Source organism: Pseudooctadecabacter sp., assembly GCF_965657175.1.
GTDB lineage: Bacteria > Pseudomonadota > Alphaproteobacteria > Rhodobacterales > Rhodobacteraceae > Octadecabacter.
On sequence record NZ_CBFHNH010000004.1, the window covers coordinates 113,273 to 167,753 of the forward strand.

The window sequence follows — 54,481 nt, forward strand, 5'->3', positions numbered from 1 at the left end:
GGTTTCCGTCGCTCCGTTTGTTGCGGAAAAGTTGGAGGCTTTTTAAACGGCTATCGGTCGGGTCGTATGTGAAGGCGTCGATTTCGGCTTGTGAGGGCTGTTCGTCGTCGGGAAAGGCGAACTCCATCGGATTGCGTCCGATGATGTCCGATTTTTCGACCCTCATGATGTCGCAATAGGCGTCGTTGCACCAAATGATCCGCCCCTTGAGATCCTGCAGTAATATCCCGTCAGAGGTGTTTTCAACAGACAGCCGATAGTGTTCGAGGTCTTTGAGAATGGCGGTTGTGCGGTCTTGAACGGAAGCTAACCGTTGGCGCAATCGGTTGTTTTGCGTCGACAACCTCCAGGCCAACTGGCCAAAAACCAGCATGGCCACACATGCAACGCCAAAAATGATACTCGTACTTGTCAAAGCAGCTGGTCCAGTCGTGATAACGGACCATAGGCGCCAAGTTGCTGATCAAGTGTTAAAGCGCGCGATTATTTTGATAGGAATTGACATTATTTCAGCAGAAGCTGATTTGCGTTTGGAGCGATGTGATGAGGGGATGAAGATGCTGCGGTGTGAAGGGCCTTTCGCCCGACCGGGCCAGAAGATCGGGCTGTTGGGGGGGTCGTTTGATCCTGCCCATGACGGACATGTTCATATCACGCGCGCGGCGCTTACGCGGTTTGGTCTGGATCGTGTCTGGTGGCTTGTGAGCCCAGGCAACCCCCTGAAAAAGCGTGGGCCTGCGCCGATGCACGACAGGCTGATCGCGGCGCGCGCGGCGATGCAACATCCCCGCGTGGAGGTCACAGATATAGAGGCCAGACTTGGCATGCGCTACACCGCGCAAACCATCGCGGCTTTGCAAGACCGCTACGTCGGCGTAAGGTTTGTGTGGCTTATGGGGGCGGACAATCTGGCACAGTTTCACCTTTGGCAGGATTGGCAGACCATTATGGCGCGGGTGCCGGTCGGGGTTTTGGCGCGGCCGGGTGACCGGATATCGGCACGGATGTCGAAAGCCGCCCGTATGTACCCAGAGGCGCGGCTGATGGGGCGTCAAGCGGCTCTTTTGGGCGACATGGAGGCCCCTGCGTGGTCCTTTGTTAACCTTCCGATGAACCAATCGTCATCGACCGCGATCAGAAATGCAGGGGGTTGGGGCGCTGGGGCTGTTGTTGACCGGCAGCCGCCGCGTTAGGGGTTAACTATGTCTCGCGTTTTATCCCGTCGTGCCGTTTTGAGTGGCCTTATGTCCGGTGTGGCCAGCCTTGCCGCTGCACAAGCACCGCTTTCGTCCTTGCGGCCCTTGGCCCGCACCCCGCAGGAGGCGGCAGCACCCGACGTCAGCCTGATCCCGCGGATCGCGCCGCGGGTGCGCGCCAGCATCGAAGAGGTGATTGCTGAGGCTGATCTTGGTGGCACGGTGGGATGTGTTCTGGCGGACGCGAAAACCGGCGAGATTTTGGAAAGCACAGAGGCCGACGTGCCTGTCCCGCCAGCCTCCGTCACGAAATCTGTCACAGCCCTTTATGCACTAGAGGCACTGGGTGGGGCGCATCGGTTTATCACGCGTTTATTTGCGGTTGGCCCCGTTGAGGGCGGAATTTTGCGTGGTGATTTGATTTTGGCAGGGGGCGGTGACCCGACCCTGTCGGCAGATCATCTGGCCGAATTGGCCGCTGATCTGGCCGAAGCCGGTGTGACGCGCGTGGAGGGGCGTTTTCTGTGTTACCGCGGTGCGCTGCCCTATGCCGAAGAGATCGAGCCGTCCCAGTTGGACTACCTAGGCTACAATCCGGCGGTGTCTGGTCTGAACCTGAATTACAACCGCGTCCATTTTGAATGGCGGCGGGTGAACGGGTCTTGGCAGACCACAATGGACGCACGGACAGAGGACCGCGTGCCGCCGGTGTCGATGGCGCGGGTATCGCTGGTGGATCGGCGCACGCCGGTCTTTGATACCACGGCGCCGGATCGCTGGACGGTTGCCCTGTCCGCGCTGGGCAATGGCGGATCGCGGTGGTTGCCGGTGCGCCAGCCGGCGCTTTATGCGGGCGATGTGTTCCAAAGCTTGGCGCGTGACATTGGGATCGATCTGCCCCGCCCCGAGGTTGTCGATGATCTGCCTGACGGGGCTGAGATTGCACGCCATGAAAGCCCGACATTGCGGACGATCCTGAACGAAATGCTCCTGTTTTCGACCAATCTGACGGCGGAGGTCTGCGGCTTGGCGGCGACGCAGGCCAAGTCTGGTCGACCTATGGATATCGTCGCCTCTGCGGCTGAGATGACCCGCTGGTTGGGGGAGACCTATGGCGTGGAATGTGACTTCAAAGATCATTCGGGCCTGAGCGACGAGAACCGGATTTCGGCGCAAGCGATGACAAAAATTCAGCTTGAAGTCGGTGCGGACGGGCCGTTGAAGCCCATTTTGCGGCGGATTGCCATGCGCGATGCGGACAATCGACGCTTGGAGGATTATCCGATAACGGTGCGCGCCAAGACGGGGACCTTGAACTTTGTCAGCGCCCTGTCGGGATATATTGAAACGCCGGACGGGACAGATTTGGTGTTCACGATCTTCACTGCCAACCTTGATCGTCGCGCGCGAGGGAAAGCCACAGGCGATGAAGTGCCGGAGGGATCGATTGCGTGGAACAGACGATCCAAGCGGTTGCAGCAACGTTTGCTGCAACGCTGGGGCCTGATTTATCGCAATACGCCCGCATTGCCGGAACTGGAAGAAGCGGGGTTGACTGATTAAAGCGTCATGTGACGCGCACGGGCACCGCGTTCGATCGCAGCGGCGTGCAGACGGTCGATTGTGAGTTCATAGCGGACTTCTTCCAGCATACGCAGTTCCGACTGGGCGATGTCGCCATCAGCGGCTGCCACGTCACACGCCAACGCATAGGCGGTTTCATGCAGACGTTCTGGCAGAGCGTCGCGGATCAGGCCGAACAGCGCATCAAGGCCGTCTTCTTGGCTGAACAGGTCAAACACCGTTTGCGAAATCGTCGGGACGTGGTCGGCGTCATAGTTCGCAAATACGGGCAGATTGTTGATGATATTGGTGATTTTCACCAATTCGGCTGTCCGGATTTCCTCATCACTGGCGGAAACGGCGATCATGACGGCGCAAAGCGCATCTTGGGCGGTCATGGATGGGGTGTCGGACATTCTCTTGCTCCTTGGCGGTTATGACCCATTTATTGACGCGGATGCTGCACTGCAATAGGTGCTGCGGCGGCTGTGCCAAAGGGGCGCAGTGAATATAGAATGGATGGTTCCGATGACTGCTTTGCGTGATGCTGCGATGACCTCGAAGGCTTGGCCCTTTGAAGAGGCGCGCAAGCTGTTGAAACGGGTGGAGCGGACCGGCAAGGACCATGTGCTGTTTGAGACGGGCTATGGCCCGTCCGGCCTGCCGCACATCGGGACATTCGGTGAGGTTTCGCGCACCACGATGGTGCGCCGCGCGTTTGAGGTGATTTCAGACATTCCCACGCGGTTGATCTGTTTTTCCGACGATTTGGACGGGATGCGCAAAGTGCCGGGCAATGTACCCAATCCCGAACGGCTGCAGCAGTACCTGCAGTTGCCGCTGACGGATGTGCCGGACCCGTTTGATAAATACGAAAGTTTTGGCCATCACAACAACGCCATGTTGCGGCGGTTCTTGGATACCTTTGGGTTCGAGTATGAGTTTATTTCGGCCAAGGAGTACTACGAAACCGGCCAGTTTGATGAGGTCCTGCTGCGGGCTGCCGAACGCTATGATGATGTGATGGCCGTGATGCTGAAGTCGCTTCGTGAGGAACGGCGGGAGACCTATTCGATCTTTCTGCCCAAGCATCCCGAGAGCGGACGGATTATGTATGTGCCAATGAAGCACGTGGATGCCAAAGAAGGCACCGTGACCTTCGATGATGAAACGGGCCGTGAATGGACAGTGCCGGTGACCGGCGGCAATGTGAAGCTGCAATGGAAGCCGGATTTTGGTGCCCGCTGGGCGTCGCTGGGCGTCGATTTTGAGATGTACGGCAAGGACCACAGCACCAACACGCCGATCTACGACCGCATTTGTGAGATTTTGGGCGGCAAGAAGCCCGAACATTTTACGTATGAGCTGTTTTTGGATGACCAAGGCCACAAGATATCTAAGACGTCGGGCAATGGTGTCAGCATTGATGAATGGCTGACTTATGCGTCCACGGAATCGCTGTCCTATTTCATGTACCTCAAGCCGAAGACAGCCAAGCGGATGCATTTTGATGTGATCCCCAAGGCGGTGGACGAATACCACCAACAGCTGCGCGCCTATCCGGCACAGGATGCGGCCCAGCAGGCCAACAATCCGGTGTTCCATATCCATGGGGCTGATGTTCCGATGTCCACGATGGTGGTGCCTTTTGCGATGCTGTTGAACCTCGCCTCCGTCAGTCAGGCGGAAGATAAGGACAAATTGTGGGGTTTTATCCAGCGCTATGCGCCTGATGCGTCGCCTGAGGCAAACCCCGATCTAGATGCGGCGGCAGGCCATGCGGTGCGATACTACAAGGACTTTGTGGAACCCACGAAGGAGTTCCGCGCGCCTGAGGCCCATGAAGTCACCGCCCTGAACGCACTGGCAGAGGCGTTGAAATCCGGTGAGGCCGCCTTGGCGGTCATCGCCGAAAAGAACGCCAAGGAAGGCAAAGACGTGGCCTTGCCGGAGGTCAACTGGGGCGATGATGAGTTCCTGCAGTCCATCGTGTTTGCGGTCGGTAAAGTGCACGGGTTTGACCCGCTGCGCGCATGGTTTAGCACGCTTTATGAAGTGCTGTTGGGCGCAAAACAGGGGCCGCGTTTTGGCGGGTTCATTGCGCTTTATGGTCGAGAGGAAAGCATCGCCTTGATCGAAGCCGGGGCGCGCGGTGAACTGGCCTAACGCGACGAATTGAAACCATATGAAGGTCTGACGCGTATCTGTGATGATGGATACGCGGAGGATCACGATATGAAGGCTTTTGTTTTTGCGCTCGGGCTGGTGCTGGCACCGTTTGCGGCCACGGCCCAAGAGGATGCCATTGAGGACGTGATTACGTCCCAGTTGCAGGCGTTCAATGACCGCGATGTGGCAGAGGCCTGGCAACATGCCAGCCCGATGATCAAGGGCATGTTCGGCACCGCCGACAACTTTGGCATGATGGTGCGCAATGGCTATCCGATGGTCTGGGACAATTCCGCTGTGCGGTTCTTGGACCGCGAAGACATGGGCCGTGTGATGCGCCAAGAGGTGCAAATCCAAGGGCCGGATGGTTTGTTCTATATCCTTGATTATCAAATGATTGAGACGCCAGATGGCTGGCAGATCAATGGTGTGCAGGTCATTCCCGCGCCAGAGATGATGTCCTAAACGTTGCGCAGGCCGCGGGGGCACCGTCACGGTGGCCTCAGACCTCGTTTACTTCGCCCGACTACCCCTTACCGCTGAAGGTCAGCACTACGTGCGGCCGGGGATTTGGGGGCCACATGGCGTGACCCCGGCAAAGAGGGGTTTTGCGATGAACAAGGTTATCACCGACGGTCTGGAACTGATGCCGCCACCGTTTGCCGACGGTCTGGATGTCTGGTCAAGCGGCGATGGAACGCCCGGATCTGACACCTACGCAGGCGCAGGGGGCGGGGCGTTTGTGCCCGCCGATCAAGACTTTGCCGGGGCTTTGGAGATCGTCAAATCCAGCAGCGTGACGAAGCTGCGGTACATGGGCGAGACGACGATTTTGCCCGGCTGCTATTTGCGCGTCACGGCACGTGTCAAATGTCTGTCTGGCGCGCTGCCGGATGTGCGGATCGCGGGTTGGCCAGGGCAGGCGGGGGGCGCCGCTTTGACGGGCGTGACGACGACCGGACCGTCGGTATCGTTGACCGCCTATGGCGAGGTGTTTGAAGTTTCCGCTATCATTGGCACGGGCCAGCGCAACGGGGTGGACATGGTCTGGGCCGATGCGAATTACGGCCATATCGGCCTTGATCTGACAGGCCCCAACGGCGCCGTTGTGCGGATCGACGATATAGAGGTTGAGGACATCACCGGTGCCTTCCTGCGTGACATGCTGGGGATCGTGGATGTGCGTGACTACGGCGCGGTGGGCGACGGGGTCACCGACGATGCTGCAGCCTTTGAGGCCGCCGACCGCGATGCGGGTGGGCGTGAGGTCGTCATCACAGCGGGCACCTATTTTCTGGGCGATCACGTGACCTTCCAAAGTCAGGTCCGGTTTGAAGGCACGGTCGTCATGGGCGAGGAGCATCGCCTGATTTTCCAGAAGAATTTTAACTTTGAGACCTATGCTGATGCCTTCGGCAACGAAGAGACGGCATTCAAAAAAGCGTTTCAGGCGTTGTTGAATTTTTCGGATCATGAATCTCTTGATCTGGGGGGGCGCCGGATCTCTGTCACTGCACCTATCGACATGCAGGCCGCTGTGAACAACCGGACGGAATTTGCCACACGCCGCGCCATTCGAAATGGTCAGCTGGAGGCCACGGGCGGGGCCGCGTGGGAGGATGATGTGGTCGTGGCCCAAGCGACTTATGCCAATGGTGACCCTCTGGTTTTGACAAACGTCGCGAATATTTCGGCGATCCAGCCCGGATCACTGGTGACAGGCAATGGCGTGGGCCGTGAAATCTACGTCACGAAGGTCGATGTCTCGGGCGGACGGATCACGCTCAGCAATCAGTTGTTCGATGCGCAGGGCACGCAGACCTTCACCTTTACGCGTTTCAAATACATTCTTGATTTCAGCGGCTTCGACAAAGTGTCGGACATGATTTTCGACCATCTTGAATTTCGCTGCAACGGGATTGCCAGCGCGATGCTGCTGCCTGAACGTGGCCTGATCCTGCAGTTCCGTGACTGTTGGTTCAACAAGCCCAAGGACCGTGCGGTGACGTCCCATGGGTCCGCCTGTCAGGGCATGATGATCGACCGGTGCAACTTTGAATCCGACGAAAGCAACATCCCGTCACAGAACCGCAAGTCGCTGTGTTTCAATACCAACAAGAATGACGTGAAAATCCGCAACAACCGTGCGGCCCATTTCCGCCACTTCGGTATTCTGAACGGGTCGGGCAACATCATTTCAGGCAACCACTGGTTCAATGGTGATGACGAGGCCGCGGGCGTGCGTTTGGGCGGGTTGGTTCTGACGAACCCAAGCCCCATCACGACGGTGACGGGCAACTACATCGACAACAACTTTGTCGAGTGGACCAACGAACATGACGCAACGCCGGATGTGTCGGGCTATTCCTTCAGCGGCCTGTCGATCACCAACAATATCTTCATGTGTATCGATGCAACGCCAGCCTTCCGTTGGATCGTGATCAAGCCCTATGGGCCGGGTCACTACATCAATGGCCTGAATGTTCAGGGCAACATTTTCCGGACGTTTGGTGTTGATATCGAACGGGTTGAACACGTGGATACGACCTTTGCGACGCTCAACAACGACCGCGCGCGCAATGTGACGTTCACGGGCAATTCTTTCCACGGGATCGAACAGCAGACCCGCAACCCCTACATCGACGTGCATGTTCAAAGCACGGAAGATGAAACTTGGGTTGTTGATACCGCAGGTTACTTGCCATTTGGCGGTGAGGCCCGTGTCATTGATCAGGTGGTGCCTGTCTATGCGGTTCGGAATGCAGCCAATTCGGTGGTTTTTGCCAATCCCTACACCTCACAGGAACAAGGTGCCGACGACACGCAGTTCTATGTGGTCTGGCCCGAGCCGGTGCGTGGGCAGGTGCGGTTTTCGGTTCGGATGGATAATCCAGCGGACTAAAATCCCTATTGGATCATATCAACACTGGGGGCGCTTTATGCGTCCCCTTCGTGTTTTAGGTCATCGGTGGTCAATTGATAGGCCTTGCCAAACCCACCGTTCAAATTTGCGATTTTCGGGACCAACCTCATCATCCGAAAATCAGTGAAGTCGATATAGAGCTTTGATTTTGGGTGTGACATCAGCCACGCGCCCCGCAACTGCGCTTTGTCCGCCATTTGTGCTGTGCACTGAAGCGTCAGACGCGGGTGGGTCAGGGGGTCGCCTTTGGCGTCCGGTCCCGCAATCAAGATCGAACAGTTTGGATCAGCAGTGAGGGCCGCCGTATGTGCCGATAGGTCGGACACCAAAAGGTGCAGCGCGTCGCCGATCCAGGCACAGGCCACGCGGGTCACCAAGGGGCCGCCCAAGGTCGGGTCGATGACGCCCAATGCGCCATGGCGTGCCTCACGTAGCAGCTGCATTGCAAGGGCGCGGGCGTCGTCATCTGTGGGGCGGATCGGGTTGGTCATCGCGCTACGACAAAGCGGGGGCGTCCGCAGGACAATTTCTGAAGGCTTGAACAGCGGCAGCGGCGTTCGAGGTATCAGCGGTGATGAATTGCGCGCCTGTCCCTGCGGCAAGGGCCGTGTTGAATTCGATCCCGTCCAGAACATTGTCAAAGCCGCGATCACGGACCGATAGGGTGGCGCTGTCGCCACTTAGCGCGTGGCGGGTTGTGCCGATGGTGACGGGGATGCCACCCTGAAACGTGATTTCAAACGACGGCGCGTCGTCCCATTCGCCAGACCTCAGGGTGATGAACAGCGCATATTCGGGCAGGGTCACATCATATGTGATGGCGATTTCAGCCGTGTCCGCCTGATGGGTCAACGTGCAAATCGGATCGGGCGAAAATTCCCACGCGAGGGCGGGAAGCGGCAGACAGGACATGATCAAAGCGATGCGCATGAAGTTGATGTAGCAGCTTGGTTGGTTTTGGCTAGTGTTGTGCCAAAGGAGACCTGTCATGCCCCACCCCAATGCAGATGCTATTCCCCGGATTTCGTACGAAGAGGCGCAAGACCTGCACGGTCGCGATGGCGTTGTGTTTCTTGACGTGCGCGAACCAGCAGAGGTCGCGGCGGGCAAGATTGCGGGGGCTGTAGCGATCCCCCTTGGTGAGGTCGCCGCGCGAGTAGATGAGGTCGCGGGCGCGCAAACCGTTGTCGTTTATTGTGCCGCCGGAGCGCGGGCTGCTACCGCTGGAGGCCTATTGCGCGAGGCGGGTCTGGCCGATGTCAGAAACGCCGGTGGTTTTCGCGATTGGGCAGAGGCCGACGGCGCGGTTGACTAATTTTGCGACAGCCCCGCGTGATTTCGGCGGGGCTGTCTGCGTCACGTTTGCGGCGTATTTAGGCCACTGCGGCTGACCCGCGTGGACCTGCAAAGAACCAGATAATCAAGCCAACGACGGGCAGGATCAGGATCAGCAGAGTCCAAAGGACTTTGCCCCCTGTCGACGCACCGGACCCGATGACTTGAACGATAGCGTAGATGTTTGCGATCAGGATCAGAAGACCCAGAATTCCATATTCCATTTTCTCTCTCCAGTTTGTGGATGTCTGGGGAAAGAACCAGCATGGGGGGTGGAATGTTCCACGAATTATTTGCCGCGAAGCTGACGGAAAGCACAGGCGGATGACATTTTCCGCATTTGTCCTTTGATTGGTTTTCGTACCGGAAAGGATCAAACGGATTTGATAATGCCTAAGTTCACCCAGCTTATGAGTAATTCGCCTCTGCCTCCGATTGGCGAGGCAACGACTTAAATTGGGACACCGGCAACGTGGACTACATCCCAAGATTTGCATGAGCGTCTCTCATCATGCGCCGTGTCACGATCGCACCATTCAACATCAATTATTTCTGGCTCAACAATTTGCGAAAACCTGAAGTCGACCTCGATCTCATCGAAGGGGGCTGCCCAGACATTGCCATGTGCCGTAAGCGTTTGTTCGTTGCCCTCTTCACCGAATACGATGACCTCAAGTTGCAAGAATGTAATGAGATAGTCGCTGTGCGTATTTTTGATTTTGCCGCTAAAAAACACGCCTTCCACACCGCGAGACATAGGGGCGCCTTGCCCCTCAGGATAGGTCTGTCGGGACAAATCAATAGCATGTTTCGACGCACATATTGTCCTCGCTTCTATCGGTGAAAAGCCCGAGTAGCTTCGTTCCAAGCACGCTGTCAGTCCACTAAGGGTATTTGCTGATAAAAATTCAGTAATTGAATTCACATTTTTTGAAAGACCAAATGCGGCACCTGAAAAAAATGCAACCAAAACAAAAGATATAGTTTTTATTTGGATCATTCTGAGTAGGTACAGGTCGCTTCCACATACACGCAAGTTGTATTTGCGTTTACCCGCCCCGCTTTTTGCGTGGTTTGACGCCACCCCTTTGTCCGGGGCGCCCTGCGGTGGACCGGCCGGTCATTTTATTCGCTTCTGAGACCGCTTTGTCCACGGCCTGTTGCCGCGCCAAGGGATCGTCGCTGACCACCAGATCCACGGTTTCAAGGCGCTTGACCTCATCTCGCAGGCGCGCGGCCTCTTCGAATTCGAGGTTTTCGGCGGCCTTGCGCATGTCATTGCGCAACCCTTCGAGGACGGTTTGCATATTGGCGCCGGGCTTTTCGACTTGGGCCGTAACGCGGTTCATGTCGACGTCGCCTTTGTAAAGGCCCGCCAAAATATCCTCGACGTTCTTTTTGACCGTCGCCGGGGTGATGCCGTGTTCTTCGTTGTAGGAGATCTGTTTGGCGCGGCGGCGTTCGGTTTCGCCCATGGCCCGTTCCATGGATCCGGTCACCTTGTCGGCGTACATGATCACGCGACCTTCGGCATTTCGCGCAGCGCGTCCGATGGTTTGAATGAGCGAGGTTTCAGACCGCAAGAAGCCTTCTTTATCGGCGTCCAGGATGGCCACCAGCCCACATTCGGGGATGTCCAATCCTTCGCGTAAAAGGTTGATGCCGATCAGCACATCGAACGCGCCCAGCCGCAAATCGCGCAGGATTTCGATGCGTTCGATGGTGTCGATGTCCGAGTGCATGTAGCGCACGCGGATGCCGTTTTCGTGCAGATATTCCGTCAGATCCTCGGCCATGCGTTTGGTCAACGTGGTGACCAAGGTGCGGAAGCCGTCTTGGGACACTTTGCGGATTTCATCCATCACGTCATCGACCTGCGTTTCCACAGGGCGGATTTCGATGACCGGATCCAGAAGACCGGTGGGGCGGATGATCTGTTCGGTGAAGACGCCACCGGTTTGATCCAATTCCCATGCGGCGGGGGTGGCAGACACAAAGACCGATTGGGGACGCATTGCGTCCCATTCCTCAAACTTGAGGGGGCGGTTGTCCATACAACTGGGCAGGCGGAACCCGTGTTCGGCCAGGGTGAACTTGCGTCGGTAGTCGCCTTTGTACATGCCGCCGATCTGCGGCACGGAAACGTGGGATTCATCTGCGAAAACAATGGCGTGGTCGGGGATGAATTCGAACAGGGTGGGGGGCGGTTCACCCGGTGCGCGCCCTGTCAGATAACGCGAATAGTTTTCAATCCCGTTGCAGACGCCTGTCGCTTCCAACATCTCAAGGTCGAAATTCGTGCGCTGTTCCAGACGTTGTGCTTCAAGCAATTTGCCTTCGTTCACCAGTTGATCCAGCCGCATCCGCAGTTCTTTTTTGATTCCGATGACGGCCTGCTGCATCGTGGGTTTTGGCGTCACGTAGTGGGAATTCGCATAGATGCGGACCTTGTCCATCGTGCGCACTTTTTCACCCGTCAGGGGGTCAAATTCGGTAATGGTTTCAAGCTCTTCCCCGAAAAACGACAGCCTCCACGCGCGGTCATCCAAGTGGGCGGGCCAGACCTCAAGGCTGTCCCCGCGCACACGGAAAGTGCCGCGCTGAAAAGCGTGGTCGTTGCGGCGGTACTGCTGTGCAATCAGATCGGCGATGATCTGGCGCTGGTCGTAGTCATTGCCCGCGTGGATGTCTTGGGTCATGGCGCCGTAGGTTTCCACCGACCCGATACCGTAAATACACGACACCGACGCCACGATGATCACATCGTCGCGTTCCAACAGCGCCCGTGTCGCGGAGTGACGCATCCGGTCGATCTGTTCGTTGATCTGGCTTTCTTTTTCGATGTAGGTGTCCGACCGCGCCACGTAAGCTTCGGGCTGGTAGTAGTCATAGTAGCTGACGAAGTATTCGACGGCGTTGTCAGGAAAGAAGCCCTTAAATTCACCATAAAGCTGGGCGGCCAGTGTCTTGTTGGGCGCAAGGATGATGGCAGGCCGCTGGGTTTCTTCGATGATCTTGGCCATGGTAAAGGTCTTACCCGTGCCCGTGGCCCCCAACAAAACCTGGTCCTGTTCACCGCTCAGCACGCCTGCGGACAGCTCTTTGATGGCTGTGGGCTGGTCGCCTGCGGGTTCAAATTCTGTGTCGAGCACGAAGGCACGGCCGCCTTCCATCTTTTCGCGGGTGCGCACGTCCTCGGCCGGATTGGCAAGATATGTAGGGGCGTCGGATTTGTCGGTCTGGGCGTAGGGCATGGGGCCTCCTTGAGCCCCTCTATGTGACCTTTGTACCGTATGGATCAAGGGGGGCTGCTGACAGGGTTCTGTCAGCAGCCTTGACCCGCGCCAGTTGGCTTAAGTGGCGATCAGTTTGAAGCCCAGCACTTCGCGGTCGCGCAGAAAGGTTGCCATACAGGTGAAACCATTGGCGTTGTATTCGGCCAGCTCCCTGCGGGCCTTTTCAAAACTTGCCAGATAGCCGGGCTGGATTTTGTATTTGGGATGCGCCTGATTCAGGAGGATGAACACAGATTTGCGTGTGATCCGGCACATTTCATCGACGATATCCATCCAGTGGTCGGGATGGCAGTAATGTTCGATGGCCTGAAAACACATCAGGACGTCATAGCTTTTGTCGTCAAACGGATAGGGCGTCTTGCCGCCGTCAAAGACGTTCATAGGCAAATCGACGCTTTCACAGATGTAGCGGTAGGGCCAATCGTATTGGACGTTATCGCTGATCTCGATCCCGTAGTCGTCCGTTGTGCGCGAAAAGGTATCGTCGTTGAGGGCACGCATGGGCGCTTCGGTCTCTTTGCCCAGACGTTTGTAGCCGGATTTGCCTTGGGAAAAGATGAAGTTGGGGTAGTCGGTGCCCATGACATTGTGCCCGAAGTGACGCGCCACCTCCAACATGCCACCATGCGCGGTGGACAGTTCAAGAACGTCCATAGGTTTGACATTCTTTGCCATCAGTTCAGGCATATAGATACGGGTCCGGTGCCAAGACCGTTTGATGTTGCGCGCACGCTTGATGTATTTTTGCTGAAGTTTTTCGTTCCGCGCGAGGCCGTCTTCGTCCAGTTCGTAATCGGTCAGAAGGCTTTCGGGGATATCGTCATCAAGTGTCGGGCCGATGTCAGCCTGCAACAGCAGATCGCGCATACGTTTGCGATGAACCTTAAAAGGGATGGGTTCAGGCTGACCGGGTTTTTTTGCCTGTGGCGGGGTGGTCTCGGGGGAAAAGTCGACGAAGTCTTTCATGTTTTGCCTGCTCGATTTTGTTGTGTTTTTCCACAAGTGTCTCTCTCTCGGGTTAATCTGGCAAGCGCCAGTGCGTTGCAGTCGTCTTTTGGTGGGGATGTGTTGAGTATTTGACGCAGGCAAAGACGATACCGGTCCTCTTGCAACAGGCCCCAAGATTGTCGATATAGGCCCCAGCCAAGGGAGACCGAAATGCGCGCACGTATCTATCAGCCAGCCAAGACCGCAATGTCCTCAGGGACGGCCAAGACGAGGGTTTGGGTGCTGGAGTTTGCACAAACCACCGCGCGTGAGGTTGATCCTTTGATGGGCTGGACGTCGTCCAGCGACACGCAAACGCAGGTCAAAATGACCTTCGACAGCAAAGAAGCTGCGGTGGATTATGCATCGGCCAATGGCATTGAGGCCGTCGTTCAGGACCCCAAAAAGCGCGGCGCAAACATCCGCAACGGTGGCTACGGTGAAAACTTCGCCACCAACCGTCGGGGTGCTTGGACCCACTGATTGGTGTAAATTGGCGATTACCCTGACGCAGAAAGACTGTGTCACCGGACCGCCAAAGCGCTTGAGCAATCAAGATCTGGAATTGGTGTCAGTAACCAAGCGTCACGGTGCAACGGTTGCGGTTGACGCGATGAACTTCCCACTCAAATCCGACAGCTATACGTGCCGGCTGGGTCCATCCGGTTGCGGCAAATCTTCGACCCTGCGGATGATTGCTGGTCATGAAAGCGTCAGCGACGGATCTTTTGGTCTGGCGGGGCGTGATATTTCCCATTTGCCCGCCGCACAGCGGGGCACGGCGATGATGTTTCAGAACGACGCCCTATTTGCCCATCTCAGGTTCTTCGATAACGTGGCCTTCAGCCTGAAAATGAAAGGTGTCGACACCGCCACGCGCCATCGCGAGGCGCGCGAAATGCTCGCGCCTGTTGACCTGATAGCGCAGGCCGATCGTCTGCCGGATCCGTTGTCAGGGGGGCACTACGTCATCGGGTTCGGCGCAAATTTCCGCAATCGGGGTTGGGTGTGCATTGGTCCCCCCCCAATTTCAGGGCACAACTGACCTGGGCGCTGCCCTTCGGCTTACTGATCCTGTTTGCGGTCTTCAACAGGTTTGACAAACGCTATGAAGACGCCGCGCGCGATCTGGGCGCGACCCCATGGCAAACCCTGCGCCGTGTGGTGCTGCCGATCATCGCGCTGTCCCTGATTGGTGTCGCCTTGTTCGGCTTCACGCTTCGCTATGATGAATGTGCGCGGACCTTGCTGACGGCGGGCCACTTCAACACCCCCCGCTGGAGATTTTCGGGATGACGACGAGTGTGACGTCGCCCGTTTTCTTTGCCCTGGGGACGCTCACCACTGTCTTCTTCGATACAAGGGAAACAGGACGGCGATGCAGCAATCCCGCCCCTGCTTGAATTGGTCAAAAAGGCGGGTAAAGCGGGCGCCAAGGCGATCATCATCGGCTGCTTTGACGACACGGGGCTGATGGCGGCCCGTGAATTGGCGATTTGTCCGGTTTTGGACATTGGCCAGCCCGCGTACCGCGTCGCGTTGCTTTATGGAGGGCAGTTTTCGGTCGTCACCACTTTGGCGGTCTCTTTCCCTATTCTGGCGAAGAATATTCGCGCCTATGGGCCGAACACGAACCTTGTTCGTGTCAGGGCAAGCGGTGTCCCGGTTCATGCCCTTGAAGACGATCGTGACACGGCAATGCGGCAGGTTGTGGACGGAATCCGCCCAGCGTTGCGCGAAGATGATATCGACTGCGTCGTCTTGGGCTGTGCCGGTAGGGTGCATTTTGTAGACGATGCGGATGACGTGCCGACCAAACTGGTGGATGGCGTTCATGCCGCGGCGCATCTGGCATCATTGTTTTGAATTTCCGAAATCTTGGACAAGGCTGGCCGTTACACCCTGCAGGCCGCCCGTGAGGGCGACCTTATTGCGATCCTACCAGCTGTTGTCGCCCAAGAACTTGCCCGACATCTCAACCTTCACGCGGTCACCTTTTGGATGTTCAACGCGAGTGACCGACATGTCGAAATCAATTGCAGACATGATCCCATCACCGAATTTTTCCTGAATGATCGCCTTGAGAGTGGGGCCATAGACGCCAACGATTTCATAAAACCGGTAGATGCAAGGGTCCGTTGGCACCGCCTGTTCCCAGATCTTGGTCGGGCTTTCGGCCAGCACGCTTTCGACTTCTTGCGGCAGGCCCATGGTCTGGACCATCAAAGCGGCTTTATCGGCAGGAAAGGCATTCATGCCCATGGCTGCTGAATGCGTCCAGATCGGGGACATGTCGATCTTTTCGGCAATCTGTTCCCTCGTCAGGCCAGCCTGCTTTTTGGCCGACAGGATCATGGCGCTGACGTCTTCTTTGGTCATCTCAGTCATAGGTTGGTCCTTCTCTTCACAGTCCTAATTCAGTTGGCCCGGGGTGGTCATCGGGGCGGGGTCCGGGCGCATCCCAGTGGAACAGGCGTTCGCTGTCGGCGATCGGCACATCGTTGATTGAGGCGTGCCGCTGCGCCATGTAACCAAGCGTGTCGAAAGCCCAGTTTTCGTTGCCATGGGCACGAAACCGCTGCCCATCGGCATCGTGGTATTCGTAGCAAAACCGCACAGCGATCTTGGCGTCGCTATGGGCCCAGATTTCCTTGATCAGGCGATAGCCGTTCTCGGTGGCCCATTTGCGGGTCAGAAACGCCTCCACTTCGGCGCGCCCGAGCAAGAATTCGGACCGGTTGCGCCATCGCGTGTCAGGCGTGGAGGCCATCGCGACCTTTGCAGGATCACGCCCGTTCCAGGCGTTTTCGGCCATGCGCACTTTTGGGACAGGATCTTCAAAGCTGAACGGCGGGACGGGCGCACGCGGCGGCATATCAGTCATGTCGTGACCGCCTGCAACAAAGGCTGCCCATCCGTCGCATCTGACGTTTTGTCGATGCGTACGGTGTCCGGCGAGTGCGTCTCACCCGGCGCGCTTTCCTGACCAGCCAGTTCGGCGGAACGTTTGCCAAGGAACTGCACCAGATGATTGCGGATCGCGTAATAGTTGGGGTGTTCCACAATATCGCTGCGCACACGCGGACGCGGGATCGTAATCTCAACGCTTTCGGCGACACGGGCCAGCGGCCCGTTTGTCATCAACAATATGCGATCCGCCTGCAGGATCGCCTCGTCGATGTCATGGGTGATCATGAAGACCGTTTGGTTGGTGCCGCTCCAGACTTTCAGAAGCTCTTCCTGAATTGTGCCGCGGGTCAGCGCGTCCAGCGCGCCGAAGGGCTCATCCAGCAACAACAACTTGGGTTCATTGGCAAAGGCACGGGCAATCGACACACGCTGGCGCATGCCGCCAGACAATTGGCTAGGCTTGCCGGAAATGGCTGACATGTATCGGTCGTAAAGGACACGGAACGGTCCGACATGCGGGTAACAGCCGTCTGCTCGCCCCACTTGATTACAAGGTCTGTACTCTTGCTTTCTGGGAACGATCGCGCGGTGATCGAAGCCTTACTGACTTGCCATCGTGGTGATGAAAAGGACCTCGCCGTGCCGATCATTTTGCATCACCGCCAGAGGGGCCATAGCACCACCCGAAACCCTGCGTTGCGGTCTTTTGCAGGGGCGGATGATATGCGGGTCCGGCCTCTTGTTGCCCGCAGGCGGCTGGGGCCGGTTTATATTGTGAAGTTCGCGCAGCCCGATAAAGCTGCGCCGTCGTCTTGGGCGATGTAGATGGACGGCTTGTCTTGCGTTCGAAACGAACACGGGCTTTGCAGCACGTCGATCAAAGGGGCCGGCGCGGTACTGGCCACGGCCCGTGCAACGCTTCCCGCCAGAAAAATCCCGTGAGACGGCATATAGGTCAGTGACAAATCACGCAGCAGATACCCCATAAGCGTGGCAAAGGCGTCAACCGCTTGGGTGGCGTTTGCTCCGTCAGTGTAGGCATCAATCGCGTCCGCGCCGGTGATGTCGGCTGATCCGGTCATTTGGCGGCAAAATGCGGTGAAGCCACGTCCAGAAAACAGTGTTTCAACCGTCGGAAAAGTCGCGGGATCGCATCCGAACGCGCGCAGCCTTGATGCGATTGCCACTGGCATTGAGACATGCCCAGCCTCAGCAGGGGGGCAGATCGTAACCGATTTCGTGGTGATGACCTGACTGATGTTGAACCCCGTACCGATGCCCACAACAAGCGCACGTCGCAGGGCGGCGGTGGGCGCGGGGTCCCCGCAAATCTGGACCATCTGGCGGGGATCAAAGGACGGCACCGCGTGGCCCAATGCCGTCAGATCGTTGAGCAGATGAACCTGTTTGCACGAAAACTGGTCCATCAATCCCGTGGCGTTGATTTGCCAGTTCCGGTTGGTCAGTTTCGCGGACCCCGCCTGCACGGGGCCTGCGACCGCAACAACCATGTCGTGGATGTCTACGTGCGGACGGGCCTGACAGTAGCTGCGCAGCATATCGTCGAGACGGTCCCAATCGTCGTTGGCAAACCGCTGGACGGAGCCTGCGTCGATCACCCCATCCAGCGACAACCCGATACGTGCGTTTGTCCCGCCGATATCCGCAACCAACCGCATGGCTTAGTTCAAACGCTCGCCGGTATCGGGGGCAAAATAGGACACCTTGCCCAGATCAAACGCGAGGTTCAGGTGTTGGCCTGCCACAGCGCCCGTCTCCGCATGCAGACGTGCGGTGATGTGTTTGCCGCCCAGTTGCAGAACCGCGAAGGTATCAGCCCCCGCAGGTTCCACGATATCAATCATGCAATCTGCGATCTGACGCCCGCCACCGGCATGCAAATTGGCATCCCCGATGTCTTCGGGACGCACCCCAAGGATCACGTTTTCGGGCAGGTCCTTGTTCTTAGTGTCGATCAAAGTGATCGGAGCACCGTTCGCGCGGGCGATTTCGACTTCCGTGCCTTTTCCGTTTGCTTTGGTCTTGACGGGGATCAGGTTCATCGCCGGGCTGCCCATGAAATCTGCCACAAACAGATTGGCCGGGTGATTGTAGATTTCGGACGGGGTGCCGATCTGCTGGATCACGCCGCCTTTCATCACAACAATCTTGGTGGCCAAGGTCATGGCCTCAATCTGGTCGTGGGTCACATAGACCATGGATGCGCCAAGCCGCTGGTGCAGGGCCTTGATCTCCGTGCGCATTTCAACGCGCAATTTGGCATCAAGGTTAGACAGCGGTTCGTCAAATAGGAACAGTTTGGGGTCCCGCACAAGGGCGCGGCCCATGGCGACACGCTGACGTTGGCCGCCCGACAGCTGACCGGGTTTGCGGTTGAGCAGGGGTTCAATCTGCAACTGGGCCGCTACCTGTTTGAGCTTTTCGTCCTGCGTTGCCTGATCGACGCCCCGGACCTTCATGCCGAAGGTGATATTCTTGGCGACCGTCATCGTCGGGTAGAGAGCGTAGGACTGGAACACCATCGCAATGTCGCGGTCCTTGGGGTTGACATGGGTCATGTCCTGCCCGCCGATGCTCAGCGTGCCGCCGGTGATCGGCTCAAGCCCGGCGATGCAGTTCAGCAAGGTGGATTTGCCGCAACCCGAAGGGCCAACCAGAACAAGAAAGTCCCCCTGTTCGATGGACACGTTGATGTCTTTGAGAATTTCAACCGACCCATAGCTTTTGAACAGGTTGTTAATTTCGAGGATGGGAGCCATGGGGTTATCCTTTCACGGATCCGGCGGTCAGACCGCGGACGAAGTACTTGCCAGCGACGACATAGACGAACAGGGTTGGCAGGGCGGCGATGATCGCTGCGGCCATATCCACGTTGTATGCTTTGACGCCAGTGGTTGAGTTTACGATGTTGTTGAGGGCGACCGTCACAGGCTGGGTGCCTGCTTGGCTGAATGAAACGCCGAACAGAAAGTCATTCCAGATCTGGGTGAATTGCCAGATGACGGTCACGACGATGATCGGCAAAGACAGCGGCAGGAAGATCGACCAGAAGATGCGGAAGAACCCCGCGCCATCGACCTTGGCGGCTTTTGTCAGTTCAGACGGGATCGACACATAGTAGTTCCGGAAGAACAAGGTGGTGAAGCCAAGCCCGTAAATGACGTGAACAAAGATCAGCCCCGGAATGGTGCCTGCGATCCCCATCAAGCCCAACATGCGAGCCATGGGCAACAAGACGACCTGAAACGGGATGAAGCAGCCAAACAGCATCAAAGCGAAGAACAGGTTGGCCCCCCGAAAGCGCCATTGCGCGACCACATAGCCATTCAGCGCGCCAATCAGGGTTGAGATCAGGACGGCAGGGACAGCGATCAGGACCGAATTCCAAAAGAAGGGGCGTACGCCTTCGCATTGGATGCCAGTACAGGCACTGGACCACGCCGTGCGCCAAGCATCGAAGGTCAATTCGCGGGGCAGTGAAATCAGATCACCGGTGCGGATTTCCTCAAGGCTTTTGAAGGATGTCGTGATCATCACGAACAGCGGCATCAGGTAAAACAGCACGAAGACGCCAAGAAGGATGTAGAGGACCCAGCGCAGCGCAATCTTGCTGGCGCGGCCCCTCGATTGAGGCGGGGTGTAAGACATATCAGTCATCTTTGGTCCTCAATTCGGAGTAGAGGTAAGGGACGACAATCGCGAAGACGACCATCATCATGATCATCGCGGAACTGGCCGCTTGGCCGATGTCACCGCGCGAAAACGCCATCGTATACATGTAGGTCGCAGGCAGGTCGGTTGCGTAACCCGGGCCACCCCCCGTCAATGCGATGACAAGGTCGAAGCTTTTGATCGCAAGGTGCGACAACACGATGAAGGCGGACAAAAAGATCGGCGCCATGGCGGGAATGATGATCGCGGTATAGACGCGCCATGTGGGGATGCCATCGACCTGTGCGGCCTTGATGATCTCTTGATCCACGGACCGCAGACCGGCCAGAAACAACGCCATCACAAAACCGGAGCTTTGCCAGATCGCCGCGATGACCACCGTATAAATCGCCATATCCGGATCAACGAGCCAGTTGAACGTGAAGTCCTCAAACCCCCAGCCACGCACCGTGGCCTCAAGGCCAAGTCCGGGGTTCAGGATCCACTTCCACGCAGTACCGGTCACGATCATCGAAAGCGCCATCGGGTACAGGTAAATGGTGCGGATCGCGCCTTCGGTGCGGATGTTTTGATCCAGCAAAATCGCAAGGGTCAGGCCAAGGATCATGGCGATCACAATGAACAAGAACCCGAAGACGAACAGATTGGAAAACGCTGTGTCCCAGCGCGGGGAGTCGAACAGGCGATCATACTGGATGAAGCCTTCGATTTCATATTTTGGCAAAAGGCGCGACCGCGTCAAAGACACCCAAGCCGTCCAAGCGATAAAGCCGTAGACGAAAATAAGGATGATGATGAAGGAGGGGGCCAATACCAACTTGGGCGTGTTTTCTTCAAGCCACTTGGTCATTTGGAAATTCCTTGGGGTTTCCCCCCCTGCACACCTGTGCAGGGAGGGAGGGTGGGTCATGTTTTACAGGCTATTTGCAATTGCGTCAGCCAACATCTGAACAGCGTCCTCAGAGGACATGTCAGAGTTGAAGTGCGCCGTCACCGTGTCGGTGATTGCACCCGCTTGCGCGCCGCGCAGGGCCATGCCGTGGGCATAGGACGGCAGCAAGGACCCGCCTTCGTTGCTGGCGGCCATGTCGTCTGCGGACAGCACAGCACAGCTGTCGAAGTTGTCCAACGCCACGTCTGTGCGCACAGGGATCGAACCCTTGTTCAGGTTGAATGTTTCCTGAAAGCTCTCACCGACGACCAGTTCCGCCAAAAGCGCCTGACCGGCCTGTTTGTCGTCACCGTCAACGGCAAACATTGCAAAGCTGTCCACGTTGTAAAGGAAACCTTCGCCCGGTGTGGACGCACACAGGAAGTCTTCGCCCGGCGTCTGGCCTGCGGCCATGAATTCGCCTTTGGCCCAGTCACCCATGATCTGGAACGCGGCTTCGCCGTTCATGACCATCGCAGTTGCAAGGTTCCAGTCCCGACCGGAGAAGTTGTCGTCAACATAGCCGCGCATGGTGCGCATCTGGTCAAAGACAGCAACCATGTCGTCGGACTTGAGAGTGTCCATGTCCAGTTCAACGAACGCCTTGCGGAACCCGTCGGCGCCCAGAATGCCCAGTGCCACAGCTTCGAAAACGGTGGCGTCCTGCCAAGCCTGACCACCGTGTGCCAGGGGGATGATGCCAGCGGCCATCAGCGTGTCGGCTGCGGCGTTGAATTCGTCCCATGTGGTTGGCATTTCGATGCCGTTTGCAGCCAGAACTTCGGCGTTTGCCCAGATCCAGTCGACGCGGTGCACGTTCACAGGGGCCGCACACCATGTGCCTTCGCACTGCATGTGACCGGCGATGGCCTCTGGCAGGATTTCGGACCAGTTGTTGGCCTCTGCCACGTCAGAGATGTCAGCCAGAACGCCTTCTTCATACCATTCCTGAATGGCAGGCCCTTTGATCTGGGCGGCTGTCGGCGCGTTGCCGGCCAGAACACGTGCGCGCAGCGCTGTGCCGGCTGCATCACCACCGCCACCGGCGACGGGCATGTCTGTCCATGTGCCGCCGTTTGCGGCGAATTCTTCTTGCAGGACAGCGACAGATTTCGCTTCGCCACCGGATGTCCAGTAGTGCAGAACTTCCGCTTCGGGTGCGGCATGGCCGTCGGCGAATGCAGCTGTGGATGCGATCATGGCCAAGCCGGAGACCGCGCTGAGTAGTTTAGGTGTCATATTGATTTCCTCCCAGAAATGACTGTGCCCAACTTTGGGCCACGTTCGGAATTTCTGGCGGCAGGCGCATTGCGTTGCAATTCGTGCATACCGGGATTTCCGCGCGGTTTAATCATTATATGCTGAGTTCGTTACATGTTGTTACGTGGCGCTCGATTCTGTTGCACAGCGTTACATATGATGCAGGCCGTAGAACAGCCGCAGCCCGTTTTGACCGATCTGAAAGGCCTGAGAATGGCGATCCCGCGAATCCTTGTTGTCGATGACGATGCCGACATGCGGCAGATGATGACGCAGCTTTTGCGCCAAAGCGGCACGATCGCTTTGCCCGCCGCCACCGAAAGGGAGGTGGAAACCCACCTGAAAGGCGGGCGCGTCGATCTGATCTTGCTGGACGTGATGTTGGGCGATGAAAACGGGTTAGACATTTGCAGCCGGTTGCGCCGCGAACAGGATGTGCCGATTATTTTGGTATCTGCATTGGCGGCGGATCATCAACGCATGGACGGATATGCGGTCGGCGCGGATGACTATATCACAAAACCGTTCAATCCTGATTTACTGCTGGCGCGGGTCAAGGCTGTGTTGTCTCGGGCGCGGCGGTCGTCGTCTTTGGCCTATCGTCGCAACACCAAGACCTTTGTCTTCGCAGGCTGGACCTATCATGCCAAAACCGAAGAGGTCCTGTCGCCGGACAATATCCAGGTCGCTTTGTCACGCCGCGAAACCGCCCTGTTGCAAGTGTTGCTGGCCAACCCGCACATCCCCCTGACCCGTGCTGAAATCGCGACGGCCCTTGATGTAACCGGCGACAGCGCCCAATCGAGCGAGGCCATGGGCCGATCCATCGACGTTCTTGTGGGACGCCTGCGCAATAAGATCGAAAAGAACCCCAAAACCCCGGCGGTGCTGCGGACAGAACGTGGTGTGGGCTATGTCTTTGCTGTCGATGTTGAGGCGCGCGACGGGTGACGCCCCTCGTGTCCAGCCTCAAGAGTATTGGCCTTTTTCTTGTGAGCGCGGCCTTCGTGACCGGCGGGCTGTCTGTTTGGCTTTGGACGCAATCCTCCGCCAACTGGCGCGCCCATCAAAGTGCGGCCTACGTTGCGGGTGTGACGCTTTATGATGCGCTGCAAAACGGCACGGCGCCGCCCACGGGCGTGACGATCAATCCATTGCCGCCTGCGGGACAAAGCCTCGCCGCATTAGGCCAGTTTCGCCAGATTGAAGGTGCGGCATCCTCGTCCCGGATCACGGTCATCCCCATTTCGGCAGACATCACGCCGCAACGGGCGGGTGCGCCGCTGACGCTGGTGATTGTGTCGCCGGACATCACCTATAGCGTCGCGGATTTGCCCAACCGTGACGGCCAGACGGCAGCAGAGACGACGGGCGCTGTCACGCGCAAATTCGCGTCCTTTTGCAGCGACCCGATTGTGTTGGGCAAAATGGGGGACCAGCCGTGGGTCCGGATTGACGGGCCGTCCGTCTGGGGTTGCGCCGCGAGCCCGTCGGACTGGCGGCTGCCTGCGATCATCCTCGCGGTGCTGACAATGGGGGGCTTGATCACCGTGGCCTTGAACCTGCCGACTGATTTCACGTCCTTCGCGCATCAGCTGCGGAACCGGCGACGTGTCGGCGGGCCAAGTCAATATGACGCCACCGGCCCACAAGAACTGCGTGAGATCGTGACCGCCGTGAACACCTACCTTGAGGTGGAGCGCGACCAACTGGCCAGCCGCGCCGCTGTCTTGTCCGGTGTCAGCCATGATCTGGGCACGCCCGCCACGCGGTTGCGTCTGCGGACTGCCCTGATCCCCGATGCCTGCCTGCGGCAGAAATTTGAAAACGATATCGACGCCATGACCGGCATCATCGAAAGCGTGTTGACCTACACCAACGCCGAGATGAATTCCGAAGCGCCGCGCAGGTTGTCGCTGACGTCTTTGGTGGACGCCATCGTGGCCGACTATCAGGACGTCGGTCGCCCCGTGATGTTGGAACAAGGCAAAGACGTCATCGTCCAAGGAGGGCGGTCGATTTTTATGTCGCGCCAAGGGCAGGGGGTTGTCCCGCCCGAGCAGGATATCATCGTGGTCGCACGGCCTGTGTCATTGCAGCGGGCCATCACCAACCTGATTGAGAACGCTTTGAAATATGGCAGGCGGGCCCACGTTCTGCTGCACGCCACCGCAGAAACCGCAACCATCGTGATCGAAGACGAAGGCACCCAGACCTCAGCCCGTGAGATCGAGGCGCTGATGGATCCGTTCCAGCGGGGCGACAACACGTCAACCATCGAAGGGCACGGTCTGGGCCTGACGATTGTTGCGACAATTGCAAAGCTGCACGGCGGGTCCTTGGCGTTTGAGGATTCGTCGCGTGGCGTGGCCGCACGGCTTGAAATTCAGCGCAACTGACGGGTTGAATAGGGCGTCCGGGGGTCGGGCCGCACCTATGTGCGAAGCTTACAAAACTGTAAACTTCATGCCCAACGCCGGTAAGGTAGGCGTCCTATTTCTGTTTCATCGGACGGCCCAATGGCCCTCCCAACATGAAATGGAGAACAGACATGAACATGAAACTTATCGCAGGTGGCGCACTGACTGGTTTGGTTTTGGCAGGCGGCATCGCTGGCATGGTATCGGCGCAATCAGCCGCAGACGCCACGGGGTTGACCGAAGACCAGATCATCGAGATCGCCCTGATGGAAGTGGCCGGTGAAGTGACCGAGGTTGAACTGGAAAACCGTCGTGGCACGCAATTCTATGAGGTCGAAATCCTCGCCGAAGACGGAAGCGAGATGGAGGTCAAAATTGCGGCCGACACGGGCGAAGTCCTCAAGGTTGAGGCCGAAGACCGCGATTGCGACAAGGATGATGACGATGATGACGACAGCGAAGACGCATAATTGAAAATCGTTTTCGACCCTGACACATCCACGATAGGCTGCCAGTGATGGTGGCCTATCGCCGTTTAACCTATTGCTTGGATCACGATGCGCATTTTGCTTTTAGAAGACGACAAACAACTGGGACCGTGGATCGCGAATGGTCTGCGCGAAGAGGGTCATGTGGTCGATCAGTTCGTCGATGGAAAGGATGCGCTGATGGCGGCCATGGGGCAGGCGTTTGATCTGTTGATCCTTGACCGCATGGTGCCCGGTCTGGATGGTCTGGCGGTTCTCAAATCCTTGCGGGCGTCCAAGAACAGCACCCCCGCCTTGTTTTTGACTGCCCTGGGGGAGGTCGATGCCCGCGTCGAAGGGTTTGAGGCGGGGGGCGATGATTACCTGACCAAGCCCTTTGCCTTTGCCGAATTGTCGGCCCGCGTGGGGGCCTTGGGCCGCCGACGTGAGGGCGGTGAGGTAACCGAGGCCGTGCAGACAACCCTACGTTATGGCGATCTGACGTTGGACTTGTTGTCGCGCCGGTGTGAACGGCAAGGCCAATCGATTGATCTGATGGCCAAAGAAATCAAGCTGTTGGAATATCTCATGCGCAGGCCGGGCCGTTTGGTGACACGGACGATGCTGCTTGAGCAGGTTTGGGACATGAGTTTCGATCCCACGACCAGTGTTGTCGAAACCCACATCAGCCGTTTGCGGGCCAAGATCGACAAACCGTTCGACACGCCGCTTTTGAAAACCCGCCGGGGGGAGGGCTATGTCTTTGGCGCGTAAATGGGTGTCCCGGTTCGCGTGGGTGCCACGGTCGTCGACACTGCGGTTGTCAGTGCTGCTGTCGGGCATTTTTGCGGTTGGCTTTGTCGCAGCGATCCTGATCGCTCTGACCTTGGGGCAGCGGGCCAATGAGAGGCGGCTGGATGCAACGCTTGAAACCTTGGCGCAGGGGGGTGCGATAGCTGACACACGCGGGGATACTGCCGCGTTGATCTTGCGCCCCCTTGATGATCTGGCGGGCCTGCCTGATCCGTTTCGCCGTGCCGCATCACGCGGGGGCGGGACTGTCTTTTTGCGCGATGATGTGATGCGTTCGAACGTCTGGCGCACCTTGGTGGCGCAGGACAACGCAGATGTGCCTGTGCTGGTGGCCATTCCAATCGATGACAGCGAAGATGCGCAGGAACTGTTGGCGCAAATTCTATGGACGACGGCTGCGGTCGTCATTGCCCTGACCCTTGCGATCGGGGTCTGGGCCGGTTTGCTGGCGCGGCGACGTTTAGCGCAGATCAACACCACTTTGGGCCGTCTTGCAGCCGGTGATTTGTCGGCCCGCACGGGACACGCCCAGTCGAAAGACGACCTTGATGACATTTCCCAAAACCTTGACCGGACGGCGGCGGATTTGGAACGTCTGGTCAACCAGACCCGCCATCTGAGCGCCAGCATCGCCCATGACCTGCGCACGCCCTTAGCCCGCCTCAGGGCACAGTTGGAGATGTTGCCCCACAGCGACGGACGCGGCGCCGCTTTGGAGGAGGCAAGCCATCTGTCGGACGTGTTCGACACCATCATGCGCGTCGCCCGCATCGAAGCCAAACAGGGCCGCGACGGGTTCGAAGCCGCGGGTTTGGACGACATCGCGCGCGACATGGCCGACATCTACGGACCCGTTCTTGAGGATAGCGGCAAGACCCTGACGTTAGAGGTCAATGCGCCCGCCACGGTGCAGGCCGATCGCGGCATGTTGGTGCAGGCCATGGCCAATTTGATCCAGAACGGGCTGGTGCACGGGGGCGACCAGATCACCGTCTTTGTGGACGGGTCGACCATGGGCGTGGCGGACAATGGCACAGGTGTTGATCCCGAACAGTTCGCCGAAATCATCAAGCCGATGGTGCGTCTGGATGCGGCGCGCAGCACCCAGGGATCGGGGCTTGGTCTGGCCTTGGTGCGCGCCGTTGCGGACCGGCATGGCGCGCGGCTTGATCTGTCGGTGAACACGCCGCACGGGCTGAAGGTGTCGATCAACTTTACAAAAGTGTAAGGTCGCGGTCAGGCGCGGGTAAAACGGGCTGTCTATCTCTGGATCATCGAAACACGAGATGAAATCGGAGACCCAAATGACCACCCTGATGTCCAAATTCAAATCTGCCGTATCCACTACCGTCGTCTGCGCCGCTGGCGTCGTCATGATGGGCTTGGGCTTTGCCCTTGTCGGCACGCTCGCCCTGTTTGGGCTGGTGGCGATTGGCATTGCCCTTCTTGCCGCGCCCTTCGTGGCCCCGACCTTGCAAGCCTCTGCAGACGCAGACCCTCAGACAGCAGCCTAAGGGGGCGGTTTGGAAAGGGCGCAAGGATGACAGATCACACACCTTCAGCGGCAAAACCACACGGTTTTGTCACACGCGGCATTCACTGGCTGTCGGCGGCAATGCTCGCCTATGGCTACTACAAGGGGCTGGACAACGTGAACCAACTGTCTGACCCGGCGTTGTTCAGGTTCGAAGTCATCTTTGGCTTGGCGTTGGGGCTGTTGTTCGCCTTCCGGCTGTTTTGGACCAAGAAGATCGTCGGGGCGACACGGCTGCCTGATAGCGCCCCGAAGTGGGAACACTTCGCCTCGCGCACGGTGCACTACGGCCTTTACGGATCGGTCTTTGCGATTGTCGGAACCGGATTGGCCATCGCCTTTGCCTATGCGTCGCCGCTTTTGGGGCGGTCGTTTATCAATCTGATGGCTGACTTGCACGAACTGTCGCTTGCGGTTTTGCCGGTCTTGATCCTGACGCATATCGCTGGCGCGCTTTGGCACAAGGTCGTGCGGCGGGATGGCGTTTTGGAAAGCATGACGGGGAAGATGCCGGTCTAGATAGCGGATTGGACCGGCCCCGATGGCAATGTCTACGGGGCCGGGTTCGGGCTGCGTGCGGGCCGCATCATCCGGTCATTCGTTGGCGGCTGACTGCGGGGCATCACACAGCTGCGCATCAAGGATCGCGATGACATCGCTGATCGGGGTGTTCCAACCGGGGTCGTCGACAAAAGCCCCCATCGCGGCAAAGGACTTTGGGCCAAGAAAGCCGTCGACAGGCCCGGGATCTTGCCCCGCCAGCAGAAGAAGCCTTTGCAGTGTGGCGATTTCTGTTGCCTCATCCACCGCGGCGCTGCCGCACGGGGCTGCGGCTGCTGGTTCGGGCGTGGGTGTGGGCACTGTGGCGTCGGGTTCGGTTGGCGGGGTGATGTCGGGTTCGGCGGCCTCAACCGTGACTTCGACAGGGGCGGGGTCGGGCGTCAGATCAAGGCCCAAAAGGCATTGGCCTATGACCTTGGCTGCTGCCACCGCCTGTTCCGGTGGTGCGCGGTTTTCGTCAAAGTCACAGGTGCCCGTGGCCTGATCGCACACAAACGAAACCTCCCAATCATCGACAAAGTTCAACGGTCGCACGACCCCTTCGCTAGCCGCTGTGATGTTGTAGCGGACCCCATCGAAAACGCCTTCTTGCCAGAACGCGGGAAAGCGCACGGAGGGCACGTCGGATACGTGGGACACCACATCGGTCGCCCCGTCGAGCGGGCGGTCAAAGGTCGCTGTCACACAAGGCTCCGCCGCAAGCGCGGAGGCGCCAAGCGCCCAAAACGCGACAGAGGCAAGTCCTTTCATTGCGACCGCCGGATCAGCGGGCCATGGGCGCGAAAGGCGAGGGCGGCCAGAACGACGGCATTGGTGTTGACCGTGACGGAGGTGTTGGTGCTGCCATCGATTTCATAAATACCTTCCGGCCAGCCGCGCTCTGGATCACCCAAGGGGGCGATTTCAGCCAGCAATTGGCGGGTATATTCGGTCCCAAAGAGAGCATCCCACGCGAAGGCCACCTTTGTTGTGATTGTCCGGCGGCTGTCCATGCGGTCGCCGCTGAAGGTCATGACAGCCCAATCCGCGCCGCCGCCCCAAACGGAGGAATAGATGAAATAGGGCGCTACATCGATGTGGGATTCACTGACGGCGGTCAGGACGCCTGTGTCGCGAAAACGCGCTTCTTGTGCGGTGTAGATTGCGGTTGCAAAACGGTGGGACCTTGCGTCGAACCCGAATTCCAGCCCGTCGAACAGGTAAGGTTCGCTGACCGTGAACGCAGGAGTGACGTTGCGGTGCAGGCGGGTGTCTACGGGGATCGGCTGACCCTCGACGTTGCGGACCATCAGGTGGCTGTTCGCGTCATAGGCCTGATACATGTCATAGCCAAACAGCATCATGGCTTTGGCGGCATATTGTTCATATCCTACACGGCCTTCTTGGTCGCGGCGCAGGGCGCCATCGATCATATTACCACCAATCAGCTGGCCGTTTTCGACCATATCATCCAAAGCCCAGCGGTTCATCAGCGCCGTCGTCTGGGGGGTGAGTTCGGGGTAGTTCGCTTCGACATGACCCAATGCGCCAACCATTCGCGCGATGTCCAAAGCGGACCAGCCAAGGCCACGTTCAACGGGCTGGTTGGCATAGTTCACCAATGCACCGGTGCGCACGTTGTAGGCCTTGTTGGGCAGCATCCCGTCAAACAGGCGCATCTCTTGCAAGGTCGCCAATGTCCGGCTGATCCGGTCTGTGGCGTCTTCGCGGTCAATCAGGCCCAGCCGTTCGGCCGAAATGGTCGCCACAAAGTAGGACCCCGTTTCCCACATGGTGGTTGAGGGGTAGTTGTCCGTGGAATTGACCAGACCTGTCACCGGATCGGTATTGTTTTCGAAGTAGCGCCATGCGATGCGCGCATGGTCAAGGTCCATGTCGCTGGACGTGCCAGTGATCGCCAGGGGAAGGGGGGATAGGTCGTCAAATTGGTCCATTGCGCGGGCGGCCTCGGTTGGTGTGGCACCGGCATCCAAGCGGCTGTCGATGGATGTGACAAGTGCCAGTCCCAGCCCGAGGGCTGCAAGAAAAATGATATGACTGCGTGCTTTGGTAAGGTTGTTTTTAAACGTCATGACGTGTCGTCCCTTTTTCTGTTTCGGGCTGCCAAAGGGCCGCCGCGATAATGCCCGCCATCGCGAGGCAGTTGTTCAGGCCCCACAGGATGTTGGAGACAACCCCCGTGGCGGAATGGTCTGTTGTTCCCAAGATCAGCGCGCCAACCCCCCAGATCGCCGCCACCGCAGTCAGGACGACGATGGCGATTTGTGGCCGCACAAGGGCCAGAAACGTGCCCGACTTGCGGACCTTGGGTGTCACTTTGAAAGAAATCGTTTGCCCCTTCGCCACGGACCAGATGGCCCGCAATCCCAGTGGGAAAAACGACAGGTAGCTGGATTTCGCGGCATAGCCCGACACGCCCCAAGCGCCGACCATCATGGCCAGTTCAAGTGTCACCAGAAACGGGATCAGGTGCCAAAAGAAGTCGGCGGAATAGGCCGACACGGGGGAGACGCCGGTGAACAGATAGATGATTGGTGCTGCCAGAAAGATCACGTTCCAGATCGGCGCGAGGTAGGAAAAGAATGTCGCCGCATACATCATCCGTTGCGAAAACGTCAGGCCACGGCGAAACAGCGGGTTGTCGTTAACCAAGATATCCAGACTGCCGCCTGCGTATTTGTAGCGCTGCACGGTCCACGTCAGCAGATCTTGGGGTGAGAGCATTTTACTTTCGACAATCGGATGCATCTTTGATTTCCAGCCGCGTTCGCGGTCCGAATGCAGCACGATTGAGGTGTAGATGTCCTCAGACACGTGAAAACGGTAGGGGGTCAGGATTTCTGTCGTCGCGGCCTCGGTGCGGATGGCGTCCATCAGGTCGGGGGCGATGTCGCGTTCCTTGTTGGTCACGGTGATGACTTCTTCCGTGGCATGCACGCGGGTTTCCACCTTGGCACCAAAGCTGCGCAAGGCGGCCTCCATCACCGCTTCGCGGCGGTGGATTGATCCGGCGCCACAGCAAAAGGAGGCATTGGCCCAGTTGCGGCGACGTTGGATGACGTCGTAGAACATTTTGGGGTCGCTGACGAAGGGGTCGGTGCCCAGTTGCACGGGGCCGATGACCTTCTGGATTGCGCGACCTGCCGTGTCACCAGCGGGGCCAAGGCGGCGCGCCAAGGCGGCATCCAGCGCCTCACCCTCGGGCAGGTCATAGAACCACTGAGGGGTCTGGACCCATGCCATTTTCGGGTCTTTGAAATAGCCCAAAGTGTTTTCGAGGATCGTAGGAAATGGCCGTGTGTCGGCGTCGCAGATCACCAGAAAGTCACCCGACGTCTGTTCCATGGCGTGGCGCAGGTTGCCGGCCTTGAACCCTTCGTTGGTGGTGCGGGTGATGTAGTTCACGCCTTCGTCGTCCGCCACGGCGCGCATGGCGTCACGGCGGCCATCGTCCAGCACGTGGATGCGAATATCAATCGCATGGGGGTAGGTGATCTGTTTGGCATCGCGCAGGCCCAGCCGGACGAGTTCGGGGTCCTCATCGTAGGTGGCAAACATCACATCGACAGATACGGGGCGGTCACCGTCAGGATGGTCAGGGGCCACGTCCCGCAAGGTGGCGGGTGGGGCATCAATGACGATCGGGTCGTCTTTCCATAAGTTGAAGACAAACAGCACCAGACCCACAAAGGCGCAGGTTTCCGCCACGGCCAAAGGCACGGCAAACCACAGCGCATCAGTGTTCAGGGACGCAGTCCAGCGCCACCAGATGTACCAGCCACCCACCACAAGCGCCATGACAGCCAGAAACTGCCAAACACTTTCGCGCAGGGCAGAATAGGGCAGGGGTGGTTCGGGCACTCGGTCTTCGAATTTGGCGAAATAGTCGTCCACGGTTATGCCTCTGCCCGCTTTGTGCGCGCGATGTCCCATGGGGTCGGGCCCAGCCCGATGGTCCATGCCAAGGGACGCAGCCGCGACAGGCCGATGGTCAGGGCAAGGGACAGGGGTAAAGCCACGGCAAAGCGGATCAGCACCAAAGCGGCTGGGGCCATGTGTTGCGACAGACCGGTCGAATAGACCGTCACATCAAAAAGGTCGATCACCAGCGGATGCACCAGATACACACCAAAGCTGTAGCGGGCCAACTGTGACCAGCGGTCAGACCACGTCAGGTACTGTCCGCCCATAAAGACCGTAAAGACAAAGACCGGCATCAGGAAGTGGCCGTAAAAATCCCACCCGCTGCGCACGCCCCACGCGCCCGACACCAGCGCAGTGTAGAAGAACGGCAGCGTCGCGAGGTAGGCAAGCGCCGCAAAGTACAGCCCCGCGCGCCGGATCAGGCGGCTTTCGCCGCGTGGGATGCCATCGTTCCACAGCCCATAGATCGCGAAGGCGGCCATGCCGTAGCCCACATAGCCAAACACCTTCAGCGCACGCAGCACGTAGTCGCGCAGATCAGATGAGATGTCCAAACCCCAGACAAAGCTTTGCAGGTTGTTCATGACGCCGATGGTAATGACGACCGTCAGCCCAAGGATCGGGTAGCGCGTGGCCGACCGCATGACCGGGTAGAACAACAACAGCACAAACAACGTTGGCAAAAAGTGCATATGATATTGGGAATTGCCCAAGATCAGATAGCCCACCCAGGACTGCACTTGCCCCAACTGATCCCAGATGTAGGGCGCATAGTTGAAGGTGTCGGCCTTCAGCAGCCGGAAGAACGCATAAAACACCGCCCAAAAGACAAACGGCACCAGCAGACGCTTGGCCTGTGTGGCAATCGTTTCGGCGTAGCCCGGCATCTTCTTGTCGATGCGCATGGCCATCAGGAACAACGAGAACATGAAGAACATCTCGGATCCCGAGACCTCCCCCAAGGATCGCAGGAACACCGGGATCAGACGTTCACCTTGGGTGGCCTCCGCAAACGGGTTGCCGCCAAAGTCGGTCGAAGAGTGGATCAAGACGACCCCGATGGCGGCAAAGACGCGGTTTGCGTCAAACCAGACGAGGCGCGGTTTGCGCGAAGCTGCCATCAGTTCGACCTTGGAATTGGGCAGCTGCTGGGCAGGACCTGACGGGGCTGCGGCAGGGGCAGTTTGTGCTCCGTTGTGCTACACTCTGTTGCGGCGACACCGTCGTCACCCAGCACGGGGCGGCAATAGCGGAATTCTTCCACCGGGATGACAGGTGGTACGGTGTTGCGGTTGGCGCAGGCGCAGCATGGGATTTCTTCAACCGCGGCATTGGGGTGACATTTGTTTTCACGAATGTCGGTGCCAGCATAGGCCGTGTCCCAGACTTAGGTGTTCTGGTTGACCCGTTGCAGGATCGGCCCCTGCACTTTGTACAGCAGTGCAGCCAAGATTACGCCGTTATTGTTGGCGGTTTGCAGCGGGATATAGCCGTTGCCGTTTTCATAAAGGCCTTCAAAAAAGCCCCGATCCGGCTGGGACAGATCGGCCACGGTTTCGAACAACAGATCGGTATAGTCGGTGTCCCAAAGCGCCCACAGACCCACGGCGGCCTTTGCGGAAACCGCAGCGCGGTCCGGCTGGTATTCGCCTGTAGGGTCCAGCGTGTTCCACGCATAGCCGTTGGCGAATATGCTGTCGTACACAAAATAGGGGCTGCCTTCGACCTGATGTTCAGACCGTGCGGTGATGATGCCGGTTTGTTCAAACCGGCGCTGCTGCACCAGATAAATGCGCTGGGCGAACTCGGCGCGCCAGCCGTTGCTGGCGACCATGCCGTCATTGGTGCGGTCGTCGGGCATATCCCAACCCATTTCCAGACCGTCGAGGATATAGCCCTCGGTCAGGACATAGTTCTGGCTGCGGAACACGCGCGGGTCACGCCCGTCATAGGGCACGCGCACGTCGTAGATCATGGTGTATTCCAAGGGCTGCGGGGCCATGGCGCGGTCCACGTCAAATCCCCACAGGGCAAACCCTTTGGCGGCATATTCTTCATATCCAAGGCGGCCTTCCTGGACATATCGGGTGTCGCCATTGCTTTGGGTGAACGACCCGAACATACGCCCGTCTTCGTTGATCAGATTGCAGAAATTCCAGCGCATGGGCACGTTGTCGACGCTATTGGCCAAATAGGGGTGACGTTCCTTCATGATCTGCAACCAGACCAGAAGCCGACCGATGTCGTTGGCAGACATGCCGATTTCGCCGGGCTCGTTGGCATAGTCGACCATGGCACCGGTGGCGGCATTATAAACTTTGTTGGGCGCTTCGCCGCGGTACAGAGGCAGGTTGCGCAGTGTGTTCAAAAGCTGGGTCGCGCGTCGGTCGAATTCACGTTTGTCGATGACGCACAGTTCATAGGCTGCGACCAAGGCGCTGATGTAGGACGCGGTGTCCCAAAGGGTCGTCGACGGGAAGTTGCCCACCGCGTTGACCAGACCGGTTTCAGGCTGAAAGAACGTTTCAAAATAGGACCACGCGGTTTTCGCCATCTCGAACTCCCGTTCGGTCAGGGCGCCGTTGCGGCCAAAATGGGGGGAGGACTGGCTAAGCAGCCGACGATCACATGTGTATCCGGTACCGCCCTCGGTGGTGATCCGAAGGGCCGTGTCTGCGGTGATCGTCACGCTGTCATAGGCGACCCCATCAAGGGTCACGCCATTGATCGACACCGCGCGCAGCCCGTCGTCTTCTTGCTGGGCGTCCAGCGCCAAGGGTGCTGCGAAAACGGCGAGGGCGGTCATGGCGGCCCGCAGCCATATGCGGGCGGTGGGGCGAGGTGTTGTGGTGGTCATTGGTCGTCTCCTGCATGGGGGGAGGGTGTTTTGTTGAAAGTCAGGGTCAGGCAAAATCGGCCGTCTTTGCGGGCGTAGGTGATGGCGTCGGCGCATTGCGCGATCAGGCCAAGGCCCCGTCCGCTTTCGGCCATAGGATCGACCGCATCCAGATCAGGCGCATGGTCGCGCAGATCGAAAGGTTCCGCTCCGTCGGGGTCGAACAGATCAATGCTGACCGCGCCTTCGCCGTCATGAAGTGCCACGTCGATCAGGGCGTCCGGATGGGACTGGCCTGCGTGTTTGATCACGTTGGTCAGCGCCTCGGCGAGGCAGATTTCAACCCGCGCCACAGCCATATCATCAAGGACATCTCCCACATCTTGTTTGAGGGAAACGACCACGCGGTCCACGTCATGAAGCGTGTTTTGCATATGATAGTGACGTGGGTTCACGACCGTTCTGCCATCTTTTGCACGGCGGCATCGACAGTGGCATGGACGGTGAACACGCGGTCCATCCGGCAAATGCGGAACATCTGCGACACGTCGCTATTGAGGCCAGAGACCGCCAGATCGCCGCGGTGACCGATCTTTTTGAGAACCCCGACCAAAGCCCCAAGGCCGGAGGAATCGAGGAAGTCGACTTCATCAAAGTCAACGATGAGCTGTGTCGCGCCACCCTCGATCAAGTCCGTGACCTCATCCTTGAACGTCTTTGCATTGACGGCTGTCAGACGTTCAACACCGGGGCGAACGACAGTGATATCAGCGGCATGTTGGGTCGTATGGATCATGGGATTTTTCTCTCTAACGCGACGACGGTCAGGTCGTCTTCAAGGGGCGCACCACCGCGCCAGTTTTTCAGGGCATCGACATAGGTCTGGGGCAAAGCCTTCAGGCCGACGGCGGGATAGGTTTGGGCGATACGGCGCACGCGGGTGGTGCCAAAAGGTTCACCCGACAGGTTGGCCGCCTCTTCGGCGGCGTCCGAACAGATCACAAGGGCCGCACCCTGTTCAAAGGTGTGGGTCGCGTTTTCGTAGGTCGCTTCAACAATCAGACCCACCGGAAACCCGCCATCGCCCAAGGACATAGCGGCGCCATCGTGATCGACATAAAGCGCGGAGGGATAGCCCGCCTGACAATAGGTCATGTCACCGGTTGCCGTGTCGATGACGCCGCAAAACATGGTGAAGTAGTCGTCGTTTTCAGAGATGCTGAACCGGTCGTTGAGGGCGGTGACCAACGCGGCGGGGTCCGGGCGGCCTGCGTCATCAAAGGCGTGGGTGCGCACATAGTCGGGCGTGACCATATGGCCAATGGCCACGGACAACAAAGACGCCTGCACCCCGTGCCCCGACACATCAACCGCGTAAAAGCCAAGCTGCGTGTCGGTTAGAGGAAAGCAGCCGAACATATCGCCTGACACGAAGGACGAAGGCACAAAGGCCGAAGCCACGGCAAAGCCCATGACGTCGGCGTTCAGGTCGGGCAAAAGCTGGCGCTGGGCGACGGCTGCGGCCCGCAAATCAGTTTCAATCCGGTCGTGTGCCTCTTTCAGAACGCGGGTCCGTTCGGCCAGTTGTTCGGCGTGGGCAATCAGGCGCGTCGCCGTTTTGATCCGCGCCTTGAGCATTTCCGTGCTGCTGCCCTTGGTGATGAAATCATCGGCGCCGGCTGACAGCGCATCGATGCGTGTTTCGGTTTCATCCGCGCCGGTCACCATGAAGACATGGATGTAGCGATCCAGATCAAGCGCGCGAATGTGCCGCGTCAGGTTGATGCCATCCATATTGGGCATATTGATATCGCTGATGACGATGGCCGCATCGGTGTTTGTCACCAGATCAAGGGCGATCTGTCCGTCCTCGGCCTCAATCGCTTGATAGCCCAGCCCGTTGATCAGGCTGCACAGATACAAACGCTGCAATTCGCTGTCTTCTGCGACGATGATTTTTTGACGGGGCATCAGCATGGGAACCACATGGTTTGAATGTTGCAAACGGTCTGGCGGTGCGTGGCGCGGAGGGTGGGCAAACGTCGCACCGTGGCCGCCGATGGCCCCTTTATGCAGGACCAAGGGGCGATCACCGCATTCATTCTACGCAAGATTTTATTCAAACCCGCCTTTGCAACATTCGCAGTGGCGCACAGATTTGCTTTGTCGCATTGGTTGTACGCGGCGCTGGTCTGGTATGATGAGTGACGAAATTGCATCTGATATCTCCTGCCCCAGGGGATATCGGGGCCACATAGGGTTTTCATCTGCGCGACAGGCTTGTTGCGCGGGACATTCGTTATGCGCCTTATCCAAAAGGATAGGATTTAGAACAATCCGGCCTCACGGGCGATCAGGGCAGCCTGCGTGCGATTGGAGGCCCCCACTTTGCGGTACAGCGTTTTCATATGCAGCTTGACCGTCGGTTCGGTGATGTCCAAATCGCGGGCGATCTCTTTGTTGGCCTTGCCTTCGGTCAGCCCCTTCAGCACCTGAAGTTCGCGTTCGGTCAGGGTCTGGGCCAGGGGATGCGTTTCTGCTTCGTCGGCTGCCGTCATAAAGTCGATGGGCGCATATTGTTCGCCCATGGCCATGAATTTAACTGCGTTTATCAGGGACTTGGCTGGAAGGGATTTGGGGACAAAGCCCGCGGCACCGGCCTCCAACGCGGCTTCAGCGACCTTCTTGGTGGCTTCACCTGAAATCAGCGCAACCTTTTGGCCGTCACCAAGTGCCATCGCGGATTTCAGCCCGTCCAACCCGTTCATGCCGGGCATGTTATAGTCCAGCAGGATCAGATCAAATGCGGGGCCTGTTTCGATCGCCGTGACTGCGTCGGCAAAGGTGCCGACGGCTTGTGTTTCGATACCCCCCTCGTTCTCAAGAAAGATAACAAGTGTGTCACGCACCAGATCGTGGTCATCAGCGATCAGAATTCTCATGGGTCGTCCTCATATACTGGAGGCTACTGTTATCCCGCAACCATGACCATTTCATGGCCAGGATGATAGGGGGAGGGTTTGTGAAAAGGACCCGTAAAAGTAGTAAAGCCATCCGTTCGGATAGGTCTGCCACACTATGGGGGGTGCCTTGTCGCTTTTGTTCACGGGTCCTGTTCTTTCGCACGTTTGCTTTGCGACCGGTCTTTCGGCCAAGACCAAGACAACCGAACATCAAAGTAGTGAGCTGACCAATGACCAAGATCCGCAAAGCCGTCTTCCCCGTCGCCGGCATGGGCACCCGTTTCCTGCCCGCGACAAAATCCATCCCCAAGGAGATGCTCACTTTGGTGGACCGCCCCTTGATCCAATATGCAGTCGATGAGGCGCGTGAGGCCGGGATCGAAGAATTCATCTTCGTGTCCGCCGCAGGGAAAGGCGCGCTTGAGGATTATTTCGACACCGCCGCCGCCCTTGAGACCCGCCTGAAAGAGGCGGGCAAGACCGAAGCGCTTGAGGCGCTGGCGCCCACGCGCATGAAAGAAGGCGCGCTGACAATCTTGCGCCAATCCCAGCCACTGGGCCTTGGGCACGCAGTGCGGCAAGCCAAGGCGTTGATCGGAGGGGAGCCCTTCGCCGTGATCCTGCCCGATGACGTCATCAAATCCCAAAAAGGCGCGTTGGCACAGATGGTCGACGCCTATGCAGACGTGGGGGGGCACATGGTTGCCACCATGGATGTGGCCCGCAGCGAGACAAGCAAATACGGCGTTCTTGACGTCTGCTCGGAGGCAGGTCGTCTGGCCCATGCGCGCGGGCTTGTGGAAAAGCCCCGCGCTGATCTCGCCCCGTCCACCAAAGCGGTGATCGGGCGTTATATTCTCGATGGTGCGATTATGGACCGCCTCGCAAACCTGCGTCCCGGCGCGGGCGGCGAATTGCAGCTGACTGATGCAATCAACGAAGATGTGGATCAGATCGGTGTGTCAGGTTTTCAATTTGACGGTCAGCGGTTCGATTGCGGGTCTGTTCAGGGCTACGTCCAGGCCACGGCGGCCTTCTCATTGGACCGCGCAGACCTGCGCGATGATTATGCGGCCTTCGTCAACACGCAGCCCCAAGGACTGCGGCTGGTGGCCTGACCTATCCGAACGGATAGGTGGATACCCCGATGCCCTGATGCGCAATCGTGTCTTTAATGCCATGTAAGCCTGACCCCATTATAGGAGCGGACCATGAAACGATTTGTTCAAAACCTTTTGACCGTCACGCTTGTCGCGGCGATGCCCCTGTCCGTTATGGCCGAACAGATGGCTGCCCCCACAGGGACGGCTGTTCTGACCGTGACGGGTAATATCGACAGCACCAACGCCGATAACGCACTGGTTCTGGACCGCGAACTGTTGGCGACCCTGCCAGTCACGACCTTTGAAACCTCAACCATCTGGACAGATGGTGTCCACAGCTTCACCGGCGTGTCGCTGGCCGATCTGGCGGCTGAATTGGGTGTGGAAGACGGCCATTTTCTGGCCACCGCAATCAATGACTACACGGTGGAAATCCCCGTCTCCGACGCTGTTGAGGGCGGACCGATCATTGCCTACCTGATGGACGGTGAAGAAATGTCGGTGCGTGACAAGGGCCCCCTTTGGGTCATCTACCCCTATGACAGCAATGCGGCCTACCGGACCGAAGTGGTCTATTCGCGCAGCATCTGGCAACTCGACAGGTTGGACATCGTTGAGTAACCCTTGAGCATAACCAGCCAAGGGAACAGCGCTGATGGTCAATAGACACAAGACACGTCAAAACCGGACGCGTCTGTTCGCGGCGCTTGCGGGATTGGTGGCCATTGGCGCGATTGCGTTTCTGACGTTCAACGTGTCGCGCGAAATCCGGCTTTTGGGGTCGGCGCGATCGGACAACGTGCAATGGACACTGGTCCAAACCCAAGTTGAATTTATGGAATTCGCCCAACAGGTCAACCGCGATCCGGTTGATCTGGCGGCGTTGCGTCTTGAATTCGATATCTTCTACAGCCGCGTAAAAACCCTGCGCGAAGCGACCGTTTTCGAAGGGCTGCGCGCTAACCCCACATCGGCCAGCTATCTTGAACAATTGGATGGGTTCTTGGATCAGGCCGTTCTCATCGTGGATGCACCTGACGCCCAGCTTTTGGCGCAAATGCCTGATCTGGCCAATCTGTCGGCCAGTGTGACGCCCACGGTTCGGGCTTTGGGGAATTCGGGCCTCGATCTGTTTGCCTAATCCGCAGATCAGCAGCGCGAAGCGGTGGCGCGCACGATGACGCAATTGGCCGTGGCAATTGCGGTTTTGGTCGCGGTGTTGTTGCTGGCGATTGTGTTTCTGAACCGTCTCAACACGCGCATTTCCAAGCGTGAACGAGAGAACCGGCGCACCACCACCCGTATGAGCACGGTGATGAGCACGTCTTTGGATGGTGTGATCGTCTGCGATGCGGACGGGCGAATTTTGGAATTCAGCCCTGCGGCAGAGGGCATTTCTGGCCATGCCGAAAGCGAAGTTCTGGGCCGTGACATCGGGGCCGTGATCGTTCCTGACCATATGCGCGATGCCCATGATGCAGGCATGGAGCGGATGCGCGGCAAGGGTGAAAAACGTATTGTCGGCAAAGGCCGGGTGAAACTTGAGGCCAAGCACCGCGATGGCCGAATTTTCCCGGTGGAACTGGCCATTCAATCCGCCACCACCGACCAAGGTGAGATTTTTATTGCCTTTCTGCGGGACATTTCCCAACGGGTCGCCGCCGAAGCGGAATTGGTGGCCGCCCGCGATAAGGCGCTGGCCAGTGAAAAGCTGAAGACCGACTTTCTGTCCACAATGAGCCATGAAATCCGCACGCCTTTGAATGGTTTGCTGGGCAACCTGAACCTGTTGCGCGACACCGATCTGGATGCGCAGCAAGATCGGCACGTGGGCTATATGGAAACCTCCGGACGGCTGCTGATGAGCCACCTGTCCGATGTGCTCGACATCACGCGCTATGATGCGGGAAAGCTGAACACACGGTCAGAACCGGTCAATGTCACTGCTTTGCTGCAAGACATCATCGACAACCAAAAGGGCACGGCATCAAAGAATGAAACGTCCCTCACGCTCAACTGGATCGGGGAGAAGATGGATTGGGTCCAGTCCGACCACGACCGTTTGCAGCATGTGATGATTAACCTGATTGGCAATGCGGTGAAATTTACGCGCCGTGGCAAGGTGGCGGTGACAATCGAAAACATCGGCACACCCGAGGCCGCGGAACTGTCGGTCAAGATCGCTGACACAGGTCCGGGCATGACCGAAGAGCTGGCGAAACACGTCTTTGACGATTTTGTAACGGGCAACACGGCCTACGACCGCGATGTGGGGGGCACGGGCCTTGGCTTGAGCATCGCCAAGAGGTTCGTCCATGCGCTGGGCGGTGACATCGGTGTGGAAAGCGTGCTTGACGAAGGCAGCACGTTTTGGGTCACCATCCCCGTGGACGCAGCCAAGGTTCCGCAAACGGAGGCCACGCCGGATCTTGGGGAAACGCACCATCGCCCCCTCAACATTCTTGTCGTCGAAGATAATGAAATCAACCGGATCGTCGTGGGTGAGATGTTGCATGCCGAAGGCCACCATGTGGTTGAGGCCCATGACGGACGCCAAGGCGTGGATGCGTCAAAAACGCAGTTTTTCGATTTGATCTTGATGGATATTAGCATGCCCGTGATGGATGGCCGCGCGGCCACTCGCGCAATCCGTCAAGAAACGGGCGCGTCCCAACACACCAAGATTTATGCCCTCACTACGAATGCGATGCTCGAAGAACAACAAAAATTTCTGGCCGATGGTATGGACGGAATTCTGACGAAACCAATTGCACGGGACGCCCTGCGCGACCTGTTGCGCAACACAGCGGAGGGAACATCAATGCCCATGATCAGCCAAGATCACAGTGCCGAAACCCGACAGGCCTTGGGCGAAGATGCCTTCGCCAAACTGCTGTCGCGATTTGTGACCGAAGTTCAGGAACTCCAGACGTGGCTTGGCACAGAAGAGGCGCAGGATTACCTCGAAATTGCGGGACGCGCGCATAAGGTCGCAGGAAGTGCGGCCGTCTTTGGCGCCACCCCCTTGCGCGAAACCCTCAAATCCATCGAAAACGCAGCCAAAGCGGGTGACAACGCGGCCATCAACGCAGGCATCGCACAGTTTGGTGCAATCTGGACCCAAACGAAAACCGAATTGAAGTAAAAGCCGGCGGGCCAATGCACAGTCACCGCTTGATGTGGGCGGCCATACACCGCTAGAAGCAGGGCGTGCGGTCCCTTAGCTCAACTGGATAGAGCAGCTGACTTCTAATCAGCAGGTTGAGGGTTCGAGTCCTTCAGGGATCGCCAGTTTTGCCAACACAATACGGGCCCAACCCTATCTATCGGGGACAAGAGGACCCCGATCGTGGGTCATTTCACTGCCTTTGGATCATGATCTGAAACGGCTCCGGTATCAGGAACGGCATCTGGGTCATTTTGGACATCGCATCGTCCAGCGCAGCGATCCGATGCTCTTTCAACATCCCAAAGACAATTGCCGACAGCTGCTGGGTTGCCATGCTTTGGGCGACGCAATTGCGTGGGCCATGGCCGAAGGGGGCGTATTGCACCCGCTTGCTGGGTGCGTCTGTGCGAAAGCGCGCTGGATCAAACCGATCGGGGGCGTCAAGGGCCAAAGGATCATGGTGCATGTTGAAGAATGAGTTGAAGATAAAGGTGCCTTTCGGCAACCTGTGGCCCGAAATTTCGATGGGTTGTGTCAGAATTCGCGGCTGGTTGGCCGGGGCTTGCGATCCCTTATCTGCGATTTCATCGCCAATTTGGTCCTGAAGCTGCGGGTGATGGGCCAAAAACGCCAGCACCCAACCCGCCGCCGAAGCAATGTTATCTTGTGCCCCCATCAGCAGCCCGTCGTTGGGCGCGTCCGCGTTTCGAACAACGTCAATCGCGCGAGAAAACAAGGCATCCGCCTCCTTCCGCTTGGTCCGCCAACTATCCCCGTGGGCCGTGGCAACGCTCTTTACGGCTGCAAAAAGAAAGGTCTGGATTTGGGACGGCGACTTTTTCAAAGCCTTCGCATGGCGCACGAAAAGCTCGCGGTTCCACCTGCGCATCACTGATGAACACCAGATGCAACATCCCGCCGAGGGCTTTCACATGCACAAGGTCCCCCATGAAGGGTTTTGACTTGGGCCTGTGAGCGGACGTAGTCGGCTGGCAGGTCTTTCTGAAAACGTCGTCGGGGCCTGACAAAATCCCGACCCTTTAGAACGTTGAACCCTGTGGCTGTTTTGGGAGTGGTGCCTTGTGGTGTCATGCCTGGCCCCGTCCGATGGGTGTCATCGTCGCGATTTTTTGGGTTTCGATGAAGAAGCCGAGCACGATGTAGATGACGACCACCACCATGATGAAGCCCAGCGGCGACAGGCCAAGACCGTTCAAAAAGGCCGTCAGTTCACGCCCCAAACCTGCCGACGACAGCGTGAAATTCAAGAAGGACGCGCCGATGATGATCAGCATGATCATCGACGTGACTTTAGTGGTGCCCAGCAGGCTTTCGTGCATCATGGTCCAATTGACGCCGCCGAAGGCCAGAGCGATCAGCAGTGCGCCTGCCACACCCACCGCTGCGGCCTCGGTAGGGGTGGCCCAGCCGCGATAGATTGATCCGACGATCAGCGCGAACAGGATCAAGATCGGGATCAGAACGACCAGCGCGCGGGCCATTTGCAAAAAGGGGAACACGCGCCGATTGCCACCGAGTTCTGGACGGATTGTGCAGATGATTGCGGTGATCACCAAAACGGCCAGCGCCAGTGCCAGACCGGGGATCAGCCCAGCCAGAAACAGTTGTGGAATAGAGAATTGGGTGAGGAATCCATAGACGATCAGGTCGATCGACGGCGGGATCATGATGCCCAAGGTGCCGCCTGCGGCGATCGCGCCGGAAAAGAGTTTCGGATCATATCCCAGCTTTTCCGCCTGCGGCATTGCGACGGTCGCCAAAGTCGCCGCCGTTGCCACCGACGACCCCGACGTGGCCGAGAACATCGTCGCGGTCGCCACGTTCGCGTGCACCAACCCACCGGGCAGCCAGCTGACCCACCGGCCCAGTGCTGCATAGGTCCGCGCCGCCACGCCGGACCGGACAAGGATTTCACCCAGCAGCACAAAGGACGGGATCGCGATCAGGGTGGCCGAACTGGACGAGGACCAGACCATCTTGCCCAAGGCGCGGATGAGAGGGAAACTGGAATAGAATTGATCGACCCCGAACCCCAAAATAAACAGCACAATGCCGACGGGGATGGACAGGGCCAGCAGGGCCAAAAGGCCGGCAGAAACATAGGTGATCATTTCAACATGTCCTGTTCTGCAAATGCGCCAATGAAAGGTTCGGTCCGTGCCCCGCGTCCGCGCACAAACAGGCTGATTGCGGCCAGTGTCACAAGGCAGGACATCACGGCAAACCAGACCCATCCCGCAAACCACGGGATTTGCACCCAAGCCAAAGGTGTCGCCAGCGGCGTGTTGGCACGACTGCCGTTTTCAATGGCACGTTCAACGACGGGCCAGCATTTGACGGCAATCATCACGACCACTGCGGACATGACCACCATCGAAAATATATCGAACAAGGTCCGTACAGTGCCAGCCGTGCGCGACCGCACCAGATCGATCCGGATATGGCCAAATTTCAAAAGGGCATAGGCCATCCCCCATGAACTGACGAGGGCCATCGCATACCCCGCCAGTTCTTCGGATCCGCCAAAGGACGCATGGACCTGACGCAGCGCAATATCTGCCACCACGAAGGCGGCCATACCCAAAAGACCAAGCCCTACGATCATGGCGATCGTCCGGTTCAGCCGTCTCAGGGCGGTGATCAGTGCCAGTTCCATAATGCGCGTCCTTTAGCCTGTTTTCACCTTACTCGATTGTCACGCCGACGACCTGACCCACGCTATCATTCCAACGCATGGCCCAATCGCCGCCTGCACGTTCCGCCCAGTCGGGCAGGACCTCACCGATGAGGATGTCACGCGCACCGTCGAAATCGGCGTCGGAAATTTCGACCAATGTCATGTTGCGGGCCTCACCGGAGGGACAGTCGCCGTTGCCCGTCAGGCAGGCAAAGTCGTTGACCAAAGCGTCTTGCGCGCTGGCCCAGGCGGGCGCCTCGAAATCGGCCGCGATTGTTGTTCGGATCGTGTCCTGATCCGCCGCGCTCAGGCTGGCCCATTTGTCGGCGTTCATCGCGGTGACGACGTGATCCCAGCCGCCCAGCGGGATGGGCAACAGATGGGTTGAGACTTCCCACCAACCGGCAGAATAGCCAGAGCCCGCACCGGTCACGGCACAATCGACAACCCCGTTTTGAAGTGCGCCGGGCACTTCGGAGAAGGACACGTTGACGCCTTCCGCGCCAAGCGCTTCGAGGAACAGCGCCGTCATCCGGCCCGAGGCGCGGACCTTGAGGCCATCGAGGTCGGAAAAGCTGGTGATCTCGGCGTTGCAAAAGACGACCTGCGGCGGGTAGGGCGCGATGGCTAGCACTTCGGCATTGAACCGGTCGCGGTAAATATCGGCCACCATCGGGCGGGCCGCATCGACCATGGCGCGCGCGTCATCTGCCGTCAGCGCCAGAAGCGGCACGCCCAAACCTTCGAGTTCGGGCGCATCGCCCACCGCGTAGTCTGCGACCGTCATGGCAACGTCATAGACGCCTTGTCCAAGAAGGGGATAAATCTCTGACAGGCCAAGACCCATCTGGTTGTGCGTCGTCAGCTCCACGTTGAAATCACCGGCTGCGGGGAGTGTTTCGGTTCAGAACGGCGCTTCGTATTGGCCGTGCAGGGGCAGGCTTGAACAGCTGCCCACGACCGACAGGTCTTCGGCCAAGGCCGGGGCCGCAAGCGCCGTGGTGGCGAGCAATGCAGTAAACCTATGTTTCATGTGATGTCTCCTTATGGGGTGAGGTCAGTACAGAGTGGGGTTTCAGCATCCTCAGCGATGTCAGTGATCAGCATATGCCCGGGCGCGTGGGTGATGCAGATCGGCGGCTTGGCGGCTTTGAGGGCATTCTGGGGCGTCACGCCGCAGGCCCAGAACACCGGCACTTCGCCGGGCTTGATATCGACGGGGTCCCCATAGTCAGGGTGGGCAAGATCAGCGATGCCGATCGCGGCAGGATCGCCCACGGCAATCGGCGCGCCGTGGGCTTGGGGGTATTTCGCGCTGATCGCGCGCGCGGCGTCGATCTGGTCTTCCCGCAAGGGCCGCATCGTGACAACCATCTGGCCATCGAACGGCCCCGCCGGGACGAGATCAATGTTGGTGCGAAACATCGGAACATTGCGGCCCATTTCGATGTGACGAACGGGAATGCCCGTGCGTATCAAGGCGTTTTCAAATGTGAACGAACAGCCCAAGGCCAGTTCACCAGATCGTCGGTCCAAAGGCGGCGGATATCCGTCACCTCTTGGGCGAATTCCCCGTCGCGGAAGACACGGTAGCGTGGCACGTCAGTGCGAATGTCGATGTCACGCCCCAAGGTCGGCAACAGTGCATCCCCTGTGTCGCCTACCCCTACGACCGGACAGGGTTTGGGGTTGCGCTGGCAGAACCGCAGGAAATCGAGAGCATATGCCTCCGGCAGGATCGCGAGATTGCATTGGAGTTTTCCAGCCGCAAGCCCAGGGGTGTGGCCTTGATGGTCGCCCGCCCGAATACGGCGCCGAATGTCCATGCTGGACAGCACAGCGGCTTCAGTGTCGGTGACCGGTTGCGTAACCATGTGATCCTCTGTGTGCAGTTGGCAAAACCATCACACGGGAGGTCAATTCATTAAAATTATCACAATTCATCATAAGTGATGGAATTTTTGAAACTACTGCGGGTGTACCTTATGCCAGTCCTCGGCCACATAGGATGCGGTGAATTCTAAGGGCGGCGGAACAAAGCCCGGATCGAAAACCTCGACCTCGTCCGCCGCAAGGTGGGGCCCGGCCAAGACACGCGGATGGGGCCCGACAGCGATTCCCGCTGCAATCATCTTGAGGCTGGCCGAAAGTGATGCGGACGAAAAGACCCGCGTTTTGGGCCCCACTCGTCGGGCAAGTTTTGACGTTAATTCACGATAGGGCCGGGTCTGGGTTGAATAGGAAATGATCGGTGTCGCGGACAAATCCACCTCTCCCGTTCCGGAGGATTTATACCAATGCAGATCGAACTGGGGCAGCGCGATGTTCTTGACGGAAAATTCCGACACCGGATCCATTAAAAAGGCAAGGTCAAGGCGGCGCTCAAGAAGGGCGGACCGCAGGTTGATTGAAATATCGACGGTCAGGTCGACATTGACGCGCGGATATTGCGTGCTGAAGGCCTGAATGAACGCGGGCAACCATGCTTGGGCAATCGTCTCTGATGCACCAAGGCGCAAGAGACCTTCGGTCTCTGCCGGGTGGCCACGCGCTGCTTTATCTCTTCCTCAACAAACAACATCTGTTCGGCATAGCCCAGCAGTTGCTGGCCCATCGTGGTCAGGACAAGGTCGCCGGGTCCGCGTTCGAACAGTTTGGCTTGCAGTTCATCTTCGAGGTTCGCAATCCGTGTTGATACGGCTGGTTGGGATAGGTGCAAACGGTCAGACGCCTTGCGGAACCCGCCCAAGCGGGCGACCCAAAGAAATGTTCGCAGTTGTTCAAAGGTCATCGGCATTCAACCTGTTTATCGTTTTGCGTATCAAGTGATCATATGTATGGAGCGGTCGCCGCGATGAAATGCGGTGGCGCGGCTTTGCGTTTGGTCCTTCGACGTCTGGTCCACAAGACGGGCTGTCATAGGCAAAGACAGCCTTCCCAGCGAAAGGGTGCTTTGGTCATGAGCGGAAGTCGGCCCACGGCGGCTTTGCAGCACGGTTGTGCTGTCGCTGCCCGTGGGCCGCGCTACTTTGGCGGTTATGGACCCGAGTAAACGACTTTTTGTATTTGGTTGCGGGGCTTTGGCCCTGTCCGGTTGCAGCCCCGCCACGATTGGTGAGGCGCCCGCCCGCCGTGCCCAGCAGGCCTTGGCCCCGGATTTGTTGCCCGTAGATCGCGCTGACTTTCGCGCGTGGGTCGCGGCCTTTCGCCCTCGGGCGCGCCGTGCGGGGATCCGTGATGCGACCTTTGACGCTGCGTTCGCCGGTGCGGGCTACATCCCAGGCGTGGTGGCGCGGGACGGCTCGCAAATCCAGACGCGCCGCACGTTTGAAGACTATCTGTCTATCGCCACATCGGACGAACGTTTGACCAAAGGGCGCGCGGCCCTCGCGCGTCATGGCGGGACCTTGCAGGCCATTGAGGCCCGATACGGTGTTGACCGGCTGATCGTTGCTGCGATCTGGGGGATGGAAAGCACCTTCGGCGAAAAGCGCGGACAAATTCCGGTCATATCCTCCACCGCGACCTTGGCCTTTGATGGACGTCGTGGTGCGTTCTACGAAAGCCAATTGATTGCCGCCTTGCGGATTTTGCAGCGGGGCGACACGACGCCCGCACGTCTGACCGGCAGTTGGGCGGGCGCCATGGGGCACACGCAATTTATCCCCACATCATTCGAAGGCTTTGCTGTTGATTTCAACGGCGACGGGCGGCGCGATATCTGGGCGGATGACCCCGGTGATGCATTGGCGTCCACCGCCAGTTATCTGTCGCGCAATGGGTGGCGCGCGGGGCTACCTTGGGGCGCTGAGGCGGGCACGGCCGGGATCAGTGGCCGCAGTGTGCGGCCCCAATCCGGCGGGCCAAGCTTTACCGTGACGCGCAATTTCAACGTTCTGAAAACCTACAACAATTCCGATTTTTATGCCCTAGCCGTCGGGCATCTGGCGGACCGGTTGGGCGGGACTGGACCTTTGCGCGGGACGTTCCCGCCAGATGCCAACGGGCTGACGCGCAACGACAGGTTAGCGGTGCAACGTGGCCTTGCGGCACGCGGCTACGACATCGGCACCATCGATGGCGTCATTGGTGCCCGCACCGAGGCCGCGATCCGCGACGTGCAGTCACGTGCCGGCGTGGCCGTTACCGGAACTGCCACCCGTGATGTCTTGACGCTTCTGCGATAACCGAAACGTTGCCGAAACTTTCTGGGCCTCATATGGCTGTGCCAAACAGGTATGAAAGGTCCGATATGAAACGTTCTCGCATCAATGCAATCATGGCTGAAGCCGATGACATGATCCGGTCTTACGGGTTTGTTCTGCCGCCCTGGGCCTATTGGACACCTGCGGAGTTCAAGGCGCGTGCGACCGAAGCGGCCGCGGTCATTACTGCGCGTAACGGGTGGGATATTACTGATTATGGGGCCGGTGAATATGACAAAATGGGGTTGTTTCTGTTCACCCTGCGCAACGGTCGTCTGGAAGATCTGCAGCGTGGGGGCGGCATGTGCTACGCCGAGAAGCTGTTGATTTCAAAGCAGGACCAGCTGTCCCCGATGCACACCCATGTCATCAAGGCCGAAGACATCATCAACCGCGGCGGCGCCACGTTGGTGATCGAACTTTACGGGTCCGATGCGGCTGGACAGTTTGACGAAACCGCAGGTGGCACCGTCTGGTGCGATGGGTTGCGGCGTGACTTTGCACCCGGTGAAAAGCTGAAACTGGCACCAGGTGAAAGCGTGACCCTGATGCCCGGCGACTGGCATGCGTTTTGGGGCGAAGGGGGCGACGTTCTGATCGGTGAGGTCAGCACGGTGAACGACGATGAAACCGACAATATTTTCCGGGAGCCTATCGGGCGCTTTGCTGATATTGACGAGGATGAAGCGCCCACACATCTGCTGGTAAGCGATTATAAAACATGGCTCCCCTAAACGATCCCAATTCATTTCTCAAAGACCTGTTTACCAAGGCTGTGGCCCGTGCCGATCCGATGGTCTGCGTGCCCCAATTCTTGGGCCCGAAACCTGCAGGGCGCAGCGTTGTGTTGGGGGCTGGCAAAGCCTCTGCCCGGATGGCCGAAGCGCTGGAGGCCGCATGGGGCCCGTGGGAAGGCTTCATCATCACCCGCTATGGCTACGGGCGGCCAACATCGGGCATTGAAATTGCCGAAGCAGCCCACCCCGTGCCGGATGCCGCAGGTGTTGAGGCCACGCGCAGGTTGCTGGCGCGCGCGGCAGACCTGACCGAAGACGACACTTGCATCATGTTGATGTCCGGCGGCGGGTCGGCGCTGCTGTGTGCACCGGCGCAGGGTATCACGCTTGAGGACAAGCAGGCATTGGCGGCGGATATGTTGGCATCAGGGATGCCCATCGGGGATATCAACGGCATTCGCAAGGAATTGTCTGCGGTCAAGGGCGGCCGGTTGGCCGCGGCTGTGTATCCGGCGAAATTGCGGGTCTTGATGATTTCGGACGTGCCGGGCGACCAGCCGGGTGATATCGCCAGTGGCCCCACCGTGGGTCATGACGGCAACGCCGCATTGGCATTGGAAACGTTGGCCAAATGGGGCGTGACGCCCCCGCCGTCCATCGCGGCGTTCCTCAAGGCGGGCGGCGATCCAATAAAGGCCCAAGACCCCCGATTGGCCGGTGTCGAAAACATCATCATCGCGGCCCCGTCCCATTCCCTGCAGGCCGCAGCCGAGTTTGCCGAAGACTACGGGGTCGAGGTCCGCATATTGGGGGACGATCTGGAAGGCGAGGCCCGCGATTTGGCAGCCAGACAGGCGCAAATGGCGATGGATTTGTCGGCCCAAGGGCTGGATCGGCCTGTTTTGCTGATGTCTGGCGGCGAATGCACTGTTACGCGGCGCGGCAACGGTGTGGGCGGCCCCAACGCAGAATTTACCTTGGCGGCGGCGGTCGCGCTGCGGGGGCACCCCAGGATCCATGTGATCGCCTGCGATACCGACGGTGTGGACGGCGCGGCGGAGGTCGCAGGGGCTGTGGCCGATCCCACGACCTTGGCCTTGGGTGAAGCCATAGGGATTTCAGCGCAGGCGCAGCTGAATGAAAACAACGCCCACGGGTTCTTTGAGGCGATTGGCGCCCAAGTGGTAACAGGGCCGACGATGACAAATGTAAATGACTTCAGAGCCATTCTGGTGATGCCATGATTAAGGCCCTGCGCCGGATAGGGATTGGGCTGTTGAGTCTTGTGGGCCTTTTGGTCGGCATGGTGGCTTGCAATTCATTGCCACAACCGGTGCAGGACCCGACTGCGGCGACCTTGCGTGTGGCGACCTACAACGTCCATTACATCTGGCTGAACCGCCAAACCGGCGATTGGTCCGTGGGCGATTGGGACCGACGCAAAGGCCCTCTTCAGGCGGCCTTTCGGGCGATGGACGCCGATGTCGTGGGTTTTCAAGAGATGGAGAGTTTTGGCCGTGGCGTGGCCCCTCAGAACCTCACACTCGATTGGTTGATGGAGCAGAACCCCGACTACGGTGCCGCCGCAATCGGGGACCCTGCCGAATTTCCCTACACCCAGCCCATTTTCTACCGCCGCGCGGCGTTGGACCTGCGCGATCAGGGCTGGTTCTTTTTCTCGGACACGCCGGATGTGATTTATTCGCGGACCTTCAACGGATCATGGCCTGCCTTCGCCAGTTGGGCCGAGTTTGAGGACAGGACCGGCACGGTCTTTCGGGTCTACAATATCCACACCGAATACCGCAGCGCGTCGAACCGGCGGTTGTCCACGGCATTGGTTGCGGACCGGATCGCAGAGCCTGCATCGCGGATGCCGGTCTTTGTGATTGGGGATTTCAATGCCATCCGAGGATCGGCCACCTTGCGCAACCTCGAAGAGGCGAGTGTCACGTTCTGGCCTGCGCAAGGGTCCACCTACCACTTCAATCGCGGGCTGAACCTGTTTCCGGCTATTGACCACATCGGCGGCACGGGCGGGATTGCGCCCGTGGGGGATGTGTTTTCGATCCGCGGCCGATTTGAAGGCGAATGGCCCACGGATCACTACCCCGTCGTGGGTGATTTCCAACTTCCGTAGCCGCGTGTCTAGGGGGCGGGATTTGAGTTTTTTGGGCCAGATGAAGGGGGGACCCTGCGTCTGGTCTTAGACGTAGATCAGATTTGTGAGGTGGTAGAAGACGGGGGCCGCGAAGATCACGCTGTCGAATTGGTCCATGAACCCGCCTTGACCGGGGATCAGGTGGGACCAGTCCTTGACGCCCCGATCCCGTTTGACGGCGGCAAAGACGAGGTTGCCGAACATGCCCACCAAGGACGCGAGGGCGGCCATACCGGCGGCCCCTATGACTGAAAACGGGGTCATCCAAGCCAGCAACGCACCGATGACGGCGGCACACAGTACGCCCGTAACCATCCCTTCCCACGTTTTGGCTGAAATGCCGGGGATGATACGGGTGCGGCCAATGCGGCGGCCAAAGAAGAAATCCAAAAGGTCCCCGAATTGCACGACCATGATCAGGAACGCGATAAGCATCACGCCACGATCATCTGGATAGCCTGCGACCTCAATCGAGAGCAGGGCAGGGACGTGGGACAGGGAAAAGACGCAAATCATCAGAGCCCATTGGGTTTCCGCCACGCGCACAAGAAACCTGTCCGGATTGCCGCGTAGGGCGGACACCACGGGCAGTAGCAAAAAGGCGTAGACCGGAATGAAGACAGTGTAGAGCGTCTGCCACCCCATCCCGACAAACAGATATTGCAGCGGCAGGATTGCGAAAAACGCCAAGGCCAGTGACAGGTGATCGGCCTTGCGTTTGCTGGTCATCGTCAGGAATTCGCGCAAGGCGGCGAAAGATGTGAAGGCGAAGAGCACGATGATGCCGGGCGTGCCTGCGATCAGCGCCAAGGTGAACAGGATCACCATAGCCCACCAACTGCGCACGCGGGTCATGAAGGTTTCAATCACCGGATTGTCGTGACCTGCCTGCGCATGAAGGATTTCACCCAAAAGCGTCAGCGCGGTCATCAGCCCGCAGGTGCCCACGAACAGCCATAGAAGTTCGGCGGTGGTCGAACTCATAACCGTTCTCCCTTGGGGGCAAGGTCGACCAATGCGGCGGCAGCGCGGGTCAGGAAGGCGTCTTTGTCTTCCCCGTCGCGGACATGGATCGGCGCGCCGAAGGTGACGGTGCAAATCAGCGGCAGGGGGATGACCTCCCCCTTGGGCATGATGTCGGTGACATTGGCGACCCAAGTGGGCACAAGATCCACATCGGGGCGGGCCGTGCCCATGTTGTAAAGCCCCGCTTTGAACGGCAGCAGCGGATCGTCGGTCATGTTGCGGTTGCCTTCGGGGAAGATGATCAGGGACGATCCTTCGTCCAGCGCATCGAGAATGGCCTGCATTGGGTTTTCGCCCGCGTCGCGCGCTTCTGGCCTGCGATCGACGAGGACACAGTTGAACACCTCTGGCCCCACAAAGGCGCGCAGTTTGTTTTTCAGCCAATAGTCCGCTGCCGCCACAGGGCGCACGGTGCGGCGCATGTTGGGGGGCAGGACAGACCAGATCATCGGCATGTCGGCATTGCTGACGTGATTGGCGTAATAGACCCGTTGCCGGTTCACTGGTTCGATCCCGCGCCAGTCAGGCCGCACGGCCGTCAAAAACCGCACCAGAAGTGAGATGGCGAGGCCCACGATTTTGGCAGCAAGCCGGCGGGGAAAGGTCAGAATGGCATTCATTTGGGGCATCTTGGCTGAGGTTTGCAGACTTGGGAAGGGCCGCCGCAAAATGGGTGCGCCCCGCCCTGTCGGGACAGGAGCAGGGCAGAGCGCGTTTGCCGTGAGCGGCAAGGGGGTGTGGGCGATCAGTCGGCGTCATCGCCGCCCACATATTCGGCCAAAAGGCGTTCGTTACGGGCCTCTTCCACGCGGGTGATGCGGTCTTCGGACAGACGTTCATCGAAGCGCAATTTGACGAAGTTCACCAGCGCGAGGGTCAGCAGCAAAATGCCGATCCCCCAGTAGCCTTTGGTGGCCAGCGGCACGTCGGGGGACATGTAAAGGGACAGGGCTAGCATGCCGTAGGCGATGACCACGCCGATGCCGTTAAAGAAGATGATCAGGCCGTTGTCGGATTTGTTGAAATTTGTCATTTGGTTTCTCCTATTTAATTGAATTACTGGGATGTTTTGGATTTCAGACGGGCTAGGACATCGTCCGCTGTGGTGCGTGTGGCGGGACCGCAGCCTTGGTCGGCCATACGGTCAGCCAAGGTTTCATGGCCAAGGTCACGGTCGATTTCACGCAGGATCCCCGATTGTTCAAACGGGTCGTCGCGGCCCATGACACGGGCGATCAATTCCTCCGCTTCTTCGGTGGAGGATGTGGTGCCGATTGTGGTGTTCAGCTTGGACTGAATGGCCTGTTCGCGGCGCACGGCGCGGGCTTGGATGGCCCCTTGTTTCAGATCAATGATGCGGCGGTGGCCTGCCTCGATCGAGGTGCGCAGTCGGACGACTTTCTGATCCAGCCGCGCGCAGGTTTCTGCCCTGATGGTCAGTTCGTTTTCCATTTGGGCGATGGCAGTGGCGGCCTCAGCGGCGAGGTCTTCTCGGTCCTGATCCAGCGCTTGTTCCGCACGTTTCGTCATGTCTTTGATGCGGTTTTGCAGAGCGTCGCGTTGACGTTCTTCGCTGCGTTGCCGTTGGATCAGGGAGGCCA

The 54,481-nt window shown here is 58.5% G+C and carries 57 protein-coding genes, 1 tRNA gene and 5 pseudogenes (2 of these 63 cut by a window edge); 27 read left to right on the forward strand and 36 right to left on the reverse strand.

Annotation, left to right across the window (positions count from 1 at the left end):
* Window positions 1-322 carry the 5' portion of a putative bifunctional diguanylate cyclase/phosphodiesterase gene (locus ACTG36_RS05585; RefSeq protein WP_439141663.1) on the reverse strand. 1,451 nt of this gene lie to the left of the window's left edge, so 322 of the gene's 1,773 nt are visible here — the first part of the coding sequence; its start codon is at window positions 320-322; its stop codon lies beyond the left edge, outside the window.
* A 235-nt stretch (window positions 323-557) separates the two neighbouring features.
* On the opposite strand from ACTG36_RS05585, the gene ACTG36_RS05590 reads away from it, so the two are divergent.
* Together ACTG36_RS05590 and dacB are read left to right on the forward strand one after the other, a co-directional pair.
* Window positions 558-1,193, forward strand: a complete 636-nt coding sequence (locus tag ACTG36_RS05590) for a nicotinate-nucleotide adenylyltransferase (RefSeq protein WP_439141665.1) — start codon at window positions 558-560, stop codon at window positions 1,191-1,193.
* Window positions 1,194-1,202: 9 nt separating this feature from the next.
* Entirely contained in the window at window positions 1,203-2,759 is a 1,557-nt protein-coding gene (gene dacB / locus ACTG36_RS05595; protein WP_375279797.1) for a D-alanyl-D-alanine carboxypeptidase/D-alanyl-D-alanine endopeptidase, read from the forward strand.
* Here the strand turns inward: dacB and ACTG36_RS05600 are convergent.
* Window positions 2,756-3,175 (reverse strand): tellurite resistance TerB family protein, encoded by a 420-nt coding sequence (locus ACTG36_RS05600; RefSeq protein ID WP_296419403.1) that lies wholly within the window; start codon window positions 3,173-3,175, stop codon window positions 2,756-2,758. The genes dacB and ACTG36_RS05600 overlap by 4 nt on opposite strands.
* A 112-nt stretch (window positions 3,176-3,287) precedes the next feature.
* Here ACTG36_RS05600 and ACTG36_RS05605 point away from each other — a divergent pair, with 112 nt between their 5' ends.
* The 3 genes from ACTG36_RS05605 to ACTG36_RS05615 all read left to right on the forward strand — a co-directional run bounded on the left by ACTG36_RS05605 (window position 3,288) and on the right by ACTG36_RS05615 (window position 7,830).
* Window positions 3,288-4,925: a lysine--tRNA ligase gene (locus ACTG36_RS05605; protein ID WP_375279799.1), complete on the forward strand. Its 1,638-nt coding sequence runs from the start codon at window positions 3,288-3,290 to the stop codon at window positions 4,923-4,925.
* Window positions 4,926-4,994: 69 nt separating this feature from the next.
* Window positions 4,995-5,393, forward strand: a complete 399-nt coding sequence (locus ACTG36_RS05610; RefSeq protein ID WP_375279800.1) for a DUF4864 domain-containing protein — start codon at window positions 4,995-4,997, stop codon at window positions 5,391-5,393.
* Between the two features lie 148 nt (window positions 5,394-5,541).
* Complete coding sequence (locus ACTG36_RS05615; RefSeq protein ID WP_375279801.1) at window positions 5,542-7,830, forward strand: glycosyl hydrolase family 28-related protein; 2,289 nt, start codon at window positions 5,542-5,544, stop codon at window positions 7,828-7,830.
* 35 nt (window positions 7,831-7,865) lie between these two features.
* Here the strand turns inward: ACTG36_RS05615 and ACTG36_RS05620 are convergent, their stop codons facing one another.
* Both ACTG36_RS05620 and ACTG36_RS05625 read right to left on the reverse strand, forming a co-directional pair.
* On the reverse strand, window positions 7,866-8,342 hold the full coding sequence (locus ACTG36_RS05620) for a HugZ family protein (RefSeq protein WP_375279802.1): 477 nt from the start codon (window positions 8,340-8,342) through the stop codon (window positions 7,866-7,868).
* A 4-nt stretch (window positions 8,343-8,346) separates the two neighbouring features.
* A complete protein-coding gene (locus tag ACTG36_RS05625; RefSeq protein WP_375279803.1) occupies window positions 8,347-8,841 on the reverse strand; it encodes an excinuclease ABC subunit B in 495 nt (164 codons plus the stop codon).
* Here ACTG36_RS05625 and ACTG36_RS05630 point away from each other — a divergent pair.
* On the forward strand, window positions 8,840-9,166 hold the full coding sequence (locus ACTG36_RS05630; RefSeq protein ID WP_375279804.1) for a rhodanese-like domain-containing protein: 327 nt from the start codon (window positions 8,840-8,842) through the stop codon (window positions 9,164-9,166). The two genes, ACTG36_RS05625 and ACTG36_RS05630, sit on opposite strands and share 2 nt — an antisense overlap.
* Window positions 9,167-9,224: 58 nt before the next feature.
* Here the strand turns inward: ACTG36_RS05630 and ACTG36_RS05635 are convergent, their stop codons facing one another.
* The 4 genes from ACTG36_RS05635 to ACTG36_RS05650 all read right to left on the reverse strand — a co-directional run bounded on the left by ACTG36_RS05635 (window position 9,225) and on the right by ACTG36_RS05650 (window position 13,448).
* Window positions 9,225-9,410 (reverse strand): PLDc N-terminal domain-containing protein, encoded by a 186-nt coding sequence (locus ACTG36_RS05635; protein WP_439141669.1) that lies wholly within the window; start codon window positions 9,408-9,410, stop codon window positions 9,225-9,227.
* Between the two features lie 227 nt (window positions 9,411-9,637).
* On the reverse strand, window positions 9,638-10,186 hold the full coding sequence (locus ACTG36_RS05640) for a hypothetical protein (RefSeq protein ID WP_375279806.1): 549 nt from the start codon (window positions 10,184-10,186) through the stop codon (window positions 9,638-9,640).
* Window positions 10,187-10,235: 49 nt separating this feature from the next.
* Entirely contained in the window at window positions 10,236-12,440 is a 2,205-nt protein-coding gene (gene uvrB / locus ACTG36_RS05645; protein ID WP_375279807.1) for an excinuclease ABC subunit UvrB, read from the reverse strand.
* 99 nt (window positions 12,441-12,539) lie between these two features.
* Window positions 12,540-13,448 (reverse strand): class I SAM-dependent methyltransferase, encoded by a 909-nt coding sequence (locus tag ACTG36_RS05650; RefSeq protein WP_375279808.1) that lies wholly within the window; start codon window positions 13,446-13,448, stop codon window positions 12,540-12,542.
* Between the two features lie 192 nt (window positions 13,449-13,640).
* On the opposite strand from ACTG36_RS05650, the gene ACTG36_RS05655 reads away from it, so the two are divergent.
* From ACTG36_RS05655 to ACTG36_RS05670, 4 genes and pseudogenes are all read left to right on the forward strand, one after another.
* Entirely contained in the window at window positions 13,641-13,952 is a 312-nt protein-coding gene (locus ACTG36_RS05655; RefSeq protein WP_375279809.1) for an ETC complex I subunit, read from the forward strand.
* Between the two features lie 61 nt (window positions 13,953-14,013).
* A pseudogene (locus ACTG36_RS05660) lies at window positions 14,014-14,430 on the forward strand (ATP-binding cassette domain-containing protein); the annotation flags it as partial.
* A gap of 26 nt (window positions 14,431-14,456) precedes the next feature.
* Window positions 14,457-14,821: pseudogene (locus ACTG36_RS05665) on the forward strand (ABC transporter permease); the annotation flags it as partial.
* 52 nt (window positions 14,822-14,873) lie between these two features.
* Window positions 14,874-15,335 (forward strand): aspartate/glutamate racemase family protein, encoded by a 462-nt coding sequence (locus ACTG36_RS05670; RefSeq protein ID WP_375279810.1) that lies wholly within the window; start codon window positions 14,874-14,876, stop codon window positions 15,333-15,335.
* Between the two features lie 72 nt (window positions 15,336-15,407).
* On the opposite strand, the gene cynS is transcribed toward ACTG36_RS05670, so the two are convergent.
* The 8 genes from cynS to ACTG36_RS05710 form a co-directional block, all read right to left on the reverse strand.
* The gene (gene cynS, locus ACTG36_RS05675) at window positions 15,408-15,857 is read right to left on the reverse strand and encodes a cyanase (protein ID WP_375279811.1); all 450 of its coding nucleotides are present in this window, start codon (window positions 15,855-15,857) and stop codon (window positions 15,408-15,410) included.
* Window positions 15,858-15,873: 16 nt separating this feature from the next.
* Complete coding sequence (locus ACTG36_RS05680) at window positions 15,874-16,353, reverse strand: nuclear transport factor 2 family protein (protein WP_375279812.1); 480 nt, start codon at window positions 16,351-16,353, stop codon at window positions 15,874-15,876.
* Window positions 16,350-16,859: an ABC transporter ATP-binding protein gene (locus tag ACTG36_RS05685; RefSeq protein WP_375279813.1), complete on the reverse strand. Its 510-nt coding sequence runs from the start codon at window positions 16,857-16,859 to the stop codon at window positions 16,350-16,352. The genes ACTG36_RS05680 and ACTG36_RS05685 overlap by 4 nt, the downstream gene beginning before the upstream one ends.
* A 287-nt stretch (window positions 16,860-17,146) precedes the next feature.
* On the reverse strand, window positions 17,147-18,058 hold the full coding sequence (locus ACTG36_RS05690) for a glucokinase (RefSeq protein WP_375279814.1): 912 nt from the start codon (window positions 18,056-18,058) through the stop codon (window positions 17,147-17,149).
* 3 nt (window positions 18,059-18,061) lie between these two features.
* Window positions 18,062-19,159 (reverse strand): ABC transporter ATP-binding protein, encoded by a 1,098-nt coding sequence (locus ACTG36_RS05695; protein WP_375279815.1) that lies wholly within the window; start codon window positions 19,157-19,159, stop codon window positions 18,062-18,064.
* Between the two features lie 4 nt (window positions 19,160-19,163).
* A complete protein-coding gene (locus ACTG36_RS05700) occupies window positions 19,164-20,057 on the reverse strand; it encodes a carbohydrate ABC transporter permease (RefSeq protein ID WP_439141673.1) in 894 nt (297 codons plus the stop codon).
* Window positions 20,050-20,922, reverse strand: a complete 873-nt coding sequence (locus tag ACTG36_RS05705) for a carbohydrate ABC transporter permease (RefSeq protein ID WP_375279817.1) — start codon at window positions 20,920-20,922, stop codon at window positions 20,050-20,052. The genes ACTG36_RS05700 and ACTG36_RS05705 overlap by 8 nt, the downstream gene beginning before the upstream one ends.
* A 63-nt stretch (window positions 20,923-20,985) precedes the next feature.
* Entirely contained in the window at window positions 20,986-22,242 is a 1,257-nt protein-coding gene (locus ACTG36_RS05710; RefSeq protein ID WP_375279818.1) for an ABC transporter substrate-binding protein, read from the reverse strand.
* Between the two features lie 234 nt (window positions 22,243-22,476).
* Between ACTG36_RS05710 and ACTG36_RS05715 the strand changes: the two genes are divergently transcribed.
* The 7 genes from ACTG36_RS05715 (at window position 22,477) to ACTG36_RS05745 (ending at window position 28,016) form a co-directional block, all read left to right on the forward strand.
* A complete protein-coding gene (locus tag ACTG36_RS05715) occupies window positions 22,477-23,214 on the forward strand; it encodes a response regulator transcription factor (protein WP_375279819.1) in 738 nt (245 codons plus the stop codon).
* Between the two features lie 41 nt (window positions 23,215-23,255).
* Window positions 23,256-24,662, forward strand: a complete 1,407-nt coding sequence (locus ACTG36_RS05720; RefSeq protein WP_375279820.1) for a sensor histidine kinase — start codon at window positions 23,256-23,258, stop codon at window positions 24,660-24,662.
* 152 nt (window positions 24,663-24,814) lie between these two features.
* Window positions 24,815-25,153, forward strand: a complete 339-nt coding sequence (locus ACTG36_RS05725) for a PepSY domain-containing protein (RefSeq protein ID WP_375279821.1) — start codon at window positions 24,815-24,817, stop codon at window positions 25,151-25,153.
* Between the two features lie 87 nt (window positions 25,154-25,240).
* Entirely contained in the window at window positions 25,241-25,924 is a 684-nt protein-coding gene (locus tag ACTG36_RS05730) for a winged helix-turn-helix domain-containing protein (RefSeq protein WP_375279822.1), read from the forward strand.
* A complete protein-coding gene (locus ACTG36_RS05735) occupies window positions 25,908-27,191 on the forward strand; it encodes a sensor histidine kinase (RefSeq protein ID WP_375279823.1) in 1,284 nt (427 codons plus the stop codon). The genes ACTG36_RS05730 and ACTG36_RS05735 overlap by 17 nt, the downstream gene beginning before the upstream one ends.
* Before the next feature lie 76 nt (window positions 27,192-27,267).
* Window positions 27,268-27,477 carry a hypothetical protein gene (locus ACTG36_RS05740; protein WP_375279824.1) on the forward strand — a complete coding sequence of 70 codons (210 nt, stop codon included), beginning with the start codon at window positions 27,268-27,270 and terminating at the stop codon, window positions 27,475-27,477.
* Window positions 27,478-27,503: 26 nt separating this feature from the next.
* Window positions 27,504-28,016, forward strand: a complete 513-nt coding sequence (locus tag ACTG36_RS05745) for a cytochrome b (RefSeq protein ID WP_375279825.1) — start codon at window positions 27,504-27,506, stop codon at window positions 28,014-28,016.
* Window positions 28,017-28,091: 75 nt separating this feature from the next.
* Here the strand turns inward: ACTG36_RS05745 and ACTG36_RS05750 are convergent, their stop codons facing one another.
* From ACTG36_RS05750 to ACTG36_RS05785, 8 genes are all read right to left on the reverse strand, one after another.
* Window positions 28,092-28,808 carry a peptidoglycan-binding domain-containing protein gene (locus ACTG36_RS05750; protein WP_439141678.1) on the reverse strand — a complete coding sequence of 239 codons (717 nt, stop codon included), beginning with the start codon at window positions 28,806-28,808 and terminating at the stop codon, window positions 28,092-28,094.
* Complete coding sequence (locus tag ACTG36_RS05755; RefSeq protein WP_375279827.1) at window positions 28,805-30,130, reverse strand: DUF3131 domain-containing protein; 1,326 nt, start codon at window positions 30,128-30,130, stop codon at window positions 28,805-28,807. The genes ACTG36_RS05750 and ACTG36_RS05755 overlap by 4 nt, the downstream gene beginning before the upstream one ends.
* Window positions 30,120-31,952 carry a glycosyltransferase family 2 protein gene (locus tag ACTG36_RS05760; RefSeq protein WP_375279828.1) on the reverse strand — a complete coding sequence of 611 codons (1,833 nt, stop codon included), beginning with the start codon at window positions 31,950-31,952 and terminating at the stop codon, window positions 30,120-30,122. Before ACTG36_RS05760 ends, ACTG36_RS05755 begins: the two co-directional genes overlap by 11 nt.
* 2 nt (window positions 31,953-31,954) lie before the next feature.
* A complete protein-coding gene (locus tag ACTG36_RS05765; RefSeq protein ID WP_375279829.1) occupies window positions 31,955-33,103 on the reverse strand; it encodes an acyltransferase in 1,149 nt (382 codons plus the stop codon).
* Window positions 33,104-33,369: 266 nt separating this feature from the next.
* Window positions 33,370-34,839 (reverse strand): DUF3131 domain-containing protein, encoded by a 1,470-nt coding sequence (locus ACTG36_RS05770; RefSeq protein ID WP_439141681.1) that lies wholly within the window; start codon window positions 34,837-34,839, stop codon window positions 33,370-33,372.
* Entirely contained in the window at window positions 34,836-35,252 is a 417-nt protein-coding gene (locus ACTG36_RS05775) for an ATP-binding protein (protein ID WP_439141683.1), read from the reverse strand. Before ACTG36_RS05775 ends, ACTG36_RS05770 begins: the two co-directional genes overlap by 4 nt.
* Before the next feature lie 17 nt (window positions 35,253-35,269).
* Window positions 35,270-35,614: an STAS domain-containing protein gene (locus ACTG36_RS05780; protein WP_375279832.1), complete on the reverse strand. Its 345-nt coding sequence runs from the start codon at window positions 35,612-35,614 to the stop codon at window positions 35,270-35,272.
* Window positions 35,611-36,789, reverse strand: coding sequence for a PP2C family protein-serine/threonine phosphatase (locus tag ACTG36_RS05785; protein ID WP_375279833.1), 1,179 nt, complete (start codon window positions 36,787-36,789; stop codon window positions 35,611-35,613). The genes ACTG36_RS05780 and ACTG36_RS05785 overlap by 4 nt, the downstream gene beginning before the upstream one ends.
* Window positions 36,790-36,813: 24 nt before the next feature.
* Between ACTG36_RS05785 and ACTG36_RS05790 the strand changes: the two genes are divergently transcribed.
* A complete protein-coding gene (locus tag ACTG36_RS05790) occupies window positions 36,814-37,026 on the forward strand; it encodes a hypothetical protein (protein WP_375279834.1) in 213 nt (70 codons plus the stop codon).
* Window positions 37,027-37,145: 119 nt separating this feature from the next.
* Here ACTG36_RS05790 and ACTG36_RS05795 read toward each other — a convergent pair whose 3' ends face one another.
* Window positions 37,146-37,760 carry a response regulator transcription factor gene (locus tag ACTG36_RS05795; RefSeq protein ID WP_375279835.1) on the reverse strand — a complete coding sequence of 205 codons (615 nt, stop codon included), beginning with the start codon at window positions 37,758-37,760 and terminating at the stop codon, window positions 37,146-37,148.
* 251 nt (window positions 37,761-38,011) lie between these two features.
* Between ACTG36_RS05795 and ACTG36_RS05800 the strand changes: the two genes are divergently transcribed.
* From ACTG36_RS05800 to ACTG36_RS05820, 5 genes are all read left to right on the forward strand, one after another.
* On the forward strand, window positions 38,012-38,899 hold the full coding sequence (locus ACTG36_RS05800; RefSeq protein WP_375279836.1) for a UTP--glucose-1-phosphate uridylyltransferase: 888 nt from the start codon (window positions 38,012-38,014) through the stop codon (window positions 38,897-38,899).
* A gap of 93 nt (window positions 38,900-38,992) precedes the next feature.
* Window positions 38,993-39,505, forward strand: a complete 513-nt coding sequence (locus ACTG36_RS05805; protein WP_375279837.1) for a molybdopterin-dependent oxidoreductase — start codon at window positions 38,993-38,995, stop codon at window positions 39,503-39,505.
* A 34-nt stretch (window positions 39,506-39,539) separates the two neighbouring features.
* Window positions 39,540-40,025: a hypothetical protein gene (locus ACTG36_RS05810; protein ID WP_375279838.1), complete on the forward strand. Its 486-nt coding sequence runs from the start codon at window positions 39,540-39,542 to the stop codon at window positions 40,023-40,025.
* Between the two features lie 36 nt (window positions 40,026-40,061).
* A complete protein-coding gene (locus ACTG36_RS05815) occupies window positions 40,062-42,029 on the forward strand; it encodes an ATP-binding protein (protein WP_375279839.1) in 1,968 nt (655 codons plus the stop codon).
* A gap of 69 nt (window positions 42,030-42,098) precedes the next feature.
* Window positions 42,099-42,175 (forward strand) — tRNA-Arg (locus tag ACTG36_RS05820).
* Window positions 42,176-42,243: 68 nt separating this feature from the next.
* Here the strand turns inward: ACTG36_RS05820 and ACTG36_RS05825 are convergent.
* From ACTG36_RS05825 to ACTG36_RS05855, 7 genes and pseudogenes are all read right to left on the reverse strand, one after another.
* Window positions 42,244-42,729, reverse strand: coding sequence for a cytochrome P450 (locus ACTG36_RS05825; RefSeq protein ID WP_375279840.1), 486 nt, complete (start codon window positions 42,727-42,729; stop codon window positions 42,244-42,246).
* Window positions 42,730-43,165: 436 nt separating this feature from the next.
* A pseudogene (locus tag ACTG36_RS05830) lies at window positions 43,166-44,185 on the reverse strand (TRAP transporter large permease subunit); the annotation flags it as partial.
* Window positions 44,182-44,730, reverse strand: a complete 549-nt coding sequence (locus ACTG36_RS05835) for a TRAP transporter small permease subunit (protein WP_375279841.1) — start codon at window positions 44,728-44,730, stop codon at window positions 44,182-44,184. The pseudogene ACTG36_RS05830 and the gene ACTG36_RS05835, both read right to left, overlap by 4 nt.
* A gap of 28 nt (window positions 44,731-44,758) precedes the next feature.
* Window positions 44,759-45,784, reverse strand: a pseudogene (locus ACTG36_RS05840) (TRAP transporter substrate-binding protein).
* Window positions 45,785-45,795: 11 nt separating this feature from the next.
* Window positions 45,796-46,577 (reverse strand): annotated as a pseudogene (locus tag ACTG36_RS05845) (putative hydro-lyase).
* Window positions 46,578-46,718: 141 nt separating this feature from the next.
* Complete coding sequence (locus tag ACTG36_RS05850) at window positions 46,719-47,270, reverse strand: substrate-binding domain-containing protein (protein ID WP_375279842.1); 552 nt, start codon at window positions 47,268-47,270, stop codon at window positions 46,719-46,721.
* Entirely contained in the window at window positions 47,174-47,548 is a 375-nt protein-coding gene (locus ACTG36_RS05855; protein WP_375279843.1) for a LysR family transcriptional regulator, read from the reverse strand. Before ACTG36_RS05855 ends, ACTG36_RS05850 begins: the two co-directional genes overlap by 97 nt.
* A 241-nt stretch (window positions 47,549-47,789) precedes the next feature.
* Here ACTG36_RS05855 and ACTG36_RS05860 point away from each other — a divergent pair, with 241 nt between their 5' ends.
* From ACTG36_RS05860 to ACTG36_RS05875, 4 genes are all read left to right on the forward strand, one after another.
* Window positions 47,790-48,938 carry a lytic murein transglycosylase gene (locus ACTG36_RS05860; RefSeq protein ID WP_375279916.1) on the forward strand — a complete coding sequence of 383 codons (1,149 nt, stop codon included), beginning with the start codon at window positions 47,790-47,792 and terminating at the stop codon, window positions 48,936-48,938.
* 65 nt (window positions 48,939-49,003) lie between these two features.
* Entirely contained in the window at window positions 49,004-49,690 is a 687-nt protein-coding gene (locus tag ACTG36_RS05865; RefSeq protein ID WP_375279844.1) for a D-lyxose/D-mannose family sugar isomerase, read from the forward strand.
* Window positions 49,678-50,937: a glycerate kinase type-2 family protein gene (locus tag ACTG36_RS05870; protein WP_375279845.1), complete on the forward strand. Its 1,260-nt coding sequence runs from the start codon at window positions 49,678-49,680 to the stop codon at window positions 50,935-50,937. Before ACTG36_RS05865 ends, ACTG36_RS05870 begins: the two co-directional genes overlap by 13 nt.
* Window positions 50,934-51,833 carry an endonuclease/exonuclease/phosphatase family protein gene (locus tag ACTG36_RS05875; protein ID WP_375279846.1) on the forward strand — a complete coding sequence of 300 codons (900 nt, stop codon included), beginning with the start codon at window positions 50,934-50,936 and terminating at the stop codon, window positions 51,831-51,833. Before ACTG36_RS05870 ends, ACTG36_RS05875 begins: the two co-directional genes overlap by 4 nt.
* Window positions 51,834-51,899: 66 nt before the next feature.
* Here the strand turns inward: ACTG36_RS05875 and ACTG36_RS05880 are convergent, their stop codons facing one another.
* From ACTG36_RS05880 to ACTG36_RS05895, 4 genes are all read right to left on the reverse strand, one after another.
* Window positions 51,900-52,838 (reverse strand): phosphatidate cytidylyltransferase, encoded by a 939-nt coding sequence (locus ACTG36_RS05880; protein ID WP_375279847.1) that lies wholly within the window; start codon window positions 52,836-52,838, stop codon window positions 51,900-51,902.
* Window positions 52,835-53,500, reverse strand: coding sequence for a lysophospholipid acyltransferase family protein (locus ACTG36_RS05885; protein WP_375279848.1), 666 nt, complete (start codon window positions 53,498-53,500; stop codon window positions 52,835-52,837). The genes ACTG36_RS05880 and ACTG36_RS05885 overlap by 4 nt, the downstream gene beginning before the upstream one ends.
* Window positions 53,501-53,625: 125 nt before the next feature.
* Window positions 53,626-53,913, reverse strand: a complete 288-nt coding sequence (locus ACTG36_RS05890) for a hypothetical protein (protein ID WP_296419375.1) — start codon at window positions 53,911-53,913, stop codon at window positions 53,626-53,628.
* A 23-nt stretch (window positions 53,914-53,936) separates the two neighbouring features.
* Window positions 53,937-54,481 carry the 3' portion of a PspA/IM30 family protein gene (locus ACTG36_RS05895; protein WP_439141691.1) on the reverse strand. Its footprint extends 139 nt past the window's final position, so only the last 545 of its 684 coding nucleotides appear in the window; its start codon lies off the right edge, out of view; the stop codon is at window positions 53,937-53,939.

What these genes read in the sequence shown, in the direction of transcription:
- ACTG36_RS05590 (WP_439141665.1), top strand. Translation starts at nt 558, where the DNA reads ATGCTGCGGTGTGAAGGGCCTTTCGCCCGACCGGGCCAGAAGATCGGG.
- dacB (WP_375279797.1), top strand. Translation starts at nt 1,203, where the DNA reads ATGTCTCGCGTTTTATCCCGTCGTGCCGTTTTGAGTGGCCTTATGTCC.
- ACTG36_RS05600 (WP_296419403.1), bottom strand. Translation starts at nt 3,175, where the DNA reads ATGTCCGACACCCCATCCATGACCGCCCAAGATGCGCTTTGCGCCGTC.
- ACTG36_RS05605 (WP_375279799.1), top strand. Translation starts at nt 3,288, where the DNA reads ATGACTGCTTTGCGTGATGCTGCGATGACCTCGAAGGCTTGGCCCTTT.
- ACTG36_RS05610 (WP_375279800.1), top strand. Translation starts at nt 4,995, where the DNA reads ATGAAGGCTTTTGTTTTTGCGCTCGGGCTGGTGCTGGCACCGTTTGCG.
- ACTG36_RS05615 (WP_375279801.1), top strand. Translation starts at nt 5,542, where the DNA reads ATGAACAAGGTTATCACCGACGGTCTGGAACTGATGCCGCCACCGTTT.
- ACTG36_RS05620 (WP_375279802.1), bottom strand. Translation starts at nt 8,342, where the DNA reads ATGACCAACCCGATCCGCCCCACAGATGACGACGCCCGCGCCCTTGCA.
- ACTG36_RS05630 (WP_375279804.1), top strand. Translation starts at nt 8,840, where the DNA reads ATGCCCCACCCCAATGCAGATGCTATTCCCCGGATTTCGTACGAAGAG.
- ACTG36_RS05625 (WP_375279803.1), bottom strand. Translation starts at nt 8,841, where the DNA reads ATGACAGGTCTCCTTTGGCACAACACTAGCCAAAACCAACCAAGCTGC.
- ACTG36_RS05635 (WP_439141669.1), bottom strand. Translation starts at nt 9,410, where the DNA reads ATGGAATATGGAATTCTGGGTCTTCTGATCCTGATCGCAAACATCTAC.
- ACTG36_RS05640 (WP_375279806.1), bottom strand. Translation starts at nt 10,186, where the DNA reads ATGATCCAAATAAAAACTATATCTTTTGTTTTGGTTGCATTTTTTTCA.
- uvrB (WP_375279807.1), bottom strand. Translation starts at nt 12,440, where the DNA reads ATGCCCTACGCCCAGACCGACAAATCCGACGCCCCTACATATCTTGCC.
- ACTG36_RS05650 (WP_375279808.1), bottom strand. Translation starts at nt 13,448, where the DNA reads ATGAAAGACTTCGTCGACTTTTCCCCCGAGACCACCCCGCCACAGGCA.
- ACTG36_RS05655 (WP_375279809.1), top strand. Translation starts at nt 13,641, where the DNA reads ATGCGCGCACGTATCTATCAGCCAGCCAAGACCGCAATGTCCTCAGGG.
- cynS (WP_375279811.1), bottom strand. Translation starts at nt 15,857, where the DNA reads ATGACTGAGATGACCAAAGAAGACGTCAGCGCCATGATCCTGTCGGCC.
- ACTG36_RS05680 (WP_375279812.1), bottom strand. Translation starts at nt 16,353, where the DNA reads ATGACTGATATGCCGCCGCGTGCGCCCGTCCCGCCGTTCAGCTTTGAA.
- ACTG36_RS05685 (WP_375279813.1), bottom strand. Translation starts at nt 16,859, where the DNA reads ATGTCAGCCATTTCCGGCAAGCCTAGCCAATTGTCTGGCGGCATGCGC.
- ACTG36_RS05690 (WP_375279814.1), bottom strand. Translation starts at nt 18,058, where the DNA reads ATGCGGTTGGTTGCGGATATCGGCGGGACAAACGCACGTATCGGGTTG.
- ACTG36_RS05695 (WP_375279815.1), bottom strand. Translation starts at nt 19,159, where the DNA reads ATGGCTCCCATCCTCGAAATTAACAACCTGTTCAAAAGCTATGGGTCG.
- ACTG36_RS05700 (WP_439141673.1), bottom strand. Translation starts at nt 20,057, where the DNA reads ATGACTGATATGTCTTACACCCCGCCTCAATCGAGGGGCCGCGCCAGC.
- ACTG36_RS05705 (WP_375279817.1), bottom strand. Translation starts at nt 20,922, where the DNA reads ATGACCAAGTGGCTTGAAGAAAACACGCCCAAGTTGGTATTGGCCCCC.
- ACTG36_RS05710 (WP_375279818.1), bottom strand. Translation starts at nt 22,242, where the DNA reads ATGACACCTAAACTACTCAGCGCGGTCTCCGGCTTGGCCATGATCGCA.
- ACTG36_RS05715 (WP_375279819.1), top strand. Translation starts at nt 22,477, where the DNA reads ATGGCGATCCCGCGAATCCTTGTTGTCGATGACGATGCCGACATGCGG.
- ACTG36_RS05725 (WP_375279821.1), top strand. Translation starts at nt 24,815, where the DNA reads ATGAACATGAAACTTATCGCAGGTGGCGCACTGACTGGTTTGGTTTTG.
- ACTG36_RS05730 (WP_375279822.1), top strand. Translation starts at nt 25,241, where the DNA reads ATGCGCATTTTGCTTTTAGAAGACGACAAACAACTGGGACCGTGGATC.
- ACTG36_RS05735 (WP_375279823.1), top strand. Translation starts at nt 25,908, where the DNA reads ATGTCTTTGGCGCGTAAATGGGTGTCCCGGTTCGCGTGGGTGCCACGG.
- ACTG36_RS05740 (WP_375279824.1), top strand. Translation starts at nt 27,268, where the DNA reads ATGACCACCCTGATGTCCAAATTCAAATCTGCCGTATCCACTACCGTC.
- ACTG36_RS05745 (WP_375279825.1), top strand. Translation starts at nt 27,504, where the DNA reads ATGACAGATCACACACCTTCAGCGGCAAAACCACACGGTTTTGTCACA.
- ACTG36_RS05750 (WP_439141678.1), bottom strand. Translation starts at nt 28,808, where the DNA reads ATGAAAGGACTTGCCTCTGTCGCGTTTTGGGCGCTTGGCGCCTCCGCG.
- ACTG36_RS05755 (WP_375279827.1), bottom strand. Translation starts at nt 30,130, where the DNA reads ATGACGTTTAAAAACAACCTTACCAAAGCACGCAGTCATATCATTTTT.
- ACTG36_RS05765 (WP_375279829.1), bottom strand. Translation starts at nt 33,103, where the DNA reads ATGGCAGCTTCGCGCAAACCGCGCCTCGTCTGGTTTGACGCAAACCGC.
- ACTG36_RS05770 (WP_439141681.1), bottom strand. Translation starts at nt 34,839, where the DNA reads ATGACCACCACAACACCTCGCCCCACCGCCCGCATATGGCTGCGGGCC.
- ACTG36_RS05775 (WP_439141683.1), bottom strand. Translation starts at nt 35,252, where the DNA reads ATGCAAAACACGCTTCATGACGTGGACCGCGTGGTCGTTTCCCTCAAA.
- ACTG36_RS05780 (WP_375279832.1), bottom strand. Translation starts at nt 35,614, where the DNA reads ATGATCCATACGACCCAACATGCCGCTGATATCACTGTCGTTCGCCCC.
- ACTG36_RS05785 (WP_375279833.1), bottom strand. Translation starts at nt 36,789, where the DNA reads ATGCCCCGTCAAAAAATCATCGTCGCAGAAGACAGCGAATTGCAGCGT.
- ACTG36_RS05790 (WP_375279834.1), top strand. Translation starts at nt 36,814, where the DNA reads ATGTTGCAAACGGTCTGGCGGTGCGTGGCGCGGAGGGTGGGCAAACGT.
- ACTG36_RS05795 (WP_375279835.1), bottom strand. Translation starts at nt 37,760, where the DNA reads ATGAGAATTCTGATCGCTGATGACCACGATCTGGTGCGTGACACACTT.
- ACTG36_RS05800 (WP_375279836.1), top strand. Translation starts at nt 38,012, where the DNA reads ATGACCAAGATCCGCAAAGCCGTCTTCCCCGTCGCCGGCATGGGCACC.
- ACTG36_RS05805 (WP_375279837.1), top strand. Translation starts at nt 38,993, where the DNA reads ATGAAACGATTTGTTCAAAACCTTTTGACCGTCACGCTTGTCGCGGCG.
- ACTG36_RS05810 (WP_375279838.1), top strand. Translation starts at nt 39,540, where the DNA reads ATGGTCAATAGACACAAGACACGTCAAAACCGGACGCGTCTGTTCGCG.
- ACTG36_RS05815 (WP_375279839.1), top strand. Translation starts at nt 40,062, where the DNA reads ATGACGCAATTGGCCGTGGCAATTGCGGTTTTGGTCGCGGTGTTGTTG.
- ACTG36_RS05825 (WP_375279840.1), bottom strand. Translation starts at nt 42,729, where the DNA reads ATGGGGGCACAAGATAACATTGCTTCGGCGGCGGGTTGGGTGCTGGCG.
- ACTG36_RS05835 (WP_375279841.1), bottom strand. Translation starts at nt 44,730, where the DNA reads ATGGAACTGGCACTGATCACCGCCCTGAGACGGCTGAACCGGACGATC.
- ACTG36_RS05855 (WP_375279843.1), bottom strand. Translation starts at nt 47,548, where the DNA reads ATGCCGATGACCTTTGAACAACTGCGAACATTTCTTTGGGTCGCCCGC.
- ACTG36_RS05860 (WP_375279916.1), top strand. Translation starts at nt 47,790, where the DNA reads ATGGACCCGAGTAAACGACTTTTTGTATTTGGTTGCGGGGCTTTGGCC.
- ACTG36_RS05865 (WP_375279844.1), top strand. Translation starts at nt 49,004, where the DNA reads ATGAAACGTTCTCGCATCAATGCAATCATGGCTGAAGCCGATGACATG.
- ACTG36_RS05870 (WP_375279845.1), top strand. Translation starts at nt 49,678, where the DNA reads ATGGCTCCCCTAAACGATCCCAATTCATTTCTCAAAGACCTGTTTACC.
- ACTG36_RS05875 (WP_375279846.1), top strand. Translation starts at nt 50,934, where the DNA reads ATGATTAAGGCCCTGCGCCGGATAGGGATTGGGCTGTTGAGTCTTGTG.
- ACTG36_RS05880 (WP_375279847.1), bottom strand. Translation starts at nt 52,838, where the DNA reads ATGAGTTCGACCACCGCCGAACTTCTATGGCTGTTCGTGGGCACCTGC.
- ACTG36_RS05885 (WP_375279848.1), bottom strand. Translation starts at nt 53,500, where the DNA reads ATGAATGCCATTCTGACCTTTCCCCGCCGGCTTGCTGCCAAAATCGTG.
- ACTG36_RS05890 (WP_296419375.1), bottom strand. Translation starts at nt 53,913, where the DNA reads ATGACAAATTTCAACAAATCCGACAACGGCCTGATCATCTTCTTTAAC.